The sequence below is a fragment of the Firmicutes bacterium HGW-Firmicutes-1 genome (assembly GCA_002841625.1).
Taxonomy (GTDB): Bacteria; Bacillota; Clostridia; order Lachnospirales; family Vallitaleaceae; genus HGW-1.
In genome coordinates, this window is record PHAG01000017.1 from 1 (window position 1) to 45,867 (window position 45,867).

The 45,867-nt window shown below is 33.9% G+C and carries 45 protein-coding genes; 38 read left to right on the top strand and 7 right to left on the bottom strand.

The window, feature by feature from the left end; genetic code table 11:
* Window positions 1–340 precede the first annotated feature (340 nt).
* The 10 genes from CVU84_16585 to rsmI all read left to right on the top strand — a co-directional run bounded on the left by CVU84_16585 (window position 341) and on the right by rsmI (window position 9,188).
* Window positions 341–688, top strand: a complete 348-nt coding sequence (locus CVU84_16585) for a P-II family nitrogen regulator (GenBank protein PKM93233.1) — start codon at window positions 341–343, stop codon at window positions 686–688.
* A 74-nt stretch (window positions 689–762) separates the two neighbouring features.
* Window positions 763–2,010: an ammonium transporter gene (locus CVU84_16590; GenBank protein PKM93234.1), complete on the top strand. Its 1,248-nt coding sequence runs from the start codon at window positions 763–765 to the stop codon at window positions 2,008–2,010.
* 428 nt (window positions 2,011–2,438) lie between these two features.
* A complete protein-coding gene (locus tag CVU84_16595) occupies window positions 2,439–3,833 on the top strand; it encodes a hypothetical protein (protein ID PKM93235.1) in 1,395 nt (464 codons plus the stop codon).
* A 77-nt stretch (window positions 3,834–3,910) separates the two neighbouring features.
* On the top strand, window positions 3,911–4,588 hold the full coding sequence (locus CVU84_16600; protein ID PKM93236.1) for a thymidylate kinase: 678 nt from the start codon (window positions 3,911–3,913) through the stop codon (window positions 4,586–4,588).
* 149 nt (window positions 4,589–4,737) lie between these two features.
* Entirely contained in the window at window positions 4,738–5,067 is a 330-nt protein-coding gene (locus CVU84_16605; GenBank protein PKM93237.1) for a hypothetical protein, read from the top strand.
* Between the two features lie 40 nt (window positions 5,068–5,107).
* Window positions 5,108–5,551 (top strand): DUF327 domain-containing protein, encoded by a 444-nt coding sequence (locus tag CVU84_16610; GenBank protein ID PKM93238.1) that lies wholly within the window; start codon window positions 5,108–5,110, stop codon window positions 5,549–5,551.
* 88 nt (window positions 5,552–5,639) lie between these two features.
* The gene (gene holB / locus CVU84_16615) at window positions 5,640–6,614 is read left to right on the top strand and encodes a DNA polymerase III subunit delta' (protein ID PKM93239.1); all 975 of its coding nucleotides are present in this window, start codon (window positions 5,640–5,642) and stop codon (window positions 6,612–6,614) included.
* A gap of 22 nt (window positions 6,615–6,636) precedes the next feature.
* Window positions 6,637–7,554 (top strand): stage 0 sporulation protein, encoded by a 918-nt coding sequence (locus tag CVU84_16620; protein PKM93240.1) that lies wholly within the window; start codon window positions 6,637–6,639, stop codon window positions 7,552–7,554.
* A 2-nt stretch (window positions 7,555–7,556) separates the two neighbouring features.
* Window positions 7,557–8,324: an SAM-dependent methyltransferase gene (locus CVU84_16625; protein PKM93241.1), complete on the top strand. Its 768-nt coding sequence runs from the start codon at window positions 7,557–7,559 to the stop codon at window positions 8,322–8,324.
* 18 nt (window positions 8,325–8,342) lie between these two features.
* Window positions 8,343–9,188, top strand: coding sequence for a 16S rRNA (cytidine(1402)-2'-O)-methyltransferase (gene rsmI, locus CVU84_16630; GenBank protein PKM93242.1), 846 nt, complete (start codon window positions 8,343–8,345; stop codon window positions 9,186–9,188).
* Window positions 9,189–9,408: 220 nt separating this feature from the next.
* Here rsmI and CVU84_16635 read toward each other — a convergent pair whose 3' ends face one another.
* Window positions 9,409–9,672 carry an AbrB family transcriptional regulator gene (locus CVU84_16635; GenBank protein ID PKM93243.1) on the bottom strand — a complete coding sequence of 88 codons (264 nt, stop codon included), beginning with the start codon at window positions 9,670–9,672 and terminating at the stop codon, window positions 9,409–9,411.
* Window positions 9,673–9,850: 178 nt separating this feature from the next.
* Between CVU84_16635 and CVU84_16640 the strand changes: the two genes are divergently transcribed.
* The 12 genes from CVU84_16640 to CVU84_16695 all read left to right on the top strand — a co-directional run bounded on the left by CVU84_16640 (window position 9,851) and on the right by CVU84_16695 (window position 24,432).
* Entirely contained in the window at window positions 9,851–10,750 is a 900-nt protein-coding gene (locus CVU84_16640) for a DNA polymerase domain-containing protein (protein ID PKM93244.1), read from the top strand.
* 327 nt (window positions 10,751–11,077) lie between these two features.
* Window positions 11,078–11,578, top strand: a complete 501-nt coding sequence (locus CVU84_16645; protein PKM93245.1) for a hydrogenase — start codon at window positions 11,078–11,080, stop codon at window positions 11,576–11,578.
* A gap of 18 nt (window positions 11,579–11,596) precedes the next feature.
* Window positions 11,597–14,677, top strand: coding sequence for a hydrogenase (locus CVU84_16650; protein ID PKM93246.1), 3,081 nt, complete (start codon window positions 11,597–11,599; stop codon window positions 14,675–14,677).
* A gap of 12 nt (window positions 14,678–14,689) precedes the next feature.
* Entirely contained in the window at window positions 14,690–16,462 is a 1,773-nt protein-coding gene (locus tag CVU84_16655) for a ferredoxin (GenBank protein PKM93247.1), read from the top strand.
* A gap of 940 nt (window positions 16,463–17,402) precedes the next feature.
* Window positions 17,403–18,797, top strand: a complete 1,395-nt coding sequence (gene trpE / locus CVU84_16660; protein ID PKM93248.1) for an anthranilate synthase component I — start codon at window positions 17,403–17,405, stop codon at window positions 18,795–18,797.
* A gap of 13 nt (window positions 18,798–18,810) precedes the next feature.
* Window positions 18,811–19,371: an aminodeoxychorismate/anthranilate synthase component II gene (locus CVU84_16665; GenBank protein PKM93249.1), complete on the top strand. Its 561-nt coding sequence runs from the start codon at window positions 18,811–18,813 to the stop codon at window positions 19,369–19,371.
* A 68-nt stretch (window positions 19,372–19,439) separates the two neighbouring features.
* A complete protein-coding gene (gene trpD / locus CVU84_16670; GenBank protein ID PKM93250.1) occupies window positions 19,440–20,459 on the top strand; it encodes an anthranilate phosphoribosyltransferase in 1,020 nt (339 codons plus the stop codon).
* A 16-nt stretch (window positions 20,460–20,475) separates the two neighbouring features.
* Window positions 20,476–21,261: an indole-3-glycerol phosphate synthase TrpC gene (locus CVU84_16675; GenBank protein ID PKM93251.1), complete on the top strand. Its 786-nt coding sequence runs from the start codon at window positions 20,476–20,478 to the stop codon at window positions 21,259–21,261.
* Window positions 21,245–21,871 (top strand): N-(5'-phosphoribosyl)anthranilate isomerase, encoded by a 627-nt coding sequence (locus tag CVU84_16680; protein PKM93252.1) that lies wholly within the window; start codon window positions 21,245–21,247, stop codon window positions 21,869–21,871. The genes CVU84_16675 and CVU84_16680 overlap by 17 nt, the downstream gene beginning before the upstream one ends.
* Window positions 21,864–23,072, top strand: coding sequence for a tryptophan synthase subunit beta (gene trpB, locus CVU84_16685; GenBank protein PKM93253.1), 1,209 nt, complete (start codon window positions 21,864–21,866; stop codon window positions 23,070–23,072). The genes CVU84_16680 and trpB overlap by 8 nt, the downstream gene beginning before the upstream one ends.
* Window positions 23,073–23,084: 12 nt before the next feature.
* Window positions 23,085–23,867 (top strand): tryptophan synthase subunit alpha, encoded by a 783-nt coding sequence (locus tag CVU84_16690; protein ID PKM93254.1) that lies wholly within the window; start codon window positions 23,085–23,087, stop codon window positions 23,865–23,867.
* 136 nt (window positions 23,868–24,003) lie between these two features.
* Window positions 24,004–24,432 carry a CBS domain-containing protein gene (locus CVU84_16695; protein PKM93255.1) on the top strand — a complete coding sequence of 143 codons (429 nt, stop codon included), beginning with the start codon at window positions 24,004–24,006 and terminating at the stop codon, window positions 24,430–24,432.
* A 196-nt stretch (window positions 24,433–24,628) separates the two neighbouring features.
* On the opposite strand, the gene CVU84_16700 is transcribed toward CVU84_16695, so the two are convergent.
* On the bottom strand, window positions 24,629–25,108 hold the full coding sequence (locus CVU84_16700; GenBank protein ID PKM93256.1) for a hypothetical protein: 480 nt from the start codon (window positions 25,106–25,108) through the stop codon (window positions 24,629–24,631).
* Window positions 25,109–25,265: 157 nt separating this feature from the next.
* Between CVU84_16700 and CVU84_16705 the strand changes: the two genes are divergently transcribed.
* Window positions 25,266–25,451 carry a transcriptional regulator gene (locus CVU84_16705; protein PKM93257.1) on the top strand — a complete coding sequence of 62 codons (186 nt, stop codon included), beginning with the start codon at window positions 25,266–25,268 and terminating at the stop codon, window positions 25,449–25,451.
* Here the strand turns inward: CVU84_16705 and sfsA are convergent.
* Window positions 25,440–26,123 (bottom strand): DNA/RNA nuclease SfsA, encoded by a 684-nt coding sequence (gene sfsA, locus CVU84_16710; protein ID PKM93258.1) that lies wholly within the window; start codon window positions 26,121–26,123, stop codon window positions 25,440–25,442. The two genes, CVU84_16705 and sfsA, sit on opposite strands and share 12 nt — an antisense overlap.
* Before the next feature lie 239 nt (window positions 26,124–26,362).
* Between sfsA and CVU84_16715 the strand changes: the two genes are divergently transcribed.
* The 3 genes from CVU84_16715 (at window position 26,363) to CVU84_16725 (ending at window position 29,844) form a co-directional block, all read left to right on the top strand.
* Window positions 26,363–27,103 carry a tRNA pseudouridine(38-40) synthase TruA gene (locus CVU84_16715; protein ID PKM93259.1) on the top strand — a complete coding sequence of 247 codons (741 nt, stop codon included), beginning with the start codon at window positions 26,363–26,365 and terminating at the stop codon, window positions 27,101–27,103.
* Between the two features lie 46 nt (window positions 27,104–27,149).
* Window positions 27,150–28,187, top strand: coding sequence for a hypothetical protein (locus CVU84_16720; protein PKM93260.1), 1,038 nt, complete (start codon window positions 27,150–27,152; stop codon window positions 28,185–28,187).
* Between the two features lie 220 nt (window positions 28,188–28,407).
* Window positions 28,408–29,844 (top strand): glucose-6-phosphate isomerase, encoded by a 1,437-nt coding sequence (locus tag CVU84_16725; GenBank protein PKM93261.1) that lies wholly within the window; start codon window positions 28,408–28,410, stop codon window positions 29,842–29,844.
* A gap of 86 nt (window positions 29,845–29,930) precedes the next feature.
* Here CVU84_16725 and CVU84_16730 read toward each other — a convergent pair whose 3' ends face one another.
* Window positions 29,931–30,203 (bottom strand): hypothetical protein, encoded by a 273-nt coding sequence (locus tag CVU84_16730; GenBank protein PKM93262.1) that lies wholly within the window; start codon window positions 30,201–30,203, stop codon window positions 29,931–29,933.
* 191 nt (window positions 30,204–30,394) lie between these two features.
* Here CVU84_16730 and CVU84_16735 point away from each other — a divergent pair, with 191 nt between their 5' ends.
* Entirely contained in the window at window positions 30,395–31,072 is a 678-nt protein-coding gene (locus tag CVU84_16735) for a DNA-binding response regulator (protein PKM93263.1), read from the top strand.
* Entirely contained in the window at window positions 31,069–32,475 is a 1,407-nt protein-coding gene (locus CVU84_16740) for a hypothetical protein (protein ID PKM93264.1), read from the top strand. The genes CVU84_16735 and CVU84_16740 overlap by 4 nt, the downstream gene beginning before the upstream one ends.
* Before the next feature lie 14 nt (window positions 32,476–32,489).
* Here CVU84_16740 and CVU84_16745 read toward each other — a convergent pair whose 3' ends face one another.
* Entirely contained in the window at window positions 32,490–32,903 is a 414-nt protein-coding gene (locus CVU84_16745) for a transcriptional regulator (protein PKM93265.1), read from the bottom strand.
* 106 nt (window positions 32,904–33,009) lie between these two features.
* On the opposite strand from CVU84_16745, the gene CVU84_16750 reads away from it, so the two are divergent.
* The 5 genes from CVU84_16750 to CVU84_16770 all read left to right on the top strand — a co-directional run bounded on the left by CVU84_16750 (window position 33,010) and on the right by CVU84_16770 (window position 37,558).
* The gene (locus tag CVU84_16750) at window positions 33,010–33,798 is read left to right on the top strand and encodes a hypothetical protein (protein ID PKM93266.1); all 789 of its coding nucleotides are present in this window, start codon (window positions 33,010–33,012) and stop codon (window positions 33,796–33,798) included.
* A 158-nt stretch (window positions 33,799–33,956) separates the two neighbouring features.
* The gene (locus CVU84_16755) at window positions 33,957–34,862 is read left to right on the top strand and encodes a quinolinate synthase (GenBank protein ID PKM93267.1); all 906 of its coding nucleotides are present in this window, start codon (window positions 33,957–33,959) and stop codon (window positions 34,860–34,862) included.
* Between the two features lie 38 nt (window positions 34,863–34,900).
* On the top strand, window positions 34,901–36,208 hold the full coding sequence (locus tag CVU84_16760) for an L-aspartate oxidase (protein PKM93268.1): 1,308 nt from the start codon (window positions 34,901–34,903) through the stop codon (window positions 36,206–36,208).
* Window positions 36,189–37,025: a nicotinate-nucleotide diphosphorylase (carboxylating) gene (nadC, locus tag CVU84_16765; protein ID PKM93269.1), complete on the top strand. Its 837-nt coding sequence runs from the start codon at window positions 36,189–36,191 to the stop codon at window positions 37,023–37,025. The genes CVU84_16760 and nadC overlap by 20 nt, the downstream gene beginning before the upstream one ends.
* A 23-nt stretch (window positions 37,026–37,048) precedes the next feature.
* Window positions 37,049–37,558, top strand: a complete 510-nt coding sequence (locus tag CVU84_16770; protein ID PKM93270.1) for a transcription repressor NadR — start codon at window positions 37,049–37,051, stop codon at window positions 37,556–37,558.
* A gap of 118 nt (window positions 37,559–37,676) precedes the next feature.
* Here the strand turns inward: CVU84_16770 and CVU84_16775 are convergent, their stop codons facing one another.
* Both CVU84_16775 and yyaC read right to left on the bottom strand, forming a co-directional pair.
* Window positions 37,677–38,810 (bottom strand): hypothetical protein, encoded by a 1,134-nt coding sequence (locus CVU84_16775; GenBank protein PKM93271.1) that lies wholly within the window; start codon window positions 38,808–38,810, stop codon window positions 37,677–37,679.
* A 226-nt stretch (window positions 38,811–39,036) separates the two neighbouring features.
* Window positions 39,037–39,609 (bottom strand): spore protease YyaC, encoded by a 573-nt coding sequence (yyaC, locus tag CVU84_16780; GenBank protein ID PKM93272.1) that lies wholly within the window; start codon window positions 39,607–39,609, stop codon window positions 39,037–39,039.
* Window positions 39,610–39,858: 249 nt separating this feature from the next.
* Between yyaC and CVU84_16785 the strand changes: the two genes are divergently transcribed.
* The 5 genes from CVU84_16785 to CVU84_16805 all read left to right on the top strand — a co-directional run bounded on the left by CVU84_16785 (window position 39,859) and on the right by CVU84_16805 (window position 45,705).
* On the top strand, window positions 39,859–41,082 hold the full coding sequence (locus CVU84_16785; GenBank protein PKM93273.1) for a hypothetical protein: 1,224 nt from the start codon (window positions 39,859–39,861) through the stop codon (window positions 41,080–41,082).
* Window positions 41,083–41,250: 168 nt separating this feature from the next.
* Window positions 41,251–42,702 (top strand): starch synthase, encoded by a 1,452-nt coding sequence (locus CVU84_16790; GenBank protein ID PKM93274.1) that lies wholly within the window; start codon window positions 41,251–41,253, stop codon window positions 42,700–42,702.
* 50 nt (window positions 42,703–42,752) lie between these two features.
* Window positions 42,753–43,814 carry a hypothetical protein gene (locus tag CVU84_16795; protein PKM93275.1) on the top strand — a complete coding sequence of 354 codons (1,062 nt, stop codon included), beginning with the start codon at window positions 42,753–42,755 and terminating at the stop codon, window positions 43,812–43,814.
* 20 nt (window positions 43,815–43,834) lie between these two features.
* Complete coding sequence (locus tag CVU84_16800; GenBank protein PKM93276.1) at window positions 43,835–44,983, top strand: hypothetical protein; 1,149 nt, start codon at window positions 43,835–43,837, stop codon at window positions 44,981–44,983.
* 11 nt (window positions 44,984–44,994) lie between these two features.
* On the top strand, window positions 44,995–45,705 hold the full coding sequence (locus tag CVU84_16805; GenBank protein ID PKM93277.1) for a hypothetical protein: 711 nt from the start codon (window positions 44,995–44,997) through the stop codon (window positions 45,703–45,705).
* The last annotated feature ends 162 nt before the right edge of the window (window positions 45,706–45,867 follow it).

A 45,867-nucleotide genomic window follows, 5' to 3' on the forward strand; every position in this document is an offset into this window, starting at 1 on the left:
TCTAATTTTATGATGAGGTTATATCATACTATAGATTTATCAAACGGGACATAATCACAAATGATATACTAGGACATTATCATAAATGGTTCAGAAAAAAAATCAATTCTCTAAAAAAAAGATTGACAAAAGCTTTTAACCATATTATAATTACCACATATTAAAAATACGATGACGTATTATTATATTAACAAATAGGCAAGGTAGTCTATATACTTCGAGTCAGAGGTGTATGGGCTTTTTTTATTTTCTTGGAATTATATCAACTGAATTTATCGAATTGACTATTTATAGAATGGTTCGATATTCTCATATAAAAAATTTAGAGGAGGAATAGAAAATGGATAAAATCACAAAAGTAGACATTATTACTAGACCAAGCAAAATTGAAGATCTAAAGATGGCGTTAAATGAGATAGGTATAACAGGGATGACCTTTTCAAATGTACTTGGATGTGGCCTTCAGAAGGGTAAAACAGAGTACTATAGAGGAACAGAATACAGCATTGATTTGTTGCCAAAGGCAAGATTAGAAGTAGTTGTTTGTGAGGTACCTGTAGAACTAGTCATTGAGACTGCTAAGAAAGTACTAAGAACTGGTGAAATTGGTGATGGAAAGATTTTTATTTATCCAGTTGAAAATGTGATAAAGGTTAGAACTGGTGAAGAAGGCGTTAAGGCATTGTAATAATCATAAATGAAACGTCAATGAAACGTCAATGATAGATCAATCGAAGAGTATATGAAAGGAGATTTAATTATATGGATGAATTAAAATTAGTTATGGATACAATTTGGGTACTTATTGCGGCAGCGTTGGTGTTTTTCATGCAAGCTGGGTTTGCAATGGTTGAGACTGGATTTACAAGAGCAAAAAATGCAGGTAACATCATTATGAAGAACTTAATGGATTTTTGTATTGGATCTATTATGTTTTGGGCAGTTGGTTATGGTTTGATGTTTGGAGCAGATTCATTTGGTGGACTTATTGGAAAACCAGGGTTTTTCTTTAGTGGTGATTATACATCATTGATTTTTCAGACAGTGTTTTGTGCTACAGCAGCAACCATCGTGTCTGGTGCTATGGCAGAAAGAACTAAATTTATCGCTTACTTAGCATATAGTTTCTGTATTTCCGTAGTAATTTACCCTGTTACAGGTCATTGGATTTGGGGTGGCGGATGGTTAAGTCGTTTAGCGATAGGTGAGGCAACAGGTTTTGTTGATTTCGCAGGTTCTACAGCGGTTCACTTTGTTGGTGGTATGTGTGCCTTAGTCGGTGCAGCTATCATTGGACCTAGAATCGGTAAATATTCAAAAGATGGTAAATCTCATGCCATACCTGGTCACAGTTTAACCCTTGGAGCACTCGGTGTATTCATCCTTTGGTTTGGATGGTTTGGATTTAATCCAGGATCACAACTTGCAGCTTCTTCAGCTGAAGATGCTTTTGCAATAGGTAAAATCTTTGTTACAACAAATTTAGCAGCGGCAGTTGCAGCAACAGTTACAATGATCATTACATGGATTAGATATAAAAAACCGGATGTATCAATGACATTAAATGGTGCATTAGCAGGATTGGTAGCCATAACTGCTGGATGTGCGGCAGTGACACCGGTTGGTGCAGCATTGATAGGTGTTGTTGCAGGAGGAATGATTGTTGTTGGAATTGAATTTATTGATAAAGTGTTGAAAATTGACGATCCAGTTGGAGCTGTCGGTGTTCATGCAATAAATGGTGCAGTAGGAACATTGCTTGTAGGATTATTTTCAGAAAGCACAGGATTATTCTACGGACATGGATTTGGACAATTAGCAGTTCAAGCAATTGGTGTTGCAGCAGTAGGTGCATTTGTATCTATAGCAGCATTTATCATATTCAAAACAATTGACTTGACAATAGGTTTAAGAGTAAGTGAAAAAGAGGAACTTATCGGACTTGATATTGAAGAGCATGGAATAGAAAGCTATGCAGACTTTGAATTAAGAGGTATTCAAGTTAGATAAGACAGTTCTTACATATGAAAAGATATGAGCTATGAAAATAGTTTATATAGAGAAAGCTTAGGTTTATAGTAGTATTCCTATCCTAAAAGAAGAAAGTAGCCGCAGCTTGTATGTGGCTACTTTCAAGTTGTCGAGAAAAGCATTTTTTCTGGTAGGTGTATTTACTACGGGCAGTAAGTGTTCATTTTTCTGGCCTTACCCTTTGGCCGGTCGGGCGAAAAATGAACACTTACTGCCTTTCGTCGTAATCTAGAAGAAAAAATGCTTTTCTCTCTGATTTGTTAATCGATAAATTATCAACATTGAGAGCGTAAAAGTTTTGAATAAAATTAAAAAGTATTATAGGGGTAAATAAAGCTATCTAGTTAGAAATGTTAAGTTATGATATAATGTAGGAACCAATTAATAGGATTTAGGAGCTTCAAAAGATGAAAGATCATATAATAGATTATACTCAAAAGATATATCCTTTTCACATGCCGGGTCATAAATTAGGAAGAATTGGACCACTCTCTGATGTCAATCTCTATGGATTAGATGTTACAGAAGTTGATGGAATGGATTATTTATATGAAGCTTCAGGTATGATTAAAGAGGCACAGAATCGAGCAAGAGATTTTTATGGTGCAATGGAATCCTTTTTTCTAGTAAATGGTAGTACTGGTGGAATATTGAGTGCAATAAGTACCTGTTGTAGACAAGATGGAAAGATATTAATTAGCAGGAATAGTCATAAATCCGTTTACAATAGCATACTGATAAATAGGCTAGATCCAATATATCTATATCCAGAGTATATTGAAGCTTATGGACTTGTAGGGGGTATTGATCCAAGAACAGTAGAGACAGCATTAAATGAGCATCCAGATATTTCATGTGTTGTCATAACAAGTCCAAGTTATGAAGGATTTACTTCTGATATAGATAGCATTTCAGATATCGTTCATAAGTATAAAAAGTTATTAATTGTTGATGAGGCTCATGGTGCACATTTTAAATTAAGCAATCAATTTCCAAAGTCTGCGTTAGAATGTGGTGCAGATATTGTTATACACAGTCTTCATAAAACGCTACCTGCGTTTACCCAAAGCGCGGTACTTCATGTAAACAATAGCAATGTAAATTTGGAAAAATTAAGGGAGTACTTAAGCATATATCAGACTTCTAGCCCATCCTATATTTTGATGACAGGGATTGATAGTTGTATTAAACTTTTAGAGCAAGACGGGGAAGCATTGGTAGAGACTTATTTAAATAATCTAGAAGTATTTAAGGAAAAGATGAAAGGTCTTAATCACATAAAGCTTATTGGTAAAGAATTTGAAGGACATTATGGAATTAAGGAAGTAGATGTTTCAAAACTAATTTTTGCAGGCAAAAATGTGGACATGAATGGAAAATCCATGGAAAAAGAATTACGAGAAGTTTTTCATCTTCAAGTTGAGATGTCTATGCCAGTTAGTGTTCTTGCTATAACTAGTATTGCAGATGATCTAAATGCTTTTGAAAAATTATATAAAGCATTAGCAAATATAGATATAAAAGAAGAAAATTTAAGTACAAGAAGGGCTTCCAATATAAATAGTTGCTGTAAAGTAGATACACCTTTCTTAACGTCCCAAAAACAACAAGAATGCATTCTTGTTAAAGATGCTGCAAATAGAATTAGTGGACAATTTGTTACGGTATATCCTCCAGGTATTCCTATTTTAATTCCAGGAGAAAGGGTTACAGAGGGTATTATCGGGGATATTAAGGACTATGTTCAAAATGGTATAAAAGTTCTTGGTATTGAAAATGGCCTTATAAAAGTAGTAGTATAAAAAACCATTGCTTGAATTAAGAGATTTCTACGTGTACAATATAAAAGAGGTTGGACATAAACATTTGGAGGTTTAGGATGAAAGGAAAGTTAATTATAATAGAAAGTGGTACTGATGGGAGTGGTAAAGCAACGCAAGCCCAATTACTATACGAAAAAATCAAAGATACCAATCATAATGTAAAAAAAATTACGTTTCCCAATTACGATAGTGATGCTTCTGCTTTGGTTAAAATGTATTTAAAGGGTAGCTTTGGAAGCAATCCTACGGATGTAAATCCTTATATAGCATCTACTTTTTATTCTGTTGATAGATTTGCGTCCTATAAAACAGAATGGGAGGAATTCTATAACGAAGGGGGTATCATAATTGCTGATAGGTATACTACCTCAAATATGGTACATCAAGCTTCCAAGATCACAAATGAATTAGAGCGTGAGGAGTATTTGAATTGGCTATGGGACTTTGAGTTCAATAAATTCAATCTTCCAATTCCAACATGTGTAGTGTTTTTAAATATGCCACCTGAACATACGCAAAGATTAATGGAAAATAGGGCAAATAAATTTACAGGTGAAGCTGAAAAAGATATCCATGAAAAAGACATGGCATACCTTGTTGACTCTTATCACAATGCCCTATATATTGCTGAAAAGTATAATTGGATTATGGTCAATTGCATAGAGGATCATCAAATAAGAACCGTTAATAGTATTCATGAAGACATATATAAAATTGTAAAAGAAGTTATTTAAGCGAATGCTGTAACATTGACATAAAGTTATTTAATATGGTAGAAAAACAAGAAATTCAATTGACAATAGTGTATAATTAAGTTGTTAATGACTATCTATTAATAGATTTTCATTTTAAGACGATATTATGATTAAGGATGGTGGAAAAAGTGAAAATGATTATTACAATTGTTCATGACGAAGATTCACATTTAGTGGTTGAAAAACTCTTTAATGCAGGGTATAGTTCAACTAAGCTTGCAAGCACAGGTGGTCTTCTTAGGACAGGAAATACAACGTTATTTATTGGAGTTGAGCAAGAGCAGGTAGAAGAAGTAATTGAAATAATTAAAGAAACTTGTCAAACGACTAAGCGTTTCTCATTGATAAATCCACCAACATCAGCAACACCAGAAGGTTATATGCCTTATCCTATTGAAGTTGTTGTGGGTGGCGCTACACTATTTGTACTAGATGTAGATCAATACATGAAAATTTAAGTAATCGTATCTTCCTATATAAATAGGGGGGAGGCTTATTATGGATGTAAAAGTAAATGCTGTACCAGCGACACAAGCAATAGAATTAACACCTAAAAAAGACGGTAATGTAGACAATGATTTTAAATTTACTCTTTTAAGTAAAATAGAAGAGGGTGAATTGCAATCAAAGTTAAACACCATGATGCGTGATATTAATGTACAAGGTGATAAAATTGCTAAGCATATGGATATCAAAGATATGAAAAAATATCGTGAACTCATAAAGGATTTTATGAATGAGGTTGTAACCCACTCCCATAAATTTTCAAGAGAAAATTTTTTGGATAAAAGAGGTCGCCATAGAGTATACGGTATTGTAAAATTAGTTGATAAAAATGTAGATGATTTAGCGCAAGAGTTATTGAAGGAAGAAAAGAACCATCTTAACATACTTGGTAAAATTGATGAGATTAAAGGTCTACTTTTAGATCTAGTAATATAGCTCTTATGCTGATATGCATAAGAGCGTTTCTTTTTTTTTGCAGATGTGTTAAGATATTAGATAGTTTATAAGAAAGTGTGGGAAAATAATGAATAGCTTTAACGATATAGTTGGACATGAGGAAATCATTAAACATATAAGAAACTCCATAAAAATGGATAAAGTATCCCATGCCTACATGTTTGAAGGTGAAGAGGGTATTGGTAAAAAGCTATTAGCAAGTATCTTTGCGAAGACACTCCAGTGTGAAGCAGGTAAAGACGAACCATGTAATAGTTGTTCCTCATGTAAAAGCTTTGATTCACTAAACCATCCTGACATTAAATATGTTGTAGCAACAAAGAAAGCCGGAATTGGTGTTGATGATATAAGAGAGCAATTAAACATGGATATTCATATTAAGCCATATCGATATAAATACAAGATATATATGATTGAAGAGGGTGATACAATGACACCCCAAGCGCAAAATGCATTGTTAAAAACCATAGAGGAGCCTCCTCATTATGGTATTATAATCATGATTGCACATAATAGCAGTAGATTTTTACCAACAGTATTATCTAGATGTGTACTGCTTTCATTAAAAGCAATTGAAGAGAAAAAAATCAAAGCGTATTTAATTGAAAACCAAAATCTATCTGAAGCAGAAGCGCATATGTATGCATCTATTTCCAGAGGGAATATTGGTAAGGCAAAAACTTTTCTAACATCTATTGAGTTTGAAGATATACGAAACGATATTATTTATGCTATGGAATGTATTATTGAAGAAAATGATTTGGAAATATTAGAAATAGCTAAAAAAATTGGGGAATATAAGGAAAAGGCAGATATGGTACTTGACCTAATGATGACCTGGTTAAGAGATATTATGATAATTAAGGAAATTAATGATGAAAAATACATTATTCACAAGGATAAGTATAAAACTTTGTTGAAACATGGACAACTTTTATCGTATAATAGAATAAGTGTCTTAATGTCTAGGATTGAAGATATGCAAAGAAATATTAAAGTCAACGTTAATTATCAATTGTCTTTAGAGACATTATTCTTTTAACTATTATTAAGGAGATTTATATATGATAAAAGTAATTGGTGTGAGATTTAGAAGAGCAGGTAAAATATATTACTTTGATCCAAGTGAAATGGAAATAGAGCCAGGACAATTTGTGATCGTGGAAACGGCGAGAGGTATAGAATTTGGAGCAGTCATTTTAGGATTAAAAGAAATTACAGAAGAAGAGGTAATTCAACCTCTAAAAAAAGTAATTAGAATAGCGACGGAAGAAGATCAAAAAAAAGAAGAAAAAAACAAACTTAAAGAAAAAGAAGCGTTTACTACTTGTATGGAAAAAATTCACAAACATGGATTAGATATGAAGCTTATTGATTGTGAATATACGTTTGATAATAACAAACTTCTGTTTTACTTTACTGCTGATGGTCGTATAGACTTTAGAGAACTTGTTAAGGATTTGGCAGCTGTATTTAAAACAAGAATTGAGCTAAGACAGATTGGTGTAAGAGATGAAACAAAAATGGTTGGAAGCATTGGAATATGTGGAAGAAGCTTGTGCTGCAATGCACATTTATCAGAATTTCATCCAGTATCTATAAAAATGGCTAAGGAACAAAATCTATCACTTAATCCAACAAAGATTTCTGGAGTTTGTGGCAGGCTTATGTGTTGTTTGAAATATGAAGAGGCTACTTATGAAATGCTAAATGAAAAATTACCTAATGTGGGAGATATTGTTATATTAGCAGATCAACGAGAAGGTGAAGTGTTAAGCGTTAATGTTTTAAGGCAGCTTGTTAAGATAGTCGTTAGAAAAAAAGATGGAGATACAGAACTTACTGAAGTTCATGTTGATGAATTAACGATTAAAAAAGCAGTTAAAAGAAATAATAATGATCATTTATCTAAGGAAGAGCTTGAAGAACTAAAGAAACTTGAAAAGATGGAACAAAAAGAAGTAGAAATGAAAAGGGATTAATGATGAATCATCATCCAGAAGAACGAATCGACGATTTGCATATTCATGATTTTAGAATCATACAAAATCCCAAAAGTTTTTGTTTTGGTATGGACGCTGTTCTATTATCAGACTTTTCAAAGGTAAAAGAAGGAGATTGTGTATTAGATCTTGGAACAGGCACAGGTATCATTCCGATTTTGCTTCAGGCTAAAACAAAGGGCAAACATTTCACGGGATTAGAACTACAAGAAGATAGTGTTGATATGGCACAAAGAAGTGTTGCTATGAATAAGCAAGAAAGTCAAATTGACATTGTTAAAGGAGATATTAAGGAAGCGGACCGTCTATTTCCATTGGCATCCTTTGAAGTTATAACAAGTAACCCGCCCTATATGGATGGTGGAAAAGGCTTGATTAATGAGCATTCACCAAAAGCTATTGCAAGGCATGAAATCTATTGTACTCTAGAGGATGTCATTAGGGTAGCTTCACGGCTAGCCTGTGTTGGAGGACGATTTTATATGGTTCATAAGCCACATCGCTTAATAGAAATTGTAGAACTACTTAAGAAATATAAAATGGAGCCAAAACGAATTAGATTTGTACATGCCTATAAAAATAAGGACGCAAATATGGTGCTTATTGAAGCTATTCGCAACGGAAAACCAATGGTAAAAATAGAAAAACCACTTATTATATATGATGATATTAATCAATACACAGATGAAATATACGAAATATATGGCTATGAAAGATCAGAAGAAGAAGGAAAGCTCGGTAAAAATTAAGTCAAAGGGCGTGATTATATGAATGGCAAGCTGTATTTAGTAGCAACGCCAATTGGCAACTTAGAAGATATGACCTTAAGGGCCATTCGAACATTAAATGAAGTAGATTATATTGCCGCGGAGGATACGAGACATACAATAAAGCTCCTCAATCATTTTGAAATTAAAAAGCCATTGCAAAGCTATCACGAACACAATAAGACAGAAAAAGGCAATAAAATTATTGAAGATTTATTAAATGGACAACAAGTTGCACTGGTTACTGATGCTGGAACACCAGCTATTTCAGATCCAGGAGAAGACTTAGTAAAGCTTTGTCATAAAAATAAGATTGAAGTAACCTCCATTCCTGGAGCGGTAGCACTCATTAATGGTTTAATATTATCAGGAAAAGATACAAGACGATTTTGCTTTGAAGGATTTTTACCGTTTAACAAAAAAGAGAGAAACAATGTTCTAAAGGGCTTAAAGATAGAAACCCGAACAATTATAGTGTATGAAGCACCACATAAATTAAAAGGTACGATTGATGACTTGTTCCAGGCGCTTGGAAATAGGAATATCACTATAACAAGAGAGCTAACGAAGAAGTTTGAAGAAGTTTTACTCATGACGCTTGAAGAGGCAGTATGTTATTATAAAGAAAATGACCCTCGTGGGGAATATGTTCTTGTTATAGATGGTGAGTCGCAGTTAAAGTTAGAAGAAGAGAAGGTAGAAAAGTGGCTAGAAATGACCTTAGAAGAACATTTGAATATTTATATGAAAAAAGATATGTCAAAAAATGAAGCAATAAAGACCATTGCTAAGGATAGAAATATGACAAGAAAAGAAGTTTACAACTATTTTAACCGAATGGAATAAATCCCCCACTTCTTAGTTGGGCGAACTAATTTCAACATCGGTGAGGGTTCAAGCCCCTACCGATGTGCAAGCGAAGCTTGCATTAGGTTACGAAACCGTAGCGAATGTGGAGGTTTTGTAACATTGACTCACTAGTAATATAACAAGATATAAAAAATAAAACAGGTAGGATACAAGCACAGTGTATTCCTAACTGTTTTTTATTTACAAGTAAATTGTTTTAAAGAACCACCTTTAAGCCCGCCACCTGTGCCATTTCTAAAATGGATTTTCTTGAGACTTTTTGCCCGTGATAATCAATTAAATCATCCATAGAACCACTGAAAATATCAGCAGGTTGGTATTTCTTTAATATGATATGACTATCATCAACAAAAATCTCCAAAGAATCAGTTGTTGTAATGTTAAATTGTTTTCTGATTTCTGAAGGTAAAGTAAGTCGACCTAAAACGTCAAGTTTTCTAACGATTCCAGTGTAAGTCATAAAGTCCTCCCCATTTATTATATAATATAGTAACTATAGAATATCATTTTGTAAAAAAGTTGTCAAATAAAAAGTAAATAGAATGAAAATTTGTATAGCATGAATAATTTGATGGGTTTCAAGCTAAAACTAAAGAAAAAGGGCTGAATAAAATAAACTTTTTGAAAGGAATAGGCTTATGACTTCTTGGATAGAAATAGATGGGCATTCAATAAAATTAACCAATACCCAAAAGCTTTTATGGCCTGAAATTGGAATTAGAAAAATTGATTATATTAATGTATTAATACAATTATCTCCATATATACTAGCGCATACTTCGGATAGGATGCTTTCAGTTATTCGTTATCCAGAGGGTATTCATAACCCGTTTTTTTATCAAAAGAGAGTTCCTGAGCATACGCCGGAGTGGATTGATTGTATCAAAAAAGATCAAGACAATTATATGAATCTGAATAAACAAGCGACATTGATATGGCTTGGGAATAGTGCCACATTAGAGTTTCATATAGGGTTTCATAAAGCAAATGAAAGTACAATTTCATATTTGGTATTTGATTTAGATCCATCAGAGGGTCAAATTTTTGAGCAAGTAGTTGAAGTGGCTTTTATCATTTATGAAGAATTAATAAAGCTTCATTTAGAAAGTTTTATAAAAACTTCTGGAGCCTCAGGATTACAAATTTATGTTCCAATTGAAAAAAAATATTCTTATGAAGAAGGGAGAGCGTTGAATCAATTTTTTGCGATGTATTTTTCTAGTAAGTATCCTCGACAAATTACGATTGAGCGAAATGTCAAAAAAAGAGGTAGTTTATTGTATTTTGATTACCTTCAAATGTGGAAAGGAAAAACGATTATTTCGGTATATTCTCCTAGAGCTGTTAAAAGTGGGGCTGTCTCAACACCAATTACATGGGAAGAATTAGAGAAGGGAATCCAACCGGGAGACTTTAATTTGACGAATATAATGGACCGTATTAAAGAGAAAGGTGACCTTTTTAATGTTTTTTTAAATGAAAAATCAGGGAAAAAACAGAATCTTGACTTTATTGTTCAACACCTAGGTAAAAGTTAAATTAGAATGTAAAAGAGGCTGAAATTATTCTTGAAGTAGGTCAGAAAATAATGTATAATAGAAATATCTAAAATCTGACAGTTAATTATCTAGTACTCACATTTCAACTGACTAAACATCTATCCTGAAATTACTCACATATCACAACATAATAATTTTTATCGCAGATGAAAGTTTTATTATTTAATTTGAACTCATACATTTATTAAAAGCACTATATTGGGTGCTTCTACTATTTCGTAATGAGTTATTTGCGTTAAAAATTTGGGGGTTCACAGTATCTATCTACGTTAAATTTTTAACAGCTATAGGGCTGGAAGGAGATGAATTATGGATCAAGTAAAAACATGTCAATGTGAAGAAATTAGTGAAGAAGAAAAACTGAAGTTGATTGAGGAGGTCATTGAAGAATATCAGGGGCAAGAGGGTAGTCTGATTCAAGTTCTACATATGGTTCAGGGGATTTATGGTTATTTGCCAATTCATATTCAACAATTGATTGCTCAAAAACTAGATAAGCCTTTATCAGAGGTATCGGGCGTTATAAGCTTTTATTCGTTATTTTCAACGAAGCCTCGAGGCAGACATACAATCAATGTCTGTCTAGGAACGGCGTGTTATGTAAGGGGCGGGAAAAAAATAGTAGATAGACTCAAAGAGATATTGGAAGTAAACGTCGGTGATACTACGGATGACAATAAGTTTACACTAGAGGTGATGCGCTGTATGGGTGCATGTGGATTAGCTCCAGCTATGTCCATAGACGATAAAATATTCAAACAAGTCAATCCCGATAAACTTACGCAGATTCTTGATTTGTATAACTAGAAAAAGGAGAAAAAATTTATGAAGATCAAGACGTTGAATCAATTGAAGGCAATAAAAGAGTCTTATTTACTAAAGAAAGAAAGAGCAAATTATGTTATTAATGTTTGTTTTGGTGCTGGATGTGTTTCTTGTGATTGTAAAGATATAAAAGATGCATTGATGGAAAGCTTAGAGAAATATGATCACGTGAGCAAGGTCATTGTCAATGATACGGGCTGTATCGGTGCCTGTTACCTTGGACCATCCATCCTTGTTCAACCAGGAGATGTATATTATGTTAAGTTAAAACCAGAAGATATAGATACGATTGTTTACGAACATATTGTAAATGATAATATTGTTAAAGATAAGTGCTACTATGATGAAAAAAAGGAAAGACATCTTCCATTTATGAAAGATATTCCGTTTTTTAAACATCAAGAGAAGATTGTATTAAAGAATTGTGGCACCATTGATTTTAAAGAGCTTGAACAATACATAGGGAATAGTGGTTATAAAGCCCTCGGCAAAATATTATTAGATAAAAAGCCAGAGGATGTTATCAAAGAAATGAAAAAATCAGGTCTAAGAGGTAGAGGCGGCGGTGGATTTTTAGCTGGTTTAAAATGGGAACTCGCACGTAAAACCCCAAGTGATCAAAAATACGTTATTTGTAATGCCGATGAAGGTGATCCAGGGGCATTTATGGACAGGAGTCTTTTAGAAGGAGATCCACATGCGATTATTGAAGGGATGGCGATAGCTGGCTATGCAATAGGAGCATCGAAGGGGTATGTTTATGTAAGGGCTGAATATCCTTTGGCGGTAGAAAGATTAGAAAATGCGATTAAAGATGCTAGAGAAGCCTTATTGTTGGGTGATAGTATTTTCGGAAGTAATTTTGGTTTTGATATTGAAGTTAGGATAGGAGCAGGTGCATTTGTTTGTGGTGAAGAAACAGCTCTGATTAATTCCATTGAAGGTAAAAGAGGAGAGCCAAGACAAAAACCACCATTTCCATCAGATAAAGGATTATTCGAAAAGCCTTCTATTATTAATAATGTAGAAACATTTGGGAATGTACCAATTATTATTAGAAAGGGATCAAGTTGGTTTAGTCAAATAGGAACGGATAAGAGTAAAGGAACAAAGGTTTTTGCTCTTGCAGGAACAATTAATAATACTGGTATCATTGAAGTGCCTATGGGAACAATTCTTGGAGATATCCTTTTTGATATTGGTGGAGGCATTAAGAATGATAAAAAGTTTAAGGCTGCACAAACTGGAGGTCCATCGGGAGGTTGTTTAACAAAGGATAGTTTAAACGTACCAATTGATTATGATTCCTTAAAAGATTTAGGTGCTATTATGGGATCTGGTGGATTAATCTGTATGGATGAAGACAACTGTATGGTAGACGTAGCAAGATTTTTTATGGAATTTGTTCAAGATGAATCTTGTGGAAAATGCGTCCCTTGTAGATTGGGTACTAGAAGAATGCTTGAAATTCTTGAAAATATTACACAAGGAAAAGGAAAAGAAGGGGATATTGAGAGGCTCATTGAACTTGGAGAGTCTATTCAAAAATCAGCACTTTGTGGTTTAGGCCAAACAGCTCCGAATCCTGTATTAAGTACAATAAAATATTTCAGGGAAGAATATGAGGAACATATTAGAGATCATAGATGTAGAGCGGGTGTATGTCAAGAGCTAGTAAAATCGCCTTGTCAAAATGCTTGTCCCGCAGGTGTTAATGTTCCAGGCTATTTAACACTTATTGCCGCAGGTAGAGAAAGGGATGCATATAATTTAATTAGAAGAGAAAATCCATTCCCAGCGGTATGTGGTAGAGTATGTACGCATCCATGTGAAAGTAAATGTAGAAGAAGTCAGTTAGATCAAGCGATAGCAATTATGGATTTAAAACGATATACTGCCGATTGGGTTATGAAAAAGGCAGAACCTATGCAGCAGCTATATTACCCACCTAAAGGTAAATCTATAGGAATAATCGGAGCAGGACCTTCAGGACTTACTTGTGGATATTACTTGTCTTGCACAGGTTATGACGTAACTGTTTATGAAGCAAGTAGCATGGCAGGTGGTATGTTAGCGTTAGGAATACCTGAATTTAGATTGCCTAATCAATTATTAACGGATGAAATAATGCTGGCAGAACAAGCGGGTGTAAAGATCTTATTAAACACTGAAGTTGGTAAAGATATTTTATTTGATGAGCTCAAACAAAAACATGATTCTATATACATAGCTACAGGAACTCATTTTCCTAACACTATGGGAATAAAAGGCGAGGAATTAAAGGGTGTTTACTATGGAATTGATTTCTTGAGAGATGTCAATTTAGGTAAGAAAGTATCTGTTGGAGAAAGAGTAGCAGTTATTGGTGGTGGTAGTACGGCAATGGACGCTGCTAGAGTTGCGCTTAGGCTTGGAGCTAAGGAAGTCACAGTGCTTTATAGAAGACAACTGGAAGACATGCCAGCAGATGAGAGAGAAATTGTTGAAGCAAGGGATGAACACATTAAAATGATTCCAATGATTCACCCTGTAGAAATTATCGGAAATGGAAAAGTAGAAGGTATTAGATGTATTCTTCTCGAGTCAGGTTCCTTTGATACATCGGGTAGACGTAGACCTGTACCAGTAACAGGATCAGAAGTTGAATATGAATTTGATATGGTAATCCCAGCAGTAAGTCAACATTCAGATTTACCATTTATTGATGAAGATGAAGTTGAAATCACCAAATGGGGAACTTTTGTGACCGATAACGAAGGCATGACCAAACAGCAGGGAGTATTTGCTGGAGGTGATGTTGTAAGAGGTCCAGATACTGTAATTTGGGCGATTGCAGATGGTAAAAAAGCTGCTAGTTCAATCGACAAATATCTTGGAGGTACAGGAGATCTTAATAAGGGCATAGAAGTAGATGTCCCTCGGGCTCAAGAAGAAACAGATTTATCTGAACATGATAGATTTGCTATTGATGAGCTGGATCCAGAAAAACGTATTCATAATTTTGATGAAGTGAATCAAGGATTTCATAAACTTAATGCCATTGCAGAATCTATGCGTTGTCTGCATTGCGATAGACGTTAAGGGGGTATAGGCATGATAACATTGAGAATCAACAACAAGACGGTAGAAGTAGAAGAAGGCACGACTATATTACAAGCAGCAAAAATGAATGGTATTTTGATCCCGAATTTATGTTATCTTCATAATGTTCATGAGTGCGGATCTTGTAGAATTTGTGTTGTAGAAGTAGAAGGGAATAAAAACCTTCAAGCATCTTGCATTACAAAAGTGCAGGAGGGGATGAACATTCATACTCATACGGAAGAAGTAAGAAAGACAAGAAAAATTATTTATGAATTAATGATTTCTGATCATAATAAGGATTGTTTAAGCTGTACTAGAAATCAGAGCTGTGAACTTCAAGAGCTTGGTGAATTATTAGGAATTGATCAGCAGCGATATGAAGGTCTGCACTCAAAGAACATTGTTGAGACTAGTAATCCTTCAATTGAACGGGATATGTCCAAATGTATTTTGTGTAGAAGGTGTGTTACGATCTGTAATGAAATACAAGGTGTCGGTGTAATCAACCCACAAAACAGAGGTTTTGAAACCCTTGTAGGACCAACGGAAGGCTTAGAAATGATAGATGTTAATTGTACTTTCTGTGGTCAATGTACAACAGTCTGTCCAGTTGGCGCATTAAAAGAAAAGGATTCTATAAAAGATGTTTGGAGGGCAATAGAAGATCCATCAAAAAGAGTAGTAGTTCAAACAGCACCTGCTGTAAGAGCAGCTTTAGGTGAAGAATTTGGTTATCCAGCAGGTACATTGGTTACCGGTAAAATGGCTGCAGCACTAAGAGAATTAGGGTTTGATGATGTGTTTGATACAAACTTTGCAGCAGATTTAACGATCATTGAAGAAGGAAACGAATTGCTCAAGAGATTGAAAGCAGCATTAGGCGGTGGAGAAGCTACGCTACCTATGATTACAAGCTGTAGCCCAGGATGGATCAAATATATTGAACATACCTTCCCAAATGAATTAAATAATCTTTCCACTTGTAAATCGCCCCATATGATGTTGGGTGCATTAACGAAGTCCTTCTATGCAGAAAAAATAGGAGTAGCCCCAGAAGACTTTTATGTTGTTTCAGTAATGCCATGTACGGCAAAGAAATATGAAATAACAAGAGAAGTAATGGACAAAGATGTAGATGCAGTTCTTACAACTAGAGAACTAGCCAAAATGATAAAGGATGCAGGTATTGACTTCTGTAATTTAGAAGATAGCACCTTCGACAATCCATTAGGCTTATCCTCTGGAGCAGCTGACATTTTTGGTACTACAGGTGGAGTTATGGAAGCAGCTCTTCGTACAGTTTATGAAGTAGTAACAGGCGACGAACTACCATTTGATGGCCTTCATGTAGAACCTATTATGGGATTTGAAGGAATAAAAACAGCAGAGGTCACAATTACACATACTGTACCAGATTGGGAAATATTAAAAGGTGTAACCGTAAAAATTGCAGTTGCTAGTGGTTTGTCTAATGCTCAAAAGCTTGTTAAAGAAATTCATGAAGGAACTTCACCATACCATTTTATCGAAATCATGTGTTGTCCAAATGGATGTATTAGCGGCGGAGGTCAACCAAGACCAACAACAGATGAGATTCGACTCAAACGCATGGAAGCCATTTATAGAGAAGATGATGAAAAAACGCTTAGAAAGTCTCATGAAAATCCATTTATCACGAAGCTATACGAAGATTTCCTAAAAGAACCACTAGGCCATAAGTCACACGAATTATTGCATACAACTTATGTGAAACGTGGAAAGTTTAATGAATTTTTAGAGTAGATTTGAAGTAGGATCATAAAACAAAAAGGTGCCATTTAGTTGGGACCTTTTTGTTTTTATATTGGGGTTTAGAAAGCTAGTAAGTCATCTACGGGCGAAAAAATGGTTGTATGGCTAGGTTTTGGTTATGCGTAAAGATGTACTGTTAGGAACTGAAGAGATTATATTTATACGCTTATATGAGGATGGGTAGGTGCCATTTTTCTGGCTTTACCCTTCGGCCAGTCGGGCGAAAAATGGCACCTACCCATCCTCATATTTTGTGATTGACTCTTCAGTTCCTAACAGTGCATCTTTTTTGTGAATCTCGAAACAACATAGTTTTATAACCATTCTTTGAAACAGCAATTCACATTTCTATAACCCTTGTTTTTATGCACAATTTAAATCAACATCTTCACATAATTTTACATCTTTACACTAAAGTATTTATATGCTATAATGCAAATAATTAAATAATATAAAATCAATGATTGGAAGTAGTATCCTATAGAGGATGTTTCAGCGAGCTGTCGATTGGTGTGAGGTACAGTACAGAGGAAATAGGTGAATGGGTCCAGGAGATTCAAGATGAAAAGAAATGAGTAGTTGTAGACGGGAGCTCCCGTTATAGAGCAAAGGTATCGAATCTCAGGGGATTCCGTATTGGATTTAACATTACTTAATATATTGAGTGGCACAACATTTTGTCTCAAACACAGGGTGTTTTTTTTGTTCTAAAAGTTAATTAAGTAACCCCTATTTTTTATGTGATTGGTTTTTCGCTCAATCATATAAAATGCGTACTTGATCATAAGCAATTGGGTGGTATAGCGAACAATGACCAGTTTCGTCCCATAAAGGGAGGAGATTGGTCTTTTTTATTTACTAGGAAACTTAATTAACGCTCATCCTATAATAAAAATCACGAAGCGGCTTTCATAATATAAGGAGAATTAGAATGGAGAAAAAAGTACTTAAAACATATGTGCAAACAATGATAGGTGATACAGAGACACCAATTACCCTTTATCAAAAATATGTAAGAAAGGGTGAGGGTTTTCTACTAGAAAGCAAAGAGCAACCAAAAGGTCGATATTCCTTTTTAGCTACAAATCCATTTATCGTAGTTAAAGCGCATGACAATCAAATTGCCATTACTACAAAGGGAAAAACAATTATAAAAGAAGGTAAACCATTAGAGGAGGTTAAGCGCATCATTGATGGATACGACATCATCAATGAGACAAAGCTACCTTTTGTAGGTGGAGCGGTAGGAACAGTTGGATATGATACGATTAAGCAGTATGAAAAAATTCCAGCGATGAATATTGATTCTATCGGCACGCCAGACGTACATCTTATGTTTGTCAAAGAAGGAATCGCTTATGATCATTTTAATCACACCATTTATATAGTAGCCCTTGAAGAAGACAACGATCAAGGAAGGGAATTGGCAGAAGAGCGAATTTATGAAATAAAGATGATGCTAAAAAAAGATATTATTTTTGATGAAGAGGATATAGAAAGTGAAAAACTTGTTTTCCAAAGCAACGTCAGTAAAAAAACCTTTGAAGATGCCGTTAATAAGGCAAAGTCGTATATATATGAGGGAGATATTTTTCAAGTTGTATTATCTCAAAGATGGAGTGCAAGATGTGAAACGTCCCCCTTTACACTTTATAGAAGATTAAGACGCTTAAATCCATCACCATATATGTATTATTTTAAATTTGATGACTATGACATTGTAGGGAGTTCACCTGAGATGCTAGTAGAGCTTATGGATGGTAAAATATCTAATTGTCCTATAGCGGGTACAAGACGACGAGGTAAAACAGAGGAAGAAGATAAATTACTGGCAGAGGATTTAATGGGAGATGAGAAAGAAATTGCAGAACATATAATGCTTGTAGATTTAGGTAGAAATGATATGGGTAAGGTGTCTAAAATAGGTACAGTAAATGTTGCAAAATATATGGAAGTTCAAAATTATTCCCACGTAATGCACATTGTATCCTTGGTAGAGGGCGAAAAGAGAGATGACCAAGATATGTTTCAAGTTCTTATGAGCTTTTTACCAGCAGGAACCTTATCTGGAGCACCTAAAATAAGAGCAATGGAGATTATTGAAGAGTTGGAGATATCTAAAAGAGGAATTTATGGTGGTGCAATTGGGTACTTTGGCTTTAATCAAACAATGGATATGTGTATTGCTATTCGCACCATGGTCATAAAAGACAATGTAGTTCATATTCAAGCAGGAGCTGGGATTGTAGCAGATTCAATCGCAGAAGCAGAGTATGAGGAAACTAGAAACAAGGCACAAGCACTCATTACTGCAATTAATAATTAGAGGAGGGACAAATATGATATTACTGATTGATAACTACGATTCTTTTACTTACAACCTATATCAATTCATTGGAGAGTACGATGACCAAATTGTCGTTTACAGGAATGATGAAATAACAGGTAAGGAAATTTTAGAAATGAAGCCTGATAAAGTGGTTATTTCACCAGGTCCAAAGGCACCAAAGGAAGCTGGGAATTGTCTCGAGATTATTAAGCAGGTTGCAGGAATCATACCAATATTAGGAATATGCTTGGGGCATCAATGCATTGGAGAAGCTTTTGGAGGAAATATTGTTCATGCAAAAACTCTGTTTCATGGTAAAAGTTCAGTAATTCATCTTGAAAAAGATAAATTATTTAAAGGCATTGATGAAGAACTAACGGTTGCAAGATATCATTCATTGGTAGTTGAGTATGAGTCCATACCAGATTGTTTTGAAATATTATCTATATCAGATGATGATGAAATCATGGCTATGAAGCATAAGGATTATGAAATATATGGTTTGCAATTTCATCCAGAATCAGTTTTAACACAAAATGGAAAGAAAATAATTGAGAATTTTATTCTGTAAATTGATTTTCTAAAGGATATGTTAGGATACCTAAAAAATAAATACATCCTATAAAGGAGTGGAAAAAAATGATTCAAAAACAAATTGAAAGTGTGATAGCAGGAAACCATTTAACGGAAGAAGAAATGATTGGTTGTATGACTAAAATCATGAGTGGAGAAGTTGCAGATACTCAAATTGCTAGTTTTTTAACTGCTTTGAAATATAAAGGAGAAGCTATATCAGAAATCGTTGGTGGAGCTAAGGTCTTAAGAGAAAAAGCAGATGTGGTAGAGCTACAAAATTACTATACCGTGGATACTTGTGGAACAGGTGGAGATAAGCTCGGAACCTTTAATATTTCTACTGCAGTTGCTATATTAGTAGCAGCAGCTGGAGTATCCGTTGTTAAGCACGGCAACAGATCTGTCTCAAGTAAGTGCGGAAGCGCGGACGTGCTGGAAGCATTGGGAATAAAAATTGATTTGCTGCCAGAGCAAGTGGAGGCGTGTGTGAAGGAAATTAATATTGGATTTTTCTTTGCACCGACCTTTCATAAAGCAATGCGATTTGTAGGGAAAACTAGAAAAGAGCTAGGGTTTAGAACTATCTTTAATATACTAGGACCCCTAGCAAACCCTGCCAATGCGAAGGCACAGGTCTTAGGCGTATTTGATGAAGCACTAACTGAGCCAATGGCAGAGGTATTGAAAAATCTAGGAGTAGAAAAGGCATTGGTAGTAAATGGTAAGGATGGGTTAGACGAATTGTCAACAACTTCTGAAACTAAGATTACTGAATTAAAGGAAGGTAAGATAACAACCTATATGATTGAACCGGAATTTTTTGGTTTTGAAAGAGCAACGACAGAAGACATAAAGGGTGGCGATGCCCAGGAAAATGCTCAAATTATTAAAGCACTTTTTAATGGTCAAAAGGGCTATAAGAGAGATATTCTTCTTCTTAATGCTGCTGCAGCACTTTATGTTGGCAAAAAGGCAGAGGGCTTGACTGAAGGGATTCTGATAGCAAAAGAGCTTATTGATTCAGGAAAGGTAATGAAAAAATTAGAAGAATTTATTACCTATACCAACAGTTTCGAGGATTAAGTAGAAGGAGGATCTTATGGCAGATAGAATATATCTCAAAGATATTGTAAACAGTAAACAAATTAGAAATGAAAAGCAGGTTTTTCATATTGAGGATATGATGAAGCAAATTGAAGCATTGGATAATAGGCCTTCCTTTAGAGATGCATTAGCAAAAAATGGTTTGTCTATTATCGGAGAGATTAAAAAAGCATCACCTTCAAAAGGGATCATTAGAGAAGATTTTAATCCCATTGAAATAGCAAAGGTATATGAAACTGCAGTAGATGCAATTTCAGTATTAACAGAAGAAGATTACTTTCTAGGCAGGGATGTTTATTTAAAGGAAATTAGTGAACTGGTGAAGCTACCGACATTATGTAAGGATTTTATATTGATTCCAGAACAAATCTATAAGGCAAAACTTTTAGGTGCAAGTGCAGTTTTACTGATTGTTGCAATACTAACAAATGAACAATTAAAGGAATATATAGATGTAGCGAAAAGTGTAGGAATGGATGCTCTTGTTGAAATCCATACAAAACAGGAGCTTGAAAGAGCTCTTCAAGTAGGGGCGACTATCATGGGTATTAACAATAGAAACCTTGAATCTTTTAAAACAGATCTTAATGTAACCCTTGAGCTACGACCATTTATACCAGAAGGTATCATAGTTGTAAGTGAAAGTGGAATACATACCACCCAAGACATTAAGCAGCTTACAGAAGCAAATATAGATGCTATTTTAGTTGGAGAAAGTTTTATGAGAACAGATGACATTGGGCAACATGCTAAGGAGTTAAAATATGCTTACAAAGGTTAAAGTATGCGGGATTAAAACTGAGGAAGAGGTTCAAATGATTAACCTATATCCTGTGAACTATGTGGGATTCATTTTTGCCCCAAGTAAAAGGCAGGTAACAGAAGAAAGGGCAATAGTGCTTAGGCCGCTTTTTCGTAAAGATATTAAAGTCGTCGGAGTATTTGTTGATGAAGAACCTCAACGAGTGAATGAACTCATTAAGAGTTGCTCTCTTGATGTTGTACAACTACACGGAAATGAAACTGTGGAGTATTGTAATCATATGCAAGCTAAGGTGTGGAAAACAATATGCGTAAAAGATGAAGATAGTCTATACTCGATTCAAAAATATTCAACATCAGTGGAGGGTATATTATTAGATACCTATAGCAAAGATGAACGAGGAGGTACTGGTAAAACCTTTCATTGGGGTATGGTAAAGGAATTATCAAAAACCCATACTATTATTTTAGCAGGAGGTCTTACACCTGAAAATATTGTTCAGGCAATAAAAACAGTAATGCCACAAGTTGTAGATCTGAACTCAGGGTTAGAGACAAATTTAATGAAAGATAACGATAAAATCAGCAAGTTATTTTCAAAGCTTAAGGAGGAAAATTGGAATGAATAAAAAGTTTGGTCAATTTGGAGGGCAGTACGTTCCGGAAACATTGATGTATCCCTTACAAGAATTAGAAGAAGCTTATGAAGCGTGTATGAAAGATCCAGCGTTTATGGAAGAATATATGTATTATATGAAAGATTATGTTGGTAGAGAATCACCTTTGTACTACGCAAAAAGATTTACAGAAAAATTAGGTGGTGCAAAAGTTTATTTAAAAAGAGAAGATCTAAATCATACAGGTGCACATAAAATTAACAATGTAATAGGGCAAGTATTGTTGGCTAAGAGAATGGGAAAGAAGAAGGTCATTGCAGAAACTGGAGCTGGTCAACATGGTGTTGCAACTGCTACGGGAGCGGCTCTATTCGATATGGAATGTACGGTATTTATGGGCGAAGAAGATGTTGCGCGTCAAGAATTAAATGTATTTAGAATGGAGCTACTTGGTGCAAAGGTTGAAACAGTAGTTTCTGGAACAAAAACATTAAAGGATGCTACCAATGAAGCAATTAGAGAATGGGTTAAATGCGTTGAAGATACTTTTTATGTGATTGGTTCAGTTGTTGGACCTCATCCATATCCTACGATGGTAAGAGATTTTCAAAGAATCATAGGAGATGAAACCAGGAGACAAATATTAGAAAAAGAAGGAAGACTACCGGATACGATAATTGCTTGTGTTGGTGGAGGAAGTAACGCAATGGGTATCTTTTTTCCTTTTGTTGAAGACGTCGAAGTTCAACTGATTGGTGTTGAAGCAGCAGGATTAGGGATAGAAACAGGAAAGCACGCGGTAGTTTTAGCAGAAGGTTCAGATGGGACATTGGGAGTTCTTCATGGAATGAAAACAAAGCTTTTAACCGATCAAGATGGAAATATTATACCTGCTCACTCAATATCAGCAGGCTTAGACTATCCTGGGATTGGACCAGAACATGCATATTTAGATGACGTTAAAAGAGCAAAATATGTCTCCATTACGGATCAAGAGGCACTTGATGGATTCGAGATGTTAACGAAGGTAGAGGGAATTATTCCAGCTCTTGAAAGCTCTCATGCTATTGCATATGCGATGAAGTTAGCACCTACAATGTCAAAGGACAAAATCATTGTCATTAATGTTTCTGGTAGAGGAGACAAAGATACACATACGGTTATGGATTATTTTAGACAAGGCAAGCAAGGCTTAGAAAAATTAAACAAATAGGTGGTGATTGAAATGAATAGAATTGATAAAAAATTCATTGAACTAAAACAAAAGAACAAAAAAGCTTTTATAGGCTTTATTACTGCAGGTGATCCAACATTAGAGGATACTGCTGCGTTAGTGCATGCGTTAGAAGAAGCGGGGACAGATATCATTGAAATTGGGATACCATACTCCGATCCATTAGCTGATGGTCCTGTAATACAGCTAGCGAATCAGAGAGCCTTTATGAATGCAGATTTATCGGTAGCTAATATTATGGCCAAGGTGGGCTTCATTAGAAAGACAACAGAAGTACCACTTTTATATTTGGTTTATATAAATACAATCATTGTGTATGGCAAGGAAAAATTCATGAAGGATTGTGTAGATGCAGGTATTGATGGGTTAATTATTCCAGATATGCCATTAGAAGAGCGGGAGGAGTTAATGGTTTTAATAAATGAAACCGACCTTGCACTAATTCCATTAGTAGCACCTACTTCTAAAGATAGAATTTCTAAAATAGTTGATGGTTGTAAGGGATTTGTGTACTGTGTATCTTCTTTAGGGGTAACAGGAAGGTCTTCACAATTTCATGAAGGTATTGAGGCTTACTTAAAAGATGTGAAAAGTAAAACCAATTTGCCAATTGCAGTTGGTTTTGGGATTTCAAATAAAAAGGATATAAATGCTTTATCGGACTTAGTAGATGGTGTAATTGTGGGGTCAGCCATAGTTCAAAAGGTTGCAGAAGGTAAGGGTGATATAGAGATTGTAAAAAATTTCATAAAAGAGCTAACGGTTTTATCATAATGTGTCGAAAAAAACAATGTATTATGTCTTTCAACTTCATTTTTAGGATTTAAAAATTTAATATATTTTTAACAAAACTTTCATGATTTTTTTATTAATTAATGGTATATTTAAAAAGTTGGGGAAAGGAGTACATATGAATATTGCGTTTTTTTTAACACCTAAAAGTGAACTAGTAACATTAGATGAACATATTACCATCCGTCAAGCTATGGAAATTATGGAATACCATCGTTATACCGCTGTTTCTGTGATTGATCGTAAAGGTAGATATGTGGATGCCTTGTCAGAAGGCGATATTCTCTGGCATTTGAAGCATAAAGAAGGATTGATATTTAAGGACACGGAAAGAGAATCAATAGACACCATAAAAAGGCATAGACCAACTGCATCAGTATCAATTAATTCTAATATAGAATCCTTAATCGAGTTATCATCATCCCAGAGTTTTATCCCGGTAGTAGATGATCAAAATGTATTTATTGGAATCATAAAAAGAAGTGATATCATTCATTTTTGTATAGACAAACTTGGTTTAAAAGATACAGATGAAAGAATAGCATAAATAAAGCAAAGGCGTAATAGTATGATATTAAGAAAATTCTTAATAATTGCTATTACGCCTTATTTTTATTTGATAAGGAAAGTTCCGCATAAACAATTGGAAAAGCGGCAGATATGAAATGAGAATTTTTAACTGGGCGTATAAATAACAAAGATATTTAACGCTGCGCAGCCGATTTTCTTTTTGTAACTAAGTTTTAACTCAGAACTTTCTTTACTATTTTTTCATTGGCTTCATTTAATTGATTCATGGCTGTTACCATATCCAATACAGTTGTTAATGAGTTTTTTAGAGCAATGATGGTTCCTCTGTTTAATGGTGCTTGATCAAATAAAATATTCGGGTAATCCAGGTCTAATTTGTTTACTAAAGCTTTCAGCTCCAAATCAATATTTACTATTTTTCCGTTATAGCTTGCATTGTTTTCTAATGTTGCGCCGTTAACTAGGGCAGAAGTTGTGGTATAGGGTTCTTTTGCATTGCCGAGCAGGTAATCTATCGTTACATCAAAATAATTTGCAAGCTTTTCAAGCTTATCATAATCGGGTTGCTTGCCTTTTGTTTCGTAGCCAGCAATCGTTGGACGTCCAACAGATAAGACTTGAGCTAATTGGGACTGTGTCAAATTATTTTGTATGCGTAGTTTCTTTATCGTATCTCCGAATTTTGTTGTCATATGAACACCTCTAAATTGATTCTAGTCAAATATGTTCCGATTGTAAACTTATTGTGTCCATAATGAACAAATGTATAGATTGGCATTGACATTGTGCCCAAAAGACACTATAATATAAACATATGTTCCCATAGGAAACAAATTAGGAGGAGAAAACATGAGAAATAAACTTAAAGAAGCAAGGCTAGATAAACAGTTAACCCATAATGAAATGGCAGACCAAATTGGATTAGTTAGGTCTTCTTATACGAATATTGAAGTTGGTGTTAAAAACCCATCAGAAAGGGTTGTACTAAAGATAAGAGAAATTCTTGATAATTATGATGAAGATCTATTTGAATAATAATCTTTCATACAGATGAATCGAATTCATTGAGACTTTAGAATTGAATACCAAAACATTGACCTCGGATTGCTGAGCAAGACTTAATGCTTCAGCAAATTTGGGGTCTGTTTCACAATTTGGTTTAAATTCATGAACCCCTTCCATTTGAATGAGAAAAAATAAATAATTAGTATAGCCCTCATTAGAAGCCTGCATTAACTCGAGGATGTGCTTTCTTCCACGTTCCGTAGGTGCATCAGGAAACATGGCAATCCCATGACGTTCAAGGGTTACCCCTTTCACCTCAATAAACCCTTTATGAGTTAATGTTTCATAATATAAATCAAATCTTGAATTGCCATAGGTCACTTCTCTTTTTAGTGTTATCATTTTTCTGAGCTCTTCGATTTTTCCATTAACAATTCCCTCATAAACAACGGCATTAGGTATTTGGGAGTCTATATTAATCAGTACATCATTTTTATAAATGCCAATAAGCGAATAAGCGGTTTTTCTGCTTGGATTACTACTTTTCTCAAGAAATATCTTAGCCCCAGGTATAAATAACTCTTTGCAGCGGCCAGTATTTTTCACATGAACAAGCTCCTCATGATTTTCTATAAGAACCTTAGCTATAAACCGATTCAAGCGTTCAATAAATATTCCTTCTACAATATTTTGGTAGATCATAATTTCACCTTCATTATTATTAGTATTATGAACTTACTAGCTAGTATAGATGAACTTGAAGATATTGGAAAAATATAATCCACAAGCAGTTAATCAATGCAATACCTTGAATAACCTAATATATTATAACCTAACACGCAGTATACGTCAGCAAGTAAATTTTTTGGACTAGTTGTAGAGCACAATACGCTATGCTATAATAAAAGCATATTATAAAAATAAGTTGAGGAAATAATACTATGGATAAAAATTTTAGAATAACAATATCATACGATGGCACAAAGTATTTAGGCTGGCAAAGACAAAATACTGATAACGATAAAACAATTCAAGGTAAACTAGAAAATATTCTTTCAAAAATGGCAGAAGAAAAAATTGAAATCATTGGCTCTGGTAGAACAGATGCCGGTGTTCATGCTAGGATGCAAGTAGCAAACTTCCATTGGGAAACAAAAGAATCAGCAAAAAATGTTAAATCATATCTTAACAAATATTTACCAGAGGATATTGTTATAACAGAGGTGAAGGAAGTATCTGATAGATTCCATAGCCGTTACAATGTCAAAAGCAAAACTTACTTATATAGAATATTTACCAAATCTGAGCACCCAATTTTTGAACGTAAATATGTTTATCATTTAGGTGGTAATTATAATTTGGAAAAAATGAAGGAAGCAGCAGCTTTACTAATTGGTGAACATGATTTTAAAGGGTTTAGTAGTAAGAATGTAAAGAAATCCACAATAAGAAATATCTATGATATCGACATTGAACAGACAGATAGAGAAATTTTAATCTATATAAAAGCCAATGGGTTTTTATATAATATGGTCAGAATTATAGTTGGTACACTTATTGAAATTGGATTAAATGAAAGAGAAGTGAAGAGCATTTATACTATTTTTGAACAAAAGGATCGTGCAGCTGCAGGAATAACAGTACCAGCACAAGGTTTGATTTTATATGATGTAGAGTATTAATTCGCTTTGAGACATTACAATTGATTACAACTAAGGAGTGACCATTATGGCAAAGAGAAAAAACAAGCGTAATAAGTCTACAATAATTTCAGTTATTATTCTGATATGCGTTCTAATAATGGTTAGTGCTATAGTATCTTGTACTAGGGAATCAAATAACAATGAAACAAATAAAGCAATAGATGAAGATAGGGATATAAATGAGGAGTCCGATGATGACAAAGAGAAGGATCTTATTGGAGAAGAGTACTCCCAAGTAGAAGAGGAAAATCCAGTAGACGAAGAAGCGCTTGCAGACGATGAAGACGAGCAATCTGATGAAAGTGTACTTAATGAGACACCAGAGGGTTCAGATGATGAAGATACCTTTGATGCTACGGTAGATTCTTCGGGTCTTTCTAATACAGAGTATAGCTGGTCGTTTAAAAGAAATAGTACACATCAGTCCGTAACGGGGTATAGTCAAGGCATTGATTTAGATAAATATGACGCTTATTTTAAAGTTAATACAGAGGAAAAGGTTATTTATCTTACCTTTGACGAGGGTTACGAAAATGGGTATACAGGTCAAATTCTAGATACACTTCAAGAAAATGACGTGCAGGCTGCATTTTTCGTGACCAAGCCTTACATAGAAAGTAGTCCAGATTTATGCTTAAGAATGAAACAAGAAGGTCATATTGTAGCCAATCATTCCGTAACACATAGTAGCTTTCCAGAACTATCTAATGAACAAATTAAGGAAGAGCTTGAACAAACGGCAGCAGCTTATAAGGAGCTAACTGGCTATGAAATGGACCCTTTTTTTAGAACTCCAAGTGGTAAGTTTAGTGAAAGAGTTCTTAATGAGGTAAGAAAACAAGGATATAGCTCCATATTCTGGAGTCTTGCATATGGTGATTGGGATGTAAATAAGCAACCTGGTGCGGAGTTTGTCTATGATCATATTTTGGTAAATCATCACCCAGGAGGCATCTTCCTTTTACATGCGGTTTCAAAATCAAATACAGAAGCACTTGATCGAGTATTAAAGGCATTAAAAGATGAAGGCTATCGTTTCGGCAGCTTATATGAATTAGAATAATCAAATTTGAGTAGGATGAATCCTATTTGGTTAGCCTTTACAAATGAACATAATTTATATATAATTTATGGAATAGAATAACAACCTAATGATCTATATGGCTCAGAGTAGCTCAAAGGGTCATTCATACAAAACACATAATTTACTGCATTTAACCATGAGAATCATTAGGTATATATACATTTAACAAATAAACAAGGTAATATTAGGAGGCAAAAAAATGGCAAAACGTTACGAAGATAGTACATTCAGAGAGAGTATGAAATTAAGATTAGACTTCAACAATATGATGACAGAATATATCGGACCAAAAGGAATCAGTGAAAAAGATCTTGAAGCGTTAGAAGCGAAAATTGAAGCAGCTGAAAAGGCGATGATAGAAAAAAGAGCACAAGGCAAGATGGACTGGAGAGACCTTCCTTATAATCAAGGAGAAGTTGTAGCGGATATTAAATCATATGTTGAAAGTGTTAAAAATCAGTTTGAAAGCTTCGTTGTTCTTGGTATTGGTGGATCAGCGCTTGGACCAATTGCTGTACAACAAGCGATTAATCACCCTTTTTATAATGAATTACCTGAAAAAAGAAATGGATATCCTAAACTTTATGTAGCAGATAATATTGATCCAGAAAAATTAGTGACATTATTTGACGTGATAGATTTAAAAACATCTCTATTTAACGTGGTTTCAAAGTCTGGAAGTACATCAGAAACGATGTCACAATTTATGATTATAAAAGAAATGCTTGAAAAGGAATTAGGGAAAGAAGAAGCCAAAAAGCATATCGTTTGTACAACAGATGCTAAAGTAGGTAATTTAAGACCAATAGCAGAAGCAGAAGGGTACAAGAGTTTTATCATTCAAGCAGGTGTTGGTGGAAGATTTTCAGAACTAACGCCAGTAGGACTATTGCCAGCTGCAATGTGTGGCATTGATATCGAAGAAATACTTGCAGGGGCAGCTTACATGGATGAGTTATGTAAAACAGAAAACACCTTTCAGAATCCAGCTGCAATGTATGCGATTTTACAATATCTATCCATGGAAAAGGGTAAAAATATCTCTATCGTAATGTCTTATGTTGATTCACTAAAATATGTAGCTGATTGGTATGCACAACTTTGGGCAGAATCTCTTGGTAAGAAATTTGATAATGAAGGCAATGTTGTAAGAGTAGGGCAAACACCGATTAAAGCATTAGGTGCAACAGACCAACATTCACAAGTTCAATTATATGCTGAAGGGCCACAAGATAAAGTTGTTCTATTCTTAGGGGTAGATCGCTATAAAACAGAAATTACAATTCCTAAGATTTATCAAGATATCCCAACTTTAGGATTTTTAGGTGGGGAAACACATAACAAATTAATCACTACAGAACAAATGGCAACTGAGTATGCACTTCTGAAAGCAGAACAAACGAATATGACCTTAACAGTTCCTGAAGTAAATGAATTTACAGTAGGACAAATACTATATTTATTTGAGGTAGCGACGGGCTTTGCAGGAGAGCTTCTTAATATTAATGCATTTGATCAACCTGGTGTAGAAGAAGGTAAGAATGCAACCTATGCTATGTTTGGTCGTCCAGGATATGAAGAGAAGAAAGCAGAGCTAGACAAAAGACCAGCTAAGAAGGATAAATTTATAATTTAATAATAAAATGAATTAAAGAATACTATATAATTAGAGCCGTATCAAGGGAACTTGATACGGCTTAAATATTACACAATGACAAAATTTTATTTATCCGCTTCAATGATTTCAATTTCTAAATAATCAAAATCAATTTGCTCAATAAAATGATCTTTTCTAAATGAGGTTCTTCTAAATTGCTTAAAATCCTTATGATTGTCTTTTAACCACAATGGTTTTTGTAAATCAAATTGCATACATATTTCATATAAAGCATGATCTACCTTTTTATCTGTTGATAAGGCAGACTCATCGTTGCAAATAACAGTATCTTTAAGAATTCGATTATTCTTATATAGCTTGCCCCATAGTCTAAACATATCACTGTTCCTTTCAATTACATAAGTAAGATTTATTATAGCACAATAAGTAAGCCTAAGCAAAACAATAAAAGTATTCGCAAAAGTATGATATAATATACGGTAATCACAGCTGCTAATTCAATTTAGCCACAGGAATGCCATATTTTTTTGATATGATAATACAAATGAGTATAGGAGGATGGACATTTATGTATTCGATTAACATTCTCATTGCAGAAGATGAAGAAAGACTAAGAAAACTAATCGTTAAATATTTAAAAAATGAAAACTATTCGATCTTTGAAGCCTCAAATGGTAAGGAAGCTATACAAATATTTGAGGAAGAGGCTATTGATTTAGTTATTCTTGACGTTATGATGCCCCTTATTGATGGGTGGCATGCATGTAAAACAATAAGAAAAACAAGCAATGTTCCAATTATAATGCTCACTGCTAGGTCAGAAGAAGAAGACAAAATTATGGGGTTTGAATTAGGCGTTGATGATTATGTAACAAAACCGTTTAGCACAAGAGAATTATTGGCAAGGGTAAGGGCACTCCTTAAAAGAAGTGGAAAAACAGAAGCAAAGGAAGAAGTAATCCTTGGAAGCTTGGTTATTCATACACCTTCAAGAACTGTTCAAGTTGAAGCAGAAGAAGTTTTATTAAGTCCTAAAGAATATGATTTACTCGTATACTTTACTGATAATCCCAATAGAGCTCTATCGAGAGAACAAATACTGAATCGTGTTTGGGGATATGATTTTTTTGGAGACGGTAGAACAGTAGATACAGTGATTAAAAGACTTAGAAAGAAGCTAGGAGACGAGGGAGAGCGTATTCAAACTGTAAGAAGTATAGGATATCGATTTGAGGTGGAAGGATGAGGCGGTCAATTAAGCTTAAAATATTAGCCTATTTTATGGGTGTAGTATTGATTGTTTTAGCTGTCATATGGGTTGGAATTAAGGTATATATTAAAGAATACTATTATGGTGAAAAAATTGAGGTTATGAAGGATACGGTGGATAACCTTAATGAAATTTTGCCTAGAGGTGGATATTCTTCTTTTGTACTTGAGGACCTAGAATACATAGGTTATAAGTTTGGCGGTAAGATTAGTATTTATGATGGAAACAGTATTGTAACCATTTTAAATAGAAATATAGATTATCATGAAGGTAAGATTATTCAAGAAATTGCCCACAAAGATAATGTCGCATATATTCTTGAAACAGATTATCCAGTAAAAGGAACAAAGTGGTTATTATATGGGGAACAACTAGAAAATAACCAGTTTGCAATTCTTGAAATACCAATAGAATCGATTGAAAATACTTTAGAAATAGTCGAGAAGTTTTTCTCCTATTTAGTATGGATTTCGATCGTTATTGCAGGAATTTTCTCTATTATTTTATCTAGAAATATATCAAAACCAGTTGCCCAGTTAAACCAAATAGCAAAGGAAATGGGTAAGCTTAATTTCAATAAAAAGTATAGCGGAAAGAGAAAGGATGAAATTGGACAACTTGGAGATACGTTAAACGAAATTGCTACTAGGCTTGAAAAAACCATCTACGAATTACAGCTAGAACTTGACAAAGAAAAGCAGTTAGATATTTTGAGAAAAAGCTTCGTTGCACAAGTATCTCATGAGCTTCAAACACCATTATCAGTAATCAAAGGTTATATTGAAGCGCTCGAAGATGGCATAGTGGATACGGATGATGAAAGACAGTATTATTATGAAATAATTGAGGATGAAACCTCGAAAATGAGCAGAATGGTTAAAGAGCTATTAGATCTATCACAGCTTGAGGCGGGCAATTTTAAAATGAAAAAAGAGGCTCTAGATATAACAGATCTATTAGATGAGATTTCTAATAAGTATGAAAAAATTGCATCTGCAAAAAACATATCATGGATTTACAATAATATGAATGAAACGATCATCATTGAAGCGGATCCAATCAGAATAGAGCAAGCAATTACAAATATAATTAACAATGCATTTAAGCATACCGCATCGGATAATAAAATAACAGTTTGGACCAAAAAAGTAGACAAAAAGCTATTCATTACGATAGAAAATCAAGGGGACCTAATACCAGAAAACCAATTAGATTATATTTGGGAAAGTTTTTACAAAGGAAATACAAGTATCAATAAGGGTGGAACAGGGTTAGGATTAGCAATCGCTGCCAACATTTTTAAGTACCATAAAATGGCTTACAGAGCCTATAATATTGAAGAAGGTGTTGCTTTTGAAATAGCTATAACGGTTGAATAATACCGCAGATGTGATTACTTAATCACATCAATAGACATATTAATTTTATAAAGACCAAATTTGAGAAGGCTATCAATTAGTTGGACGAGTGTTTCATTCGACGAGGACGATACTTTCAACATATAGCAGCCTTCTCCGCTAATTCTATGAGCTTCCTTTATTTCATCAGTTACACGTATAAAGTCTACAAATTCACTATGATTCAAGCTTTTCATAAATACAGTAATATAGGCACTTATTGTATGACCTAATTTCTGCTCATTTACTGAGACAGTATAACCTTCAATAATGCCTTTTTTTTCCAATTCTTTCACGCGATTAGAAACTGCTTGTCCTGTTAAATGAACCAAATCGCCTAAATCATTCCATTTCATACGCCCATCTTTTTTAAGATAGGTTATGATATCCAAATCTGTTTTATCAAGCAATGGTTTCGTTCCCCTTTCATAATTCAAGATTTACAATCCATATACTTTTGTGGCACGAAACAAGAAAAGTATATACTTATATTATCATAAAACAATGGAGGTATAAATGATGAAAATACAACTTATTCGGCATGCAATGGTTTTACTAAATTATAATGGTAAAAAAATCTTAACAGATCCAAGCTTTTCATCAAAGGGAAGCATGTCACCTGTTGAATGTGCTGAAAATGAAACATGGAATCCACTTGTAAATTTAACTATGTCAATTGAAGAATTGTCATCGGTGGACGCAATCATGATTACACATATTCACAGAGATCATTTTGATGAAGAGGCTCAAAAACAATTGCCAAAAAATATAACAGTTTTTTGTCAACCAGACGATTATACAAATATTGTAGAAATGGGATTTGAAAAGGTTATAAAAATCGAAGATAGTTATAAATGGGAGGGAATTACGCTAATAAGAACAGAAGGAAAACATGGAAGAGGTGCGGTAGGAAAATTAATGGGAAAGGTATCAGGCTTTGTACTAACGGCAAAGATGGAAACATCTCTTTATATCTCAGGAGATACAATATGGTGTAAAGATGTAAAACATGCACTAAATAAATATAAACCTGATATTTCTCTTTGCTATGCTGGTGCAGCAAGACTTCTGAAGGGAAAGCCCATAACAATGACTTTTGGTGATCTTAAATCAGTATGTAAGCATGCACCATATACAACTGTGATTGCCATTCATATGGACGCATGGAATCACTGCGAACTGACGAGAGAAAAATTAAAGGCACTGATTAATAAATCATCTTACGAGGAGGATATTATCATTCCTCAAGATGGTGAGACCTTGTCATATGATAAAATGAATTTTATTTCGAAGTTTTTTGAGTAATTGAAAAAATAGTATTGGTGTATTATGCATTATTTCAATTGTAAAGAAGAAAGGATATTGGTGAATTATTATTTTTTCGTTGATATATTTTTGAAATAGTGATATATTGTATCCAACATGTCTTTACAGGTGACAAGACAGCGGAGGATCAAATTACGATGCTAAATTATATAGAAGAAATCAAACGTTTAAAAGAAGAGAAAAATGCACACATTTTAGCACATTATTATCAACCAGACGAAGTACAAGAAATAGCAGATTATGTTGGCGATTCCTACTATTTAAGTAAAGTAGGCATGGAATCTAATAAAGAGATCATCGTATTCTGTGGTGTAAGCTTCATGGCAGAGAGTGCAAAAATACTATCACCTCATAAAAAGGTGCTTCTTCCAAACCTGGAAGCCAAATGCTCTATGGTAGAATTGGCTACAAAGGAAAATGTACAAAAGATGAAGGATAAGTATCCTAATGCCAAGTTGGTAAGTTATATTAACTCATCGACAGACGTCAAGTCCATATCAGATGCTTGCTGTACTTCTTCAAACGCATTAAAAATAGTACAAAACATTGATGCAGATGAGATTATTTTTGTTCCAGATAGGAATTTAGGGGAATACATACAAGAACAAGTACCAAATAAAAAACTAATTTTATGGGATGGGTTTTGCTGTGTACATCAAAGAATAAAAGCAGAAGAAATAATAAAATATAAAGAAAGCCTAAGTTATGCAACCCAAGTATTGGTTCATCCAGAGTGTAATAAAGAGGCTAGAGCTACAGCTGATTACATTGGCAGCACCGGTCAAATCATAGAATATGCGGGAAAGAGTGATGCAAGTGATTTTATTATAGTTACTGAGGACGGCATACTATATCAATTAAACAAACAATACTCCAATAAGAAATTTCACAATTTAAATATTATATGTCAACCTATGAAACGAATTACCTTAAAGGATATTTATGACAGTCTAATGCAAGAAAAGCATGAGATTTTTCTAGAGGAAGAAACTAGAATGCAAGCTTATAAAGCTTTGATGAAAATGCATGAGCTGGGTAAGTAATAGGATCGAATATAAAGAAACAACTAGAAGGTGAAGAAATGAATGGAGATATTGATGTTATAATAGTCGGTACAGGCCTTGCAGGACTATACTGTGCGATGCATCTTAGAGAAGATTTGAAGGTTGTTTTACTGACTAATTCAAAAACAAAAGATTGTAATACATATCTTGCACAAGGTGGAATAACGACTGTGTTAGATGAAGAGGACAAATCACTTTTTGTTGAAGATACATTAAAAGCGGGAATGTATAAAAATGTTAAGGAAGCGGTTGAAACCGTAGCAAATGAAGCGATGGATAACATTTTAACACTCAAAGAAATTGGTGTAGCCTTCGATGAGAAAGGAAATGGTTTCGATTATACCTCAGAGGGAGGCCATAGTGTCAATCGGATTGTACATTGTGCTGATTTAACCGGTAAAAGAGTTTTTGAAACGGTACTAGGATATGTACAAAAAAAGAAAAATATTTCGATATATGAAGACATTGCTCTGGTTGATATAATTGTTGAAGAGGATACCTGTAAAGGGGTACTTATATTAAAAGACAACGAACCACAAGCAATCTATAGTAAGAGGACCGTACTTGCTACGGGAGGTATCGGTGGTCTATTTAAAAGGTCAACGAATCAAAGGGATCTTAAGGGTGTTGCTACTGCAATTGCTATTAGACACGGTATAGAAATAAAAGATACAGAATGTATTCAATATCATCCAACAGGGTTATATGATCCGGACCATAGAGAAAAACATTTTCTAATTTCCGAATCCTTACGAGGAGAAGGAGCTAAGTTAATTAACATACAAGGCAATCGGTTTATAGATGAATTATTACCTAGAAATGTAGTTACAAAAGCAATGCTAGAGGAACAGAAAGTAACGAATAGTGAATTTCAATATTTAGATATCTCATTTAAAGATGAAAAATATTTGAAAAATAGGTTCCCCCTCATTTATAATGAATGTAAGGAGCGGGGGATTGATATCACGAAAGGACCTATACCAGTAACACCTGTACAACATTATGCTATGGGTGGTATCGGGGTTAATCTGGATTCTCAAACATCGATGCAAAACTTATATGCATGTGGGGAATGTAGCTGTACAGGGCTTCATGGAGCAAATAGGATGGCAAGTAATTCCTTGCTAGAGGCATTGGTATTTTCAAGACGAGCTGCTCTGCAAATAAATATTAAAATAAATGAAGCAGATAACAAATATATGAAAACTCCTATTTTAATAGATAGAGATCAGGTTCAAGTTTTACTGAAACAAAATGAAGAAATTATTATTGAGCATATAAAAAAAGTTAGAGGAGATTTAATTTATGAATTGGTTGAATATTGATGAATTATTAATCAAGGCGATTAATGAAGATGCTCTGTATGGGGATATTACTACGAGTTCAATCGTAGATAAGAACAGTAAGAGTAGTGTGGACTTAATTGTAAAAGAAGAAGGAATTATTGCTGGGTTAGATGTTTTTAAAAGAGTTTTTGAGTTGTTAGGTGATGTAGAAGTTGAAACGCATGTAAAAGATGGGGACAAAGTATCTCCTTCTCAAGTAATTGGAAAGCTTAGAGGCTCAACTCATAATATTTTAGTAGGTGAAAGACTGGCATTAAATCTTATTCAAAGAATGAGTGGAATAGCTACTACTACGAATAAACTTGTTGAGTTAGTTAAAGATACGAATACAAAAGTATTAGATACTAGAAAGACCACTCCAAACTTAAGAATGCTTGAAAAATATGCAGTAAAAGTTGGAGGAGGTTCTAATCACAGATATAATCTTTCGGATGGTGTTTTGATTAAGGATAATCATATTGGTGCAGCAGGTGGAATTAAAAATGCCGTAGATAAGGTGAGAGCTCAAGTATCTTTTGTAAGAAAAATCGAAGTAGAAACAGAAAGCTTAGAACAAGTACAAGAAGCCCTTGACGCAGGCGCAGATATCATTATGCTTGATAATATGACCACAAATATAATGAAACAAGCGGTAGAATTAATTGGTAAAAGAGCTTTAACGGAGGCTTCAGGCAATGTAAATAGTTCAAATATTAAAGAAATTGCTGATACAGGGGTTGATTTTATATCTATAGGTATGTTAACTCATTCTGTTTCATCATTAGACATTAGCATGAAAAATTTAGTCATTGAATAAAAAAAATAAGGAAGGTGAAGTGTTTGGAAGGAAAAGCTAGAAGAGATGCTATAGTAAAAGAATTGTTTCATCAAAAAGATCCTGTTACAGGCACCTCACTTGCTAAGAAGTATGGTGTTAGCAGACAAGTTATTGTTCAAGATATTGCATTGTTAAGAGCGCAAGGAGTAAATGTGGTTTCAACAGCGGAAGGGTACATGCCATCTATAGTAAAAGAAGAGACATTTAAGCGAGCGTTTTCAGTTAAGCATTCAATCAGTCAAATTGAGGACGAATTAAATACCATTGTAGATATTGGGGGCAATGTTATGAATGTCATTGTTAGCCATCCAATTTATGGGGAAATATCAGTTGATATGATGATAAGTTCAAGAAGAAGTGTAGCAAAGTTTATGGAAAAGTTAAAAGACAAGGATTTTGTACCGCTAATGAATTTAACTGGTGGAGATCATATACATATTATAGAAGCAGAAGATGATGAAACGCTAGATGAAATTGAAAGAGAATTATCAATAAAAGGATATTTGATTTAACCGAATGGAAGCGAAACTTGCATTCGGTGCATAACTGTAGCGAATGCGGAGGTTTTGTAACATTAAATCATAAATAGAAAAAGGCTTCGTCTCACATTTATGAGGCAAAGCCTTTTTTTTATTTTATGGTATACGTTGCGGTATATTCTTTACTATAAGTCCAGAAGTCATAAATGACGGCTCTAAGATTATACTCTCCTTGCGTTAACTCGATACCATGGTCAGGGTAATAATAAATACCATTATCAATCGGATCCGAACCATCCAATGTATATAAAACATCGTTATTCATAGGATCAAATCCAGAGAAGTAAATTGTATAGGGACCGGTATATGTACCACTATCTGCACTTGCAGTTGGAGCTGGAGCAGCTTCAACAATATAATCAGTAATTCCTTCAGCGCTAAATAACCCACTTGAAGAATCGTAAATAACTGCTTTTAATTCATAGTGTCCAGTTGGCAAATATACGCCGTCCTCAGGGTAGTAGGATAAACCATTTGTTTTTGGATCTGTACCATCTGAAGTATAGTATATAGTTTGAGTATTGGCATTGAACCCTTTAAAAGTTACAACAAGTGGTGAAGGATATGTTCCACTAATTGGATCTACACTTGGCGCATCTGGTATGTCCGCAATATTTACAAAAGCAGTGCTTTCTTCGCCTTTAATACCATATTTGTTTATTGCAGCAACAGTTAAAGTAAAGGAGCCTTCCGTGTCAAATACAATACCTTTTTTGTACAATTTATCTGTTGCAGTCACCTTCTTTTCATTTAAGTTATAATAGACATTAACTCCTTTTGGAACATCAATTTCTTGGGTAGAATCAACGGTATAGGACATGTAATCCATATTTGATATATCTATTTTGGGTGGTTGTACCTTTTCATACCAGGAACCTAAGCCACCTTCTTCCTTAACGATATCATCTGCATATTCTTGATATTCTTCAATTACAGCAGCATAATCATCGTCTTTATCATCATAATTTTCTTCAATTATTCCAAACAATTCTTCTAAGGTATCCTCTGCATCCTTATATTCATCATCCTTGATTTGGGCTTTGATTTTTCCGTACCAAGCTTCATAATTTGTCTCGTCCTTCTCAATCAGCTCTTCAAATACTTCAATTGCTTCAATGTATTTCTTTTCACTGAGTAGCTTTTTGCCTTTTTCAACAGTAGCTCCACCACAAGATGTAAATAGTAAAACAAATGAAAGGATTACGACTACAACTATTTTCTTCATCTTGAAACCTCCAAAATTTTTATCCTATAATAGTATAGCAGGAATGTTATTCGTAATTAAAGTGGGCTTTCCTGTCATGTTCAGTGCAAAGCCACTTAATTCTTTATAATCCCTGTATATGCAATTGGAAAAGCGGCAGAAAGTGATTGGTGCGTAGCCGGTTTTCTTTATTTAATTATAGGATAATTTGAAAAAGTTGTCAATTTATGGGACGATTAAATGTTGCTTATGATACAGAATATTTGTAATTTGTAAAAGCACGTCTTAAGCCAATTACAATGAAGTCAGCCATTTCCATAACGGTATTTAAACGTGTGTTTTGCAATACCTTCATATCCATAAAGCCGCTGAAATTTACGATGCCAGTAATATAAATGTCCCCAACAGGAGGAAGTACCTTATTCACGCCAGAACCTGGGGAGAGGGAACCTTCGCCTAAATTAACCAATCCAATATGATTGGTTTTTCCTAAGCAAGCATCGATGGCAATGATTAAAGAATTTCGATGCACTTTTTCTATGTGAAGAACTGTCTCTTCAATATTCTTCGCATGAATTGGATCAGATAGCGTGCCATAGATGATAATATTTTCAAAAGAAAAGCTCTTGAGCTTATAACCAATGATAGGGCCTAAACAATCTCCAGTTGCTCTATCAGTACCAATGCATAATACAACAATGGGGTGATGACCGGTATTCTTTTGCTTAATTAATAATGTAAGTGCATTTGTAAATTGGTGAATAGAAGTTTTATCTTTTGTGTTAAAATATAGACTTTTAGTTGCTTCAGCTAATTTCATTAATGAACCTCCAATAGGATAACTGTTTTGTCCTTAATAATTTTAGTTTTAACTTGATTTTAAAAATTAAACAACAGGTAACAAATTGCATCAAAAAAAGGTGCATAGAATGCTGGAGAAAGCTAAGATATAAAAAGTTTTTAATGGTTAGGCTCGCAATTACTCAGATTATTAAATAAAAAAAAGTTCGAATAGGACATGCTTTGATAAAAAACGAAGCTTGTATATGCTAATATCTTTATATACATAATGTATTTGTGGGGTGGAGCATATATGATTAAAAATGATGAAATAATTGGCCAAGATATATCACGGTCACTTCCTAAAAATGTTAGACAGATTGGTGAGGTACAAAATGGGCAGAGGATATATATGGAGGATTATGCATATACCTATTTGCATCAATTTGCTGCATACAATAAAAAAGAAGAGCAGATTTCTTTTTTAATTGGAGAACAAACGGTTTTAGATAATGAAAGCATTTTGCTTATTCATGGTGTTATACAAGCAACGCATTTAAACAGAGAAAATGGAAATGTAGAGATGACAGGGGAAACATGGGCAAAGGCTCATGAAATAAGAAAGCAATATTTTTCAGAGTACGAGATTATTGGTTGGTCATATACCCAACCAGGATATGGAGTATTATTAACCTCTTTCTTGATAAAACAGCATGGGGTTTTCTTTAATCAAGAAGGGAAAGTGTTATTAATACTGGATCCTGTTGAAAAAGAAGAGGCATTTTTTCAATTAAGGGAAGGCGATTTGATTCAAAAAACAGGGTTTTTTATATATTATGAGAAAAACATTGCCATGCATGAATATATGCTTGAGTATAAGGTGGTTCAGGAAAATATATTTGAAACACAGGTGGATGAAGCAGTAAAGCAATATAGATTAAAAGATCAAGAAAAGAAAGAGGTTCAGTATCATAAAAGGTTTGTTAATATGTTATTTGCACTGAGTGGAGCGTTAGTAATCATGTGTATTCTAATTGGGATAGGATTACTGAATAATCTTGAAGAAATGAATCGTTTGAAAAAATCCTTTGGCGCTGTTATGGAAGATTATGGAGTATTAAAAGATGGATTATCTGAAGAAGTAAGAGGGGAGACTAGTGTCGATCGTGAAAAAGAAGTTACAATGGATTTAGAAGCTGCTAACAAAATACCAGAGGGGACAGTAGCAGAAAATATTTCAGACTCACCTGTCACAGATGCCAATTCAAATACAGAAAAGGATTTGGTTCCAGAAAAAGAAGAAGAAGTTCAAGAGGCAGTAGCAATAGTTGAAAATGCAGAAATTAAGTCTAAAATACCAGAAACATATATTGTAAAGCCAGGAGATAACCTGATAACAATCAGTTATCAATTTTATTCAACGAAAGAGATGGTAGCAGAAATTCAAGAAATAAATGATATTGATAATCCTCATAAAATATATGTTGGTCAAAAGCTTTCACTGCCTCAATGACAATAAAAATCCCCATATGGGGATTTTTATTGTGACAAATTAATCATTGTGATATAATGCTAACAAGTAGTAGACTAGGAGAGGGTAAATCCTTAAATAAAGGGATGCTTTCCTAAGAAAATAAAAAGTGCAAGTTATATCGGCATCTAATAATAGAGAGGTATAGGGATGAAATTACAAAAACGAACAATATTGTTTGTAACGCCTGAAATTGTACCGTTTAAAGCAACAGGTGGTTTGGCAGATGTAGCAGAAGCGTTGCCGGAAGCATTAATTGAAGCAGGCCAAAACGCGATTAGAGTTATGCCTAAATACGCAGGTATTGAAGACAAGTTTGATATAAAGAAGCAATTCAGCTTCATTGTTGAAACAGGAAAAAAAGCAAACGTTGCCGAAGTTTATAAATTTGAACAAAATGGTTTGATTACTTTTTTTATAGGTAATCATAATTATTTTGAAAGAGACAACTGCTATGGATATGAAGATGATGGTGAAAGATTTGGATTTTTTTGCAAAGCTGTTGTAGAAATGCTTATGTTTTTAGATATTAAACCGGACATTATCCACTTAAACGATTGGCAGTCAGCATTTATTGGATTGCTACTTAAAGAAGAATATTATGAATTAGATTTTTATAAAAATATTAAATTGGTTTTTACAATTCACAACTTACAATATCAAGGTGTATTTGATATGCATACCTTGGACAACCTTAACTTATCTGCTAAGTACTTTAATCCTGAAAAAATAGAGTATTATGGTAAGGTATGCTTTATGAAAGCAGGAATTGTGTATTCAGATATGGTGACAACCGTAAGTGAAACCTATGCAAAGGAAATTCAAACACCTATTTATGGGTATGGATTAGACGGACTACTAAGAAGATACAGTTATAAAATTTCTGGGATACTCAATGGTATTTATTATAGTAAATATGACCCTAGTATAGATTCAGCTTTATATGTTAATTTTTCAGAGGATAACTTTAGAGAAAACAGAAAAGAAAACAAACGTTTGATGCAAAAAGAGCTAGGGCTACCAGAAAAGGACGTTCCAATGTTTGGTGTTGTAACACGATTTGCAGAACAAAAAGGTATTGATCTTATCATTTATGCTATGAAAGCAATTTTGTTTGAAGACGTACAATTTGTTATATTAGGATCAGGTGAAGAAGAATATGAAAGAAAGCTTTTGAGCCTTGAAAGTAAATATAGTGATCAAGTTAAAATTAATATTCAGTTTAATCAGGACTTAGCAAGAAGAATTTATGGTACTTGTGACTTTTTCTTAATGCCTTCCTTGTTTGAACCTTGTGGGTTATCTCAATTATACAGTTTAAGATACGGATCCATACCGATTGTAAGAGAAACTGGTGGATTATTAGATACAATACTAGATTATGATAAAGACAAAGATAAGGGTATTGGATTTTCCTTTAAAAATTTCAATGGGGAAGATTTTTTGAGTGCTATCTATAGATGCCTTTCAACTTATGAAGATCGGGACGAATGGAATAAACTTGTTGAACGCGCAATGAAAACGAGATTCTCATGGAGTAAAGCAGCAGAAAGTTATATTGAAAAGTATGAAGCTCTTCTTGCTGACAATAGTAATGTTTAAAGATTGTTTAACATAAGCATATAGTAATACTAATATGCCTGGTGAATAATTTGAAAAGTAACACTTTTAAAAATATAATAATGATTTCAAGTGTATATGTGGGGACAGTATTAGGTGCAGGATTTGCGTCAGGGCAAGAAATGATGAAATTTTTTGCAATCTATGGCTATAAGGGCATGTTCGGGTTATTGTTGACGGGCATGCTTTTTAGTATTATCGGTTATATGGTGTTAAAGATTGTTTATACTAGAAAGTGCAACTCTTATACAGAATTTATGGAGATTATTGTAGGAAACAATTGGGGAAGATTTTTAGAAATGATTGTCATGCTATTTATGTTTATTTGTTTTTGTGCAATGCTTGCTGGGGGAGGGGCGCTTTTTCAACAGCGTTTTCATATTCCATATTATTATGGTGTTGTATTTATGGCTGCAGGTTGTTTTTTTACATTCTTATTTGATGTGAAAGGTGTTGTTGCTATTAACACAATATTAGCACCAGTACTGCTGGTTGGAATTTTGTTAATAGGAATTTACATATGGGTTTTTAGCGGAACTACAGTAGGCAATATGCTTCCAGAAGCACTTCATTTGATTAGGGATAATTGGATTTCGTCTTCTATTCTATACGTTGCATATAATAGTATCACATCAATAGTAGTGCTTTGCTCTTTAGGATATGTTCTGAATAAAATGGTTACGGTAAGAATGAGTGCCTTTATCGGAGGTGCTTCACTTGGGTTAATCGGTTTGATTCTTGGGTTGGTTGTTTTGATTCATTATAAAGAAGTAATTGGATTAGAGATTCCCCTACTAGGTATCGTTATGAAGTACTCAGAGTTTATTCAATATATTTATATAGTGGTGTTAGTTTCTGCTATGTTCACAACCGCAGTGGCAAATGGATTTGGTATAATCGAACGTATTAAAGAAAACAGTGTAATACTGAAAAAACATCCAGGTGCAATAAAGCTTGGTGTAGTAGGAACTGCAATTGCTTTATCGAGTGTAGGGTTTTCCACAATGGTGGGTAGTATTTATCCCTTATTTGGATATGCTGGAATTTTTGAACTTGTATGTATAGGTATTTTTTTTATTCAAAATGATAAATAATGAATGAAGTAGGTGATCGTATGAAAGCAAGGGACAGGATTACCCTGCAAACGATTTTAGTAGCTATCATAATAATTGTAGCAGTGGTGTATGGAGTATTTATTAAGCCTAATTATTATAATTTTAATGGGGGTAAAATATTTTTTGAACCTATTTATTCAGAAAGCTTTGTAGCTAGGGATGAATATGAAATACATTCTTATGATCAAGCGCTTTATTTTAGCAGTCAAAATGGATTGAAAAAACTTACAACAAATAGAGAAAGCTTATGGGACAAGGTATTTTATCTAGAAAATCCGAAGTTGTTTGTAGAAAATGAATACATGGCAGTTGTAGACCTAGGGGGTAAAGAAGCCTATATCTTTGATGATAAAGGCTATCTAATGTCTGTGAAGGTAGAGTCACCAATCATTCTTGCTGATATTAGTGAAGAAGGAGCCTTAGCCTTGGTAATAGAAAAAGAAGGTAAGCATTTGATTCAATTGTACAAGCGCAATGGAAAGCTATATGCTGAAAGAGGTACTAATTTTTCAACAGATGGTTATCCCGTTGCAATTGATCTTTCTTCTTCGGGAGAAAAAATGGTAACAAGCTATCTATCTGTTAAGGATGGAATAATGAAGTCTACAATAGCTTTTTTTAGTTTTGGTGATACGGGGGAAATAGATCCTGATAATATCTTAGGGGGCTTCAATGTTGACAATGCGATTGCCCCAGAAATTAAATTTTTTGACGATGATCACCTGATTGTGATTAGTGATAAGAGCTTATTTTTTTATTATATTAAAGATAAGCCGAAATTAGCAAAAGACATTAAATTCAAAAATGAAATTAAAAAGATAGCCTACACGAAAGAAAACGTTGTTGTTTATTTTGGGAAACAAGTTGAGGCTACGAAGAATGATTTAAATAATAAAATTGCAATATATAGCTATGAAGGAGAAGTCTTGGATGAATATGACGCTCCTGATAATGTAATAAGTTTAATAGGGGGTGACAGTAACTATTATATAATAACCCCCAGCACGATTGAATTACATAGCATTAAGAAAAAATTATGGGAAGCTCAGATAGATAAGGGGGCTAAGAATATACTTAGTATTGGTAAGGGTAAGTTCGTAATAGTCTATCAACAAGGATATGAAATTGTAAAAATGAAAGATATTTAGGGGGTAGAGAAATGAGTTTGAGTTATTTAGATTATATATTTATTGGAATTATTGTACTTACAGCAATCATAGCTTTTGGTAGAGGGTTAATAAAAACAATTTATTCATTTTTTTCTTTAATCATTGGAATGGGAGTTGCTTATACATTATATCCAAAGGTGACGACACTTTTGTTTAAGTATACAAATGTTTATGCGTCTATGGTAAGCAAGATAATTAAGGCGCTTAATCTCGAAAAATTAGCCCAAAATCAAGTAACCCCTCAAGACCAGCTACAAGTAATAGATAAGCTTAAGGTTCCTCAATTTCTGAAGATTGTTCTAAAGGAGAATAAAAATGCAGAAGTATATGATCTTTTAAAGGCAACAAAGTTAGAAGAGTATATAGGTGGGACTATTGCAACAATAGCTATGAATGCATTGGCCTTTTTGCTCGTATTGATATTGACCGTATTCATTTTGAAGATTGTATCTCATGCACTGGATATTATAAGTAAGCTTCCAGTGATTCATCAATTAAATAAGGTTGGGGGCTTAGCAATAGGATTGGTTCAAGGCGTAGTACTTGTGTGGATTTTATGTATTGCCCTTTCATTTATTACGAGTATACAAACAGATGATAAGCTATTTCTATTAATAGAAAAATCTCCTCTTGTGAAGTATTTTTACAATCATAATTTACTAGTCAATTTTATCTCTAACCTTACAAAAGTATTCACATAGTTTTTTTTATAATTAGTCCTGTCAAGCATTTTGAAAATGTCCTAATAAATCCAAAACATAAGCACTAGTTATAGTTGGTGATAATACTGTCGACAAAAGCATTTTTTCTGATAGTTGTGTACTCATTATTGGCAGTAAGTGTTCATTTTTCTGGCCTTACCC

Bases quoted from the DNA above. Each gene is read 5' to 3' on its own strand.
- CVU84_16585 (PKM93233.1), top strand. From the start codon at position 341: ATGGATAAAATCACAAAAGTAGACATTATTACTAGACCAAGCAAAATT.
- CVU84_16590 (PKM93234.1), top strand. From the start codon at position 763: ATGGATGAATTAAAATTAGTTATGGATACAATTTGGGTACTTATTGCG.
- CVU84_16595 (PKM93235.1), top strand. From the start codon at position 2,439: ATGAAAGATCATATAATAGATTATACTCAAAAGATATATCCTTTTCAC.
- CVU84_16600 (PKM93236.1), top strand. From the start codon at position 3,911: ATGAAAGGAAAGTTAATTATAATAGAAAGTGGTACTGATGGGAGTGGT.
- CVU84_16610 (PKM93238.1), top strand. From the start codon at position 5,108: ATGGATGTAAAAGTAAATGCTGTACCAGCGACACAAGCAATAGAATTA.
- holB (PKM93239.1), top strand. From the start codon at position 5,640: ATGAATAGCTTTAACGATATAGTTGGACATGAGGAAATCATTAAACAT.
- CVU84_16620 (PKM93240.1), top strand. From the start codon at position 6,637: ATGATAAAAGTAATTGGTGTGAGATTTAGAAGAGCAGGTAAAATATAT.
- CVU84_16625 (PKM93241.1), top strand. From the start codon at position 7,557: ATGAATCATCATCCAGAAGAACGAATCGACGATTTGCATATTCATGAT.
- rsmI (PKM93242.1), top strand. From the start codon at position 8,343: ATGAATGGCAAGCTGTATTTAGTAGCAACGCCAATTGGCAACTTAGAA.
- CVU84_16635 (PKM93243.1), bottom strand. From the start codon at position 9,672: ATGACTTACACTGGAATCGTTAGAAAACTTGACGTTTTAGGTCGACTT.
- CVU84_16640 (PKM93244.1), top strand. From the start codon at position 9,851: ATGACTTCTTGGATAGAAATAGATGGGCATTCAATAAAATTAACCAAT.
- CVU84_16650 (PKM93246.1), top strand. From the start codon at position 11,597: ATGAAGATCAAGACGTTGAATCAATTGAAGGCAATAAAAGAGTCTTAT.
- CVU84_16655 (PKM93247.1), top strand. From the start codon at position 14,690: ATGATAACATTGAGAATCAACAACAAGACGGTAGAAGTAGAAGAAGGC.
- trpE (PKM93248.1), top strand. From the start codon at position 17,403: ATGGAGAAAAAAGTACTTAAAACATATGTGCAAACAATGATAGGTGAT.
- CVU84_16665 (PKM93249.1), top strand. From the start codon at position 18,811: ATGATATTACTGATTGATAACTACGATTCTTTTACTTACAACCTATAT.
- trpD (PKM93250.1), top strand. From the start codon at position 19,440: ATGATTCAAAAACAAATTGAAAGTGTGATAGCAGGAAACCATTTAACG.
- CVU84_16675 (PKM93251.1), top strand. From the start codon at position 20,476: ATGGCAGATAGAATATATCTCAAAGATATTGTAAACAGTAAACAAATT.
- CVU84_16680 (PKM93252.1), top strand. From the start codon at position 21,245: ATGCTTACAAAGGTTAAAGTATGCGGGATTAAAACTGAGGAAGAGGTT.
- trpB (PKM93253.1), top strand. From the start codon at position 21,864: ATGAATAAAAAGTTTGGTCAATTTGGAGGGCAGTACGTTCCGGAAACA.
- CVU84_16690 (PKM93254.1), top strand. From the start codon at position 23,085: ATGAATAGAATTGATAAAAAATTCATTGAACTAAAACAAAAGAACAAA.
- CVU84_16695 (PKM93255.1), top strand. From the start codon at position 24,004: ATGAATATTGCGTTTTTTTTAACACCTAAAAGTGAACTAGTAACATTA.
- CVU84_16700 (PKM93256.1), bottom strand. From the start codon at position 25,108: ATGACAACAAAATTCGGAGATACGATAAAGAAACTACGCATACAAAAT.
- CVU84_16705 (PKM93257.1), top strand. From the start codon at position 25,266: ATGAGAAATAAACTTAAAGAAGCAAGGCTAGATAAACAGTTAACCCAT.
- sfsA (PKM93258.1), bottom strand. From the start codon at position 26,123: ATGATCTACCAAAATATTGTAGAAGGAATATTTATTGAACGCTTGAAT.
- CVU84_16715 (PKM93259.1), top strand. From the start codon at position 26,363: ATGGATAAAAATTTTAGAATAACAATATCATACGATGGCACAAAGTAT.
- CVU84_16720 (PKM93260.1), top strand. From the start codon at position 27,150: ATGGCAAAGAGAAAAAACAAGCGTAATAAGTCTACAATAATTTCAGTT.
- CVU84_16725 (PKM93261.1), top strand. From the start codon at position 28,408: ATGGCAAAACGTTACGAAGATAGTACATTCAGAGAGAGTATGAAATTA.
- CVU84_16730 (PKM93262.1), bottom strand. From the start codon at position 30,203: ATGTTTAGACTATGGGGCAAGCTATATAAGAATAATCGAATTCTTAAA.
- CVU84_16735 (PKM93263.1), top strand. From the start codon at position 30,395: ATGTATTCGATTAACATTCTCATTGCAGAAGATGAAGAAAGACTAAGA.
- CVU84_16740 (PKM93264.1), top strand. From the start codon at position 31,069: ATGAGGCGGTCAATTAAGCTTAAAATATTAGCCTATTTTATGGGTGTA.
- CVU84_16750 (PKM93266.1), top strand. From the start codon at position 33,010: ATGATGAAAATACAACTTATTCGGCATGCAATGGTTTTACTAAATTAT.
- CVU84_16755 (PKM93267.1), top strand. From the start codon at position 33,957: ATGCTAAATTATATAGAAGAAATCAAACGTTTAAAAGAAGAGAAAAAT.
- CVU84_16760 (PKM93268.1), top strand. From the start codon at position 34,901: ATGAATGGAGATATTGATGTTATAATAGTCGGTACAGGCCTTGCAGGA.
- nadC (PKM93269.1), top strand. From the start codon at position 36,189: ATGAATTGGTTGAATATTGATGAATTATTAATCAAGGCGATTAATGAA.
- CVU84_16775 (PKM93271.1), bottom strand. From the start codon at position 38,810: ATGAAGAAAATAGTTGTAGTCGTAATCCTTTCATTTGTTTTACTATTT.
- yyaC (PKM93272.1), bottom strand. From the start codon at position 39,609: ATGAAATTAGCTGAAGCAACTAAAAGTCTATATTTTAACACAAAAGAT.
- CVU84_16785 (PKM93273.1), top strand. From the start codon at position 39,859: ATGTATTTGTGGGGTGGAGCATATATGATTAAAAATGATGAAATAATT.
- CVU84_16790 (PKM93274.1), top strand. From the start codon at position 41,251: ATGAAATTACAAAAACGAACAATATTGTTTGTAACGCCTGAAATTGTA.
- CVU84_16800 (PKM93276.1), top strand. From the start codon at position 43,835: ATGAAAGCAAGGGACAGGATTACCCTGCAAACGATTTTAGTAGCTATC.
- CVU84_16805 (PKM93277.1), top strand. From the start codon at position 44,995: ATGAGTTTGAGTTATTTAGATTATATATTTATTGGAATTATTGTACTT.